Source organism: Flavobacterium sp., from assembly GCF_046153165.1.
Taxonomy (GTDB): Bacteria; Bacteroidota; Bacteroidia; order Flavobacteriales; family Flavobacteriaceae; genus Flavobacterium.
The window spans coordinates 1-50,558 of the sequence record NZ_JBJXEN010000004.1; the positions used below are offsets into that span (position 1 = coordinate 1).

At 30.4% G+C, this 50,558-nt stretch carries 58 protein-coding genes; 21 read left to right on the plus strand and 37 right to left on the minus strand.

The window, feature by feature from the left end:
- Window positions 1-196: 196 nt before the first annotated feature.
- Window positions 197-436 (minus strand): hypothetical protein, encoded by a 240-nt coding sequence (locus ACKVOV_RS00690; RefSeq protein ID WP_409204854.1) that lies wholly within the window; start codon window positions 434-436, stop codon window positions 197-199.
- Window positions 437-553: 117 nt separating this feature from the next.
- Here ACKVOV_RS00690 and ACKVOV_RS00695 point away from each other — a divergent pair, with 117 nt between their 5' ends.
- The 5 genes from ACKVOV_RS00695 (at window position 554) to ACKVOV_RS00715 (ending at window position 7,311) form a co-directional block, all read left to right on the plus strand.
- The gene (locus tag ACKVOV_RS00695) at window positions 554-931 is read left to right on the plus strand and encodes a YchJ family protein (protein WP_409204855.1); all 378 of its coding nucleotides are present in this window, start codon (window positions 554-556) and stop codon (window positions 929-931) included.
- Between the two features lie 112 nt (window positions 932-1,043).
- Window positions 1,044-1,439, plus strand: a complete 396-nt coding sequence (locus ACKVOV_RS00700; protein WP_409204856.1) for a hypothetical protein — start codon at window positions 1,044-1,046, stop codon at window positions 1,437-1,439.
- Between the two features lie 169 nt (window positions 1,440-1,608).
- The gene (locus tag ACKVOV_RS00705) at window positions 1,609-2,691 is read left to right on the plus strand and encodes an efflux RND transporter periplasmic adaptor subunit (protein WP_409204857.1); all 1,083 of its coding nucleotides are present in this window, start codon (window positions 1,609-1,611) and stop codon (window positions 2,689-2,691) included.
- A gap of 23 nt (window positions 2,692-2,714) precedes the next feature.
- Entirely contained in the window at window positions 2,715-5,882 is a 3,168-nt protein-coding gene (locus tag ACKVOV_RS00710) for an efflux RND transporter permease subunit (protein ID WP_409204858.1), read from the plus strand.
- Entirely contained in the window at window positions 5,875-7,311 is a 1,437-nt protein-coding gene (locus ACKVOV_RS00715; protein WP_409204859.1) for a TolC family protein, read from the plus strand. The genes ACKVOV_RS00710 and ACKVOV_RS00715 overlap by 8 nt, the downstream gene beginning before the upstream one ends.
- 86 nt (window positions 7,312-7,397) lie before the next feature.
- On the opposite strand, the gene ACKVOV_RS00720 is transcribed toward ACKVOV_RS00715, so the two are convergent.
- Window positions 7,398-7,955, minus strand: a complete 558-nt coding sequence (locus ACKVOV_RS00720) for a hypothetical protein (protein ID WP_409204860.1) — start codon at window positions 7,953-7,955, stop codon at window positions 7,398-7,400.
- Window positions 7,956-8,162: 207 nt separating this feature from the next.
- Between ACKVOV_RS00720 and ACKVOV_RS00725 the strand changes: the two genes are divergently transcribed.
- Window positions 8,163-8,993 carry an ATP cone domain-containing protein gene (locus ACKVOV_RS00725; RefSeq protein WP_409204861.1) on the plus strand — a complete coding sequence of 277 codons (831 nt, stop codon included), beginning with the start codon at window positions 8,163-8,165 and terminating at the stop codon, window positions 8,991-8,993.
- A 5-nt stretch (window positions 8,994-8,998) separates the two neighbouring features.
- Window positions 8,999-10,354, plus strand: coding sequence for an MBL fold metallo-hydrolase RNA specificity domain-containing protein (locus tag ACKVOV_RS00730; protein WP_409204862.1), 1,356 nt, complete (start codon window positions 8,999-9,001; stop codon window positions 10,352-10,354).
- 19 nt (window positions 10,355-10,373) lie between these two features.
- Here the strand turns inward: ACKVOV_RS00730 and ACKVOV_RS00735 are convergent, their stop codons facing one another.
- From ACKVOV_RS00735 to ACKVOV_RS00825, 19 genes are all read right to left on the minus strand, one after another.
- The gene (locus ACKVOV_RS00735; protein ID WP_409204863.1) at window positions 10,374-10,877 is read right to left on the minus strand and encodes a TspO/MBR family protein; all 504 of its coding nucleotides are present in this window, start codon (window positions 10,875-10,877) and stop codon (window positions 10,374-10,376) included.
- A gap of 9 nt (window positions 10,878-10,886) precedes the next feature.
- Entirely contained in the window at window positions 10,887-11,888 is a 1,002-nt protein-coding gene (locus ACKVOV_RS00740; RefSeq protein WP_409204864.1) for a 2-hydroxyacid dehydrogenase, read from the minus strand.
- A gap of 28 nt (window positions 11,889-11,916) precedes the next feature.
- Window positions 11,917-12,192 carry a heavy-metal-associated domain-containing protein gene (locus ACKVOV_RS00745; protein ID WP_409204865.1) on the minus strand — a complete coding sequence of 92 codons (276 nt, stop codon included), beginning with the start codon at window positions 12,190-12,192 and terminating at the stop codon, window positions 11,917-11,919.
- 96 nt (window positions 12,193-12,288) lie between these two features.
- Complete coding sequence (locus ACKVOV_RS00750; RefSeq protein ID WP_409204866.1) at window positions 12,289-12,519, minus strand: hypothetical protein; 231 nt, start codon at window positions 12,517-12,519, stop codon at window positions 12,289-12,291.
- A gap of 60 nt (window positions 12,520-12,579) precedes the next feature.
- Window positions 12,580-12,906 (minus strand): four-helix bundle copper-binding protein, encoded by a 327-nt coding sequence (locus tag ACKVOV_RS00755; RefSeq protein WP_409204867.1) that lies wholly within the window; start codon window positions 12,904-12,906, stop codon window positions 12,580-12,582.
- A 75-nt stretch (window positions 12,907-12,981) separates the two neighbouring features.
- On the minus strand, window positions 12,982-13,338 hold the full coding sequence (locus tag ACKVOV_RS00760) for a hypothetical protein (protein WP_409204868.1): 357 nt from the start codon (window positions 13,336-13,338) through the stop codon (window positions 12,982-12,984).
- Between the two features lie 15 nt (window positions 13,339-13,353).
- Window positions 13,354-14,226 (minus strand): DnaJ C-terminal domain-containing protein, encoded by an 873-nt coding sequence (locus ACKVOV_RS00765; RefSeq protein ID WP_409204869.1) that lies wholly within the window; start codon window positions 14,224-14,226, stop codon window positions 13,354-13,356.
- A 73-nt stretch (window positions 14,227-14,299) separates the two neighbouring features.
- Window positions 14,300-14,959, minus strand: coding sequence for a BON domain-containing protein (locus ACKVOV_RS00770; RefSeq protein ID WP_409204870.1), 660 nt, complete (start codon window positions 14,957-14,959; stop codon window positions 14,300-14,302).
- A 115-nt stretch (window positions 14,960-15,074) separates the two neighbouring features.
- Window positions 15,075-15,755: an ABC transporter ATP-binding protein gene (locus tag ACKVOV_RS00775; protein ID WP_409204871.1), complete on the minus strand. Its 681-nt coding sequence runs from the start codon at window positions 15,753-15,755 to the stop codon at window positions 15,075-15,077.
- Window positions 15,755-17,011 (minus strand): ABC transporter permease, encoded by a 1,257-nt coding sequence (locus tag ACKVOV_RS00780; protein WP_409204872.1) that lies wholly within the window; start codon window positions 17,009-17,011, stop codon window positions 15,755-15,757. Before ACKVOV_RS00780 ends, ACKVOV_RS00775 begins: the two co-directional genes overlap by 1 nt.
- Window positions 17,011-18,099, minus strand: coding sequence for an efflux RND transporter periplasmic adaptor subunit (locus ACKVOV_RS00785; RefSeq protein ID WP_409204873.1), 1,089 nt, complete (start codon window positions 18,097-18,099; stop codon window positions 17,011-17,013). Before ACKVOV_RS00785 ends, ACKVOV_RS00780 begins: the two co-directional genes overlap by 1 nt.
- A gap of 62 nt (window positions 18,100-18,161) precedes the next feature.
- Window positions 18,162-18,407, minus strand: a complete 246-nt coding sequence (locus ACKVOV_RS00790; protein WP_409204874.1) for a hypothetical protein — start codon at window positions 18,405-18,407, stop codon at window positions 18,162-18,164.
- Between the two features lie 74 nt (window positions 18,408-18,481).
- Window positions 18,482-19,099 (minus strand): hypothetical protein, encoded by a 618-nt coding sequence (locus tag ACKVOV_RS00795; protein WP_409204875.1) that lies wholly within the window; start codon window positions 19,097-19,099, stop codon window positions 18,482-18,484.
- 157 nt (window positions 19,100-19,256) lie between these two features.
- Window positions 19,257-19,694 (minus strand): Hsp20/alpha crystallin family protein, encoded by a 438-nt coding sequence (locus ACKVOV_RS00800; protein ID WP_409204876.1) that lies wholly within the window; start codon window positions 19,692-19,694, stop codon window positions 19,257-19,259.
- A gap of 179 nt (window positions 19,695-19,873) precedes the next feature.
- Window positions 19,874-20,308, minus strand: coding sequence for a response regulator (locus ACKVOV_RS00805; protein ID WP_409204877.1), 435 nt, complete (start codon window positions 20,306-20,308; stop codon window positions 19,874-19,876).
- 6 nt (window positions 20,309-20,314) lie between these two features.
- The gene (locus ACKVOV_RS00810; RefSeq protein WP_409204878.1) at window positions 20,315-22,255 is read right to left on the minus strand and encodes an ATP-binding protein; all 1,941 of its coding nucleotides are present in this window, start codon (window positions 22,253-22,255) and stop codon (window positions 20,315-20,317) included.
- Between the two features lie 19 nt (window positions 22,256-22,274).
- On the minus strand, window positions 22,275-22,835 hold the full coding sequence (locus ACKVOV_RS00815; protein WP_409204879.1) for a helix-turn-helix domain-containing protein: 561 nt from the start codon (window positions 22,833-22,835) through the stop codon (window positions 22,275-22,277).
- A gap of 96 nt (window positions 22,836-22,931) precedes the next feature.
- Entirely contained in the window at window positions 22,932-23,411 is a 480-nt protein-coding gene (locus ACKVOV_RS00820) for a universal stress protein (protein WP_409204880.1), read from the minus strand.
- Between the two features lie 118 nt (window positions 23,412-23,529).
- Window positions 23,530-24,198 carry an FAD-binding oxidoreductase gene (locus tag ACKVOV_RS00825; protein WP_409204881.1) on the minus strand — a complete coding sequence of 223 codons (669 nt, stop codon included), beginning with the start codon at window positions 24,196-24,198 and terminating at the stop codon, window positions 23,530-23,532.
- 183 nt (window positions 24,199-24,381) lie between these two features.
- Between ACKVOV_RS00825 and ACKVOV_RS00830 the strand changes: the two genes are divergently transcribed.
- On the plus strand, window positions 24,382-25,164 hold the full coding sequence (locus ACKVOV_RS00830) for an RMD1 family protein (RefSeq protein ID WP_409204882.1): 783 nt from the start codon (window positions 24,382-24,384) through the stop codon (window positions 25,162-25,164).
- A gap of 270 nt (window positions 25,165-25,434) precedes the next feature.
- Here ACKVOV_RS00830 and ACKVOV_RS00835 read toward each other — a convergent pair whose 3' ends face one another.
- The 3 genes from ACKVOV_RS00835 to ACKVOV_RS00845 form a co-directional block, all read right to left on the minus strand.
- Window positions 25,435-25,596, minus strand: a complete 162-nt coding sequence (locus tag ACKVOV_RS00835; RefSeq protein ID WP_409204883.1) for a hypothetical protein — start codon at window positions 25,594-25,596, stop codon at window positions 25,435-25,437.
- A 127-nt stretch (window positions 25,597-25,723) separates the two neighbouring features.
- Complete coding sequence (locus tag ACKVOV_RS00840; protein WP_409204884.1) at window positions 25,724-26,338, minus strand: transposase; 615 nt, start codon at window positions 26,336-26,338, stop codon at window positions 25,724-25,726.
- Between the two features lie 89 nt (window positions 26,339-26,427).
- Window positions 26,428-26,628, minus strand: coding sequence for a YqaE/Pmp3 family membrane protein (locus tag ACKVOV_RS00845; protein WP_409204885.1), 201 nt, complete (start codon window positions 26,626-26,628; stop codon window positions 26,428-26,430).
- Window positions 26,629-27,263: 635 nt separating this feature from the next.
- Between ACKVOV_RS00845 and ACKVOV_RS00850 the strand changes: the two genes are divergently transcribed.
- Window positions 27,264-28,184, plus strand: coding sequence for a hypothetical protein (locus ACKVOV_RS00850; protein ID WP_409204886.1), 921 nt, complete (start codon window positions 27,264-27,266; stop codon window positions 28,182-28,184).
- Between the two features lie 198 nt (window positions 28,185-28,382).
- Here the strand turns inward: ACKVOV_RS00850 and ACKVOV_RS00855 are convergent, their stop codons facing one another.
- The 3 genes from ACKVOV_RS00855 to ACKVOV_RS00865 form a co-directional block, all read right to left on the minus strand.
- Window positions 28,383-29,699 (minus strand): hypothetical protein, encoded by a 1,317-nt coding sequence (locus tag ACKVOV_RS00855; protein WP_409204887.1) that lies wholly within the window; start codon window positions 29,697-29,699, stop codon window positions 28,383-28,385.
- Window positions 29,696-30,049 carry a hypothetical protein gene (locus ACKVOV_RS00860; RefSeq protein ID WP_409204888.1) on the minus strand — a complete coding sequence of 118 codons (354 nt, stop codon included), beginning with the start codon at window positions 30,047-30,049 and terminating at the stop codon, window positions 29,696-29,698. The genes ACKVOV_RS00855 and ACKVOV_RS00860 overlap by 4 nt, the downstream gene beginning before the upstream one ends.
- A 99-nt stretch (window positions 30,050-30,148) precedes the next feature.
- Window positions 30,149-30,586: a hypothetical protein gene (locus ACKVOV_RS00865; RefSeq protein WP_409204889.1), complete on the minus strand. Its 438-nt coding sequence runs from the start codon at window positions 30,584-30,586 to the stop codon at window positions 30,149-30,151.
- Between the two features lie 367 nt (window positions 30,587-30,953).
- Between ACKVOV_RS00865 and ACKVOV_RS00870 the strand changes: the two genes are divergently transcribed.
- The 5 genes from ACKVOV_RS00870 (at window position 30,954) to ACKVOV_RS00890 (ending at window position 34,802) form a co-directional block, all read left to right on the plus strand.
- Window positions 30,954-31,478, plus strand: a complete 525-nt coding sequence (locus ACKVOV_RS00870; RefSeq protein WP_409204890.1) for a helix-turn-helix domain-containing protein — start codon at window positions 30,954-30,956, stop codon at window positions 31,476-31,478.
- 221 nt (window positions 31,479-31,699) lie between these two features.
- Complete coding sequence (locus tag ACKVOV_RS00875) at window positions 31,700-33,091, plus strand: alpha/beta hydrolase family protein (RefSeq protein ID WP_409204891.1); 1,392 nt, start codon at window positions 31,700-31,702, stop codon at window positions 33,089-33,091.
- Window positions 33,092-33,121: 30 nt separating this feature from the next.
- On the plus strand, window positions 33,122-33,607 hold the full coding sequence (locus ACKVOV_RS00880) for an RNA polymerase sigma factor (protein WP_409204892.1): 486 nt from the start codon (window positions 33,122-33,124) through the stop codon (window positions 33,605-33,607).
- A 7-nt stretch (window positions 33,608-33,614) separates the two neighbouring features.
- Window positions 33,615-34,199 carry a hypothetical protein gene (locus ACKVOV_RS00885; RefSeq protein ID WP_409204893.1) on the plus strand — a complete coding sequence of 195 codons (585 nt, stop codon included), beginning with the start codon at window positions 33,615-33,617 and terminating at the stop codon, window positions 34,197-34,199.
- Between the two features lie 144 nt (window positions 34,200-34,343).
- Window positions 34,344-34,802, plus strand: a complete 459-nt coding sequence (locus tag ACKVOV_RS00890) for an RNA methyltransferase (RefSeq protein ID WP_409204911.1) — start codon at window positions 34,344-34,346, stop codon at window positions 34,800-34,802.
- A 9-nt stretch (window positions 34,803-34,811) separates the two neighbouring features.
- Here the strand turns inward: ACKVOV_RS00890 and mnmE are convergent, their stop codons facing one another.
- From mnmE to ACKVOV_RS00930, 8 genes are all read right to left on the minus strand, one after another.
- The gene (gene mnmE / locus ACKVOV_RS00895) at window positions 34,812-36,218 is read right to left on the minus strand and encodes a tRNA uridine-5-carboxymethylaminomethyl(34) synthesis GTPase MnmE (RefSeq protein WP_409204894.1); all 1,407 of its coding nucleotides are present in this window, start codon (window positions 36,216-36,218) and stop codon (window positions 34,812-34,814) included.
- Between the two features lie 610 nt (window positions 36,219-36,828).
- Window positions 36,829-37,428, minus strand: coding sequence for a hypothetical protein (locus tag ACKVOV_RS00900; protein ID WP_409204895.1), 600 nt, complete (start codon window positions 37,426-37,428; stop codon window positions 36,829-36,831).
- A 128-nt stretch (window positions 37,429-37,556) separates the two neighbouring features.
- Window positions 37,557-37,916 (minus strand): response regulator transcription factor, encoded by a 360-nt coding sequence (locus tag ACKVOV_RS00905; protein ID WP_409204896.1) that lies wholly within the window; start codon window positions 37,914-37,916, stop codon window positions 37,557-37,559.
- A 20-nt stretch (window positions 37,917-37,936) separates the two neighbouring features.
- Window positions 37,937-39,187: a YaiO family outer membrane beta-barrel protein gene (locus tag ACKVOV_RS00910; RefSeq protein ID WP_409204897.1), complete on the minus strand. Its 1,251-nt coding sequence runs from the start codon at window positions 39,185-39,187 to the stop codon at window positions 37,937-37,939.
- 1 nt (window position 39,188) lies between these two features.
- Complete coding sequence (locus ACKVOV_RS00915; protein WP_409204898.1) at window positions 39,189-40,616, minus strand: glycosyltransferase family 2 protein; 1,428 nt, start codon at window positions 40,614-40,616, stop codon at window positions 39,189-39,191.
- Window positions 40,613-41,758, minus strand: coding sequence for a HEAT repeat domain-containing protein (locus tag ACKVOV_RS00920; protein ID WP_409204899.1), 1,146 nt, complete (start codon window positions 41,756-41,758; stop codon window positions 40,613-40,615). Before ACKVOV_RS00920 ends, ACKVOV_RS00915 begins: the two co-directional genes overlap by 4 nt.
- 202 nt (window positions 41,759-41,960) lie before the next feature.
- Window positions 41,961-42,725, minus strand: a complete 765-nt coding sequence (locus tag ACKVOV_RS00925; RefSeq protein ID WP_409204900.1) for a TIGR02757 family protein — start codon at window positions 42,723-42,725, stop codon at window positions 41,961-41,963.
- Between the two features lie 2 nt (window positions 42,726-42,727).
- Complete coding sequence (locus ACKVOV_RS00930; RefSeq protein WP_409204901.1) at window positions 42,728-43,441, minus strand: ABC transporter ATP-binding protein; 714 nt, start codon at window positions 43,439-43,441, stop codon at window positions 42,728-42,730.
- 120 nt (window positions 43,442-43,561) lie between these two features.
- On the opposite strand from ACKVOV_RS00930, the gene msrA reads away from it, so the two are divergent.
- From msrA to ACKVOV_RS00960, 6 genes are all read left to right on the plus strand, one after another.
- On the plus strand, window positions 43,562-44,200 hold the full coding sequence (gene msrA / locus ACKVOV_RS00935) for a peptide-methionine (S)-S-oxide reductase MsrA (RefSeq protein ID WP_409204902.1): 639 nt from the start codon (window positions 43,562-43,564) through the stop codon (window positions 44,198-44,200).
- Between the two features lie 2 nt (window positions 44,201-44,202).
- On the plus strand, window positions 44,203-44,874 hold the full coding sequence (gene folE, locus ACKVOV_RS00940) for a GTP cyclohydrolase I FolE (protein WP_409204903.1): 672 nt from the start codon (window positions 44,203-44,205) through the stop codon (window positions 44,872-44,874).
- Window positions 44,875-44,925: 51 nt separating this feature from the next.
- A complete protein-coding gene (locus ACKVOV_RS00945) occupies window positions 44,926-45,231 on the plus strand; it encodes a hypothetical protein (RefSeq protein WP_409204904.1) in 306 nt (101 codons plus the stop codon).
- Window positions 45,232-45,413: 182 nt separating this feature from the next.
- A complete protein-coding gene (locus ACKVOV_RS00950; protein ID WP_409204905.1) occupies window positions 45,414-45,686 on the plus strand; it encodes a hypothetical protein in 273 nt (90 codons plus the stop codon).
- The gene (locus ACKVOV_RS00955) at window positions 45,661-46,266 is read left to right on the plus strand and encodes a hypothetical protein (RefSeq protein WP_409204906.1); all 606 of its coding nucleotides are present in this window, start codon (window positions 45,661-45,663) and stop codon (window positions 46,264-46,266) included. The genes ACKVOV_RS00950 and ACKVOV_RS00955 overlap by 26 nt, the downstream gene beginning before the upstream one ends.
- A gap of 5 nt (window positions 46,267-46,271) precedes the next feature.
- A complete protein-coding gene (locus tag ACKVOV_RS00960) occupies window positions 46,272-48,353 on the plus strand; it encodes an N-acetylmuramoyl-L-alanine amidase (RefSeq protein WP_409204907.1) in 2,082 nt (693 codons plus the stop codon).
- A 58-nt stretch (window positions 48,354-48,411) separates the two neighbouring features.
- On the opposite strand, the gene ACKVOV_RS00965 is transcribed toward ACKVOV_RS00960, so the two are convergent.
- The gene (locus ACKVOV_RS00965; RefSeq protein ID WP_409204908.1) at window positions 48,412-48,909 is read right to left on the minus strand and encodes a DinB family protein; all 498 of its coding nucleotides are present in this window, start codon (window positions 48,907-48,909) and stop codon (window positions 48,412-48,414) included.
- Between the two features lie 11 nt (window positions 48,910-48,920).
- Window positions 48,921-49,313: a bacillithiol system redox-active protein YtxJ gene (gene ytxJ / locus ACKVOV_RS00970; protein ID WP_409204909.1), complete on the minus strand. Its 393-nt coding sequence runs from the start codon at window positions 49,311-49,313 to the stop codon at window positions 48,921-48,923.
- A gap of 138 nt (window positions 49,314-49,451) precedes the next feature.
- Here ytxJ and ACKVOV_RS00975 point away from each other — a divergent pair.
- Window positions 49,452-50,558 (plus strand): Clp protease N-terminal domain-containing protein (locus ACKVOV_RS00975; protein ID WP_409204910.1); only part of this gene is annotated, 1,107 nt, incomplete at its 3' end.

Consider the following 50,558-nt stretch of genomic DNA (forward strand, 5'->3'; position numbering starts at 1 on the left):
GACAGGAATTTTATGAAGGAATTTATCCTTTGGGCATTAGTCGAATATGATAAATTAAGTAAAGATCGTTTCGAAAATGGTTACCAATTTAAGGATATGTATGGAAGCTATATTAGTAAATTATAAACTAGAGAGTTGTAAATAATTAAATTTATGGTTAATAAAAAAGGGTTTAGAAATTTCCTAAACCCTTTTTTTATTCGTTATTATCTGGTTTCAAGTTAAATAATGCAAAGTTTTTACATTTTTTTTCGTATGCTTTAAACGAAATATCACTTGGATTAGTAATACAACTTTTTAGTGTGATTTTATCTCCAACTTTAAAGTTAGAAACTACCATTTTATAATCTAGTAAGTATTCTCCACAAAAAAAGTTTCCGTTTTCGTCTTTTTCAATAAGTCCAGTAAAAAGACCTTTTTTTTCTAATGATTTCATAAATATTTGTTGTACAATTCTAATTTTCGACAAAGTTACTATAATTTTGTCAATTCATTTAGAATTCTTAGATTGTAGTTTCAAAATATCTAAAATAAATACTCTTCTGTATAAATTATGAAAATAAACTGTTATTGTAACTCTAATAAACTATTCTCTGAATGTTGTGAGCCATATATTTTAGATATTCAAAAAGCACCAACAGCTAAAGAATTAATGGCTTCTCGATATTCAGCTTATTGTATTCATGATGTAAATTACCTGATGGGAACAACACATATTTCAACTAGAAAATTCCATAATAAAATTGAAACACTAGATTTTGCTACTAAAAACCAATGGGTAAAACTTGAAATTATTAACTTTTCTGAAGCTATAGTTGAGTTTAAAGCATATTACATAGATGAAAATAATAACAACCAAATTCATCATGAAAAATCTAAGTTTAGGAAAGAAGATGTAAACTGGTTTTATGTTGATGGAGAATGGTATTAAAAATTATGTTGTTTAGACTTTTGTAATATGATGTAGTGTTTACGTTACTTTATGCTTTTCTTAACTATGACATATTTTTTTCTTTTTTAAATTTCATTACTTTTGTTGCCAAATGAGAATAGTAACTTTCTTTATATCCCTATTTTTACTCTTGCTTGGTGGCAAGGATTATTCTTATGAGGTTAATCAAAATAGCCATATTGGCTACTCTTCAACTGAAACACTTACAAAAAAACTTAATGTAGGATTCATAAATGAAGATTTTGGTGTTACAGTAATAGATGATACTGATTCAGATTTAGATGAAGATCATTTAAGTAATGAGGATGTTAAAGAAGGAAGTCAAAATAAACTTTGTTTCGATAAAACTAATTTACAAATTGTTTGGTTTTTATCAAAGTTTCATTTGTCTATTTTAAATTATTATAACAACCGTTTTAGAATTTTTTCTCACTTTTGTGGATTCTCAAATCCTATTTATATTTTACAAAGAGTTTTAAGAATTTGATTTCTTATTTTTTTAGATCACTAAAGATATAATCTTACATATATCTTGGTGGTTTTATAGTAATCATATTTTTATTTTCTATTTAATACTTAGAGAATAATCCATTTTTACAACAACAAAATCCCCTGAATTTAAAGCGTTTTAGCGCTCCAATTTTATTTTAAACACCATGAAGAGAAATGTCTTATTCACAGGCTTGATTGCCTTGTTATGTCTTACAAGCTGTACATCAAAAAAAGAAGAAAAAGAAGAAATTAGCAAATTTACCGTTACCAATCCTGCTGTAATCGACACTTCGTTTACCAAAGAATATGTTTCGCAGATAAAATCGGTACGAAACATCGAAATCCGAACACAAGAAAAAGGATTCCTACAAAATATTTATGTTGACGAAGGACAATATGTAAAGGAAGGGCAATTACTGTTCCGAATTATGCCCAAAATGTATGAGGCGGAATTACTAAAAGCGCAAGCCGAAAGCAAGAGTGCCGAAATAGAATTGCTTAACGCTAAAAATCTTGCCGACAAGAATGTTGTATCCAAAAGCGAGCAAGCTTTGGCACAAGCCAAACTCGAACAGGCGAGAGCTGAAGTTGCCATGGCAAAACTCCATTTGTCTTTTACCGAAATTCGAGCGCCTTTTTCTGGAACTATCGATAGGCTTCCAAAAAAATTGGGAAGCTTACTTGAAGAAGGAGAATTATTAACCAGTCTTTCGGACAACAGTAAAATGTTTGCTTATTTCAACGTTTCAGAACCCGAATATTTGGAATATGAAGCCAATGTAAAAGGGCGTGGAAGTAATACAGTAAGTTTGCTTTTGGCAAATGGACAACTATTGAAATACAAAGGAAAAGTAGAGCTTATAGAAAGTGAGTTCGACAGCGAAACGGGAAATGTTGCCTTTAGGTCTAGTTTTCCAAATCCAGATAAATTATTAAAAAACGGAGAAACGGGTAAAGTTCAAATGACGGTTCCTGTGAAGAATGCATTGGTGATTCCGCAAAAAGCAACTTACGAAATTCAAGACAAAAAATATGTTTTTGTAGTCGATAAAAACAATGTAGTGAAGTCTAAAGAAATAACCATTACTGGAGAAATGCCTGATTTGTATGTCGTGAAAAGTGGGATTACTACAACAGACAAAATTTTGCTCGAAGGCGTTCAGAAAGTGAAGGATGATGACAAAATTCAATACGATTTTGAGAAACCCGAGGAAGTTCTGTCACATTTGAAATTAAAAGCTGAATAGTTCTAATACTTAAAACCTAAAAAATGTTTAATAAATTTATAGAAAGACCCGTATTGTCGATAGTAATATCGATTATGATCGTCTTGCTCGGGGTTTTGGCAATGACTCATTTACCTGTCACACAATTGCCTTCTATTTCGCCTCCAAAAGTAAATGTAACAGCAGAATACCCTGGAGCGAATAACGAATTATTGATAAAAGCAGTTGTAATTCCGCTAGAAAGAGCCATCAATGGTGTTCCTGGAATGAAATACATTGCCTCGGATGCAGGAAATGATGGAGAAGCTTCTATCCAAGTAGTATTTAATTTGGGAACCGATCCAAATCAAGCTTCAATTAACATTCAGAATAGAGTAGCTTCGGTAATCAATAAACTGCCACCTCTTGTAGTGAGAGAGGGAGTTAAAATTACTAGAGAAGAATCGAATAATTTAATGTATGTGAACTTGTATAGCGAGGATCCAACGATGGATCAAAAGTTCTTATACAACTTTACAGATATTAATATTCTTTCGGAACTTAAAAGAGTTGATGGTGTTGGAGAAGCAGACATTGTAGGAAATCGAGATTATGCTATGCGTGTTTGGTTGAAACCTGACAGAATGTTGGCTTACAAAATTTCTGCCGATGAGGTAATGAAAGCTTTAGAAGAGCAAAGTCTAGAAGCATCACCTGGAAAAACGGGAGAAAGTTCTGGAAAACGCTCTCAAGCCTTTGAATATGTATTGAAATATTCGGGACGTTTTACTACGCAAGAACAATACGGAAATATTATTCTAAAATCGAATCCAAACGGAGAAATACTACGTCTGAAAGATGTTGCCAATATAGAATTTGGAAGTTCGATGTACGATATTTATTCTAATTTGAATGGAAAACCATCGGCTGCAATTACCATCAAACAATCGTATGGAAGTAACGCCAGTCAGGTTATTAAAGATGTAAAAGCAAAATTGGCCGAAATCAAGAAAACCTCCTTCCCAAAAGGAGTGAATTATGAAATAAGTTACGATGCTTCCAAATTTTTAGACGCTTCTATCGAAAAAGTAATACATACTTTGGTTGAAGCTTTTATTTTGGTAGGATTGGTAGTGTTCTTGTTTTTGGGGGATTGGCGCTCTACCATTATTCCTGCTATTGCAGTACCTGTTTCGCTTATTGGAACATTTGCTTTCATGCAATTCTTTGGAATAAATATAAATTTGGTTACATTGTTTGCTCTTGTTTTGGCTATTGGTGTCGTGGTCGATGATGCCATTGTTGTTATCGAGGCTGTACACGCCAAAATGGAAGAAGATCATATTGGACCACTTAAGGCAACCAAAAAAGCTATGCATGAAATTAGTGGTGCCATTATAGCCATTACCTTTTTGATGGCAGCGGTGTTTATTCCTGTTGCTTTTATGTCAGGACCAGTAGGTATTTTTTACCGTCAGTTTTCTATTACTATGGCAACGGGTATTATTTTGTCAGGGATTGTTGCGCTTACGCTTACACCCGCACTTTGTGCTATGATGCTCAAAAATGCGCATGGTGTAGCGAGAAAGAAGACGCCTTTGAATAGATTTCTGGATGGTTTTAACCATAAATTTGACCAACTTACTGGAAAATATCAAGGTGTATTGAGAAAAATCATCAACAAAAGAGCGGTTACTTTTATCGCCTTTATCACTTTTTGTACGGGAATATTTTTCTTAAACAATAGTCTTCCAACAGGATTTATTCCAAACGAAGATCAAGGAATGTTTTATGCCATTATACAAACACCTCCAGGCTCTTCATTAGAAAGAACCAATGATGTAGCTTTAAAATTGCAAAAAATTGCAGAAAAAATTGAAGGTGTACAATCGGTATCGGCATTGGCAGGATTCGAAATCTTGACCGAAGGAACAGGATCCAATTCTGGAACGTGTTTGGTTAACCTAAAAAACTGGGAAGATCGAGAGCATTCTGCTAATGAAATTATGGCTGAACTTGAAGAAAAATCCAAAGATATAACAGGAGCTACTATTGAGTTTTTTCAACCACCAGCTGTACCTGGTTATGGTGCAGCAGGCGGATTTGAATTGCGTTTACTTGATAAAGCAGGTTCGGGTGATTATAAAAAAATGGAAACCGTAAATAATGATTTTGTAAAAGAATTGAATAAACGTCCTGAATTATCATCGGTATTTAGTTTTTATAGTGCCAGTTTTCCGCAATATATGATGAAAATTGACAACGATATTGCCCAGCAAAAAGGGGTTACAATAGATAATGCTATGAATACACTTTCGACCTTGGTGGGTAGTAACTATGAAATTAGTTTTATCAAATACGACCGACAATACAAGGTAATAGTTCAAACATCGCCAGAATACAGGGCTTTACCAGAAGATATTATGAAATTGTATGTCAAAAACGATCGTGACGAAATGGTGCCGTTTTCGGCTTTTATGAAAATGGAAAAAGTCTATGGTTTGTCTGAAATTACAAGACATAATATGTACAATGCCTCCGAAATAAGTGGGCAATCTGCACCAGGATACAGTAGTGGTCAATCTATTAAAGCTATTCAAGAAGTTGCGGAAAAAAGTTTGCCAAGAGGATTTGGTATCGACTGGGCAGGAATTTCCAAAGATGAAGTAGGTCGAGGCAACGAGGCTGTTTATATCTTTTTAATCTGTTTGCTTTTTGTTTATTTGGTTTTAGCGGCGCAATATGAAAGTTTTGTATTACCATTTGCTGTAATACTATCACTTCCAGCAGGTATTTTTGGATCGTTTTTATTGCTTTCTATTTGTGGATTAGAAAATAATATTTATGCACAAGTTGCCTTTGTTATGCTTATTGGTTTGCTAGGTAAAAATGCTGTTTTGATTGTAGAATTTGCCGTCCAAAAGCATGAAGCAGGAGCCACTATTCTTGAAGCCGCCATGGAAGGAGCTAAAGTTCGATTCCGCCCTATTTTGATGACTTCGTTTGCTTTTATTGCGGGATTAATACCATTGGCACTAGCCTCTGGGCCAGGTAAAATCGGGAACAGAACCATTGGTACTGCTGCTCTTGGAGGTATGCTTTTGGGAACTGTTATTGGAGTATTGCTGATTCCAGGATTGTACTTCATCTTTGGTAGTATTGCTGCAAAAATCAAGATGGTCAAAAAACAAAATAATAACCCATTAACCGAAGAAATCGATCACAATGTATAAATTTAAGATATATCAATATATTATTGCTTTGAGTATTTGCCTTTTTGTGGTAAGTTGTAAAACTCCAGAAATTGCAGCATCAAACACTAGTAAAACTATTCCAGAAGCTTATGAAAATCCTAGTAAGGATACAATAAATACAGCCGCTATTCCCTGGAAGAATTTTTTTAAGGATCAAAATCTTGTAGATTTAATAGATACTGCTCTAAAAAATAATCAGGAACTAATGATTACTTTGCAGGAAATTGAAATTGCAAAGAATGATATTAGAATGAGAAAAGGAGCACTATTGCCATCTGTTGGTATTGGTGCTGGTGCAGGAGTCGAAAAAGTAGGAAGATATACTAGCCAAGGTGCGGGTGATGCTACTACAGAAATAAAACCAGGAATGGAATTCCCAGATCCGTTAACGGATTATAAGTTGGCGGCTTATGCACACTGGGAAGTAGATATTTGGAAAAAATTGCGCAATTCAAAGAAAGCTGCGGTTAGTAGGTATTTGTCTACTATTGAAGGTAAAAATTTTGTAATTACAAACCTAATTGCCGAAGTGGCTGATTCTTACTACGAATTATTAGCTTTGGATAATCAATTGCAAATTGTAAGACAAAATATTCAACTGCAAACTAATGCTTTAGAAATTGTAAAAATTCAGAAAGAATCTGCAAGAGCTACTGAATTAGCAGTTCAAAAATTCCAAGCTGAAGTATTGTCTTCTAAAAGTAAAGAGTTTGATATTCTTCAGGATATAAAAGTAACAGAAAATAGAATTAACTTTTTACTAGCTCGCTATCCTCAAGAAATAAAAAGAGATAATAGTAACTTTTTAAGTTTGTTGCCATCGGCTATCCAATCAGGAATTCCTTCTCAATTATTAGCTAATCGCCCTGATATTAAACAAGCAGAATTAGAATTAGTTGCAGCAAAGTTAGATGTAAAAGTAGCTAGAGCAGAATTTTATCCATCATTAGATATTTCTGGAGCAATAGGTTTGCAAGCATTTAAACCCTCTTATTTGTTTCAATTACCAGAGTCATTGCTTTACTCTTTAGCTGGGGATTTAGCTGGACCACTAATTAATAGAAATGCAATTAAAGCAGAATTTAAAAGCGCAAATGCGCGCCAACTTCAAGCGATGTATAATTATGAACGTACTATTTTAAATGCCTACTTAGAGGTTTCTAATCAACTTTCTAAAATTAATAATTTAGAGAAAAGTTATGATTTAAAATCACAACAGGTAGATGCGTTGAACAGATCGATAGATATTTCTAATGATTTATTTAAATCTGCAAGAGTAGATTACTTTGAAGTACTAATGACACAAAGAGATGCATTAGAATCTAAACTAGAACTTGTAGAAACTAAAAAAGAACAACTAAATACGGTAGTTCATGTTTATAAAGAACTAGGAGGAGGTTGGAAATAAAATAATTAATTTAATAACTAAAAAAAACAGTTGCAAGAAATTTTTGCAACTGTTTTTTATTTTAAGCTGTTTTTACCCTATAACAATTACTGTTTTTTAATAATATTTTCACTAGGATAAACAATTAAATTTATAACCTGATCTTTTTCTTTTTTAATCTTAATATTATATTGTTTTTTAATTACATCACCTTTCTCTTGGGTATAAAGAAATTTGTCTTTTACAATTTTCCAATCAGGATAATTTTTATACACCATATAAATCACATTTGCTGGAAGTTTTACATTTTTGTACTCTTCTACAACTCTTACTAATTTTCCATCTGAGTTATATGTTGCAGCTAGTGTATTATCATTTAATTCCATAACAACTAAATATTCTTCATAACCTTCATAATCTTTACCTAAATCATATGAAATTAGTTTTTCTTCAATTTTAGCAACAGTATTATCTGGATTGTTATAGCTTGGCAAATAATGAGAAAAATCCTTCCTAGCACTTTTAATTACAATTTCAGGTAAAATGATTAACTTTAGACTATCATTTCTTTTTATTTCTTTTTCAGGTTTTTTCACCTGTGAGAATACAGGCAAACTGGAAGAGATAAGTATTAAAATTGCAATTAATATAATGTTATTTTTCATGACTTAAATATATTTTTTAGTACATATATGTACAGCAAATTTCACATTCATTGATTGTAAAATAGTTACATAATTTAAAAAAAGACTTACATTATTCACATGTTATGATTAAAAATCGAGTTATAATATAACATTTATTAATAATTATATAAAATAATATAATTGAAATGAATCGATCTTTACTCATGAAAATTAAATATACAATAAATGAAAATCATTAAGCATTCTGGAGACATTGTCGATTTTGATAGAAGTAAACTTAAAACTTCTCTTTTAAAATCGGGAGCTAATGAGAGTCTTGTTGATCAGGTTATTGAATCTATTGAAAAGAAAATATATGAAGGGATTACTACAAAAAGCATTTATAAATTAGCGTTTAGTTTATTAAAAAAATCGTCTAACTCTCATGCTGCCCGCTATAATTTAAGAGTGGCTATAGAATTATTAGGACCAACAGGTTTTTTCTTCGAAAAATATATTTCAAGACTTTTTTTATCGGAAGGCTATCAAACAAGAATTAATTTAACCTTGCAAGGGAAATGTATCTCGCATGAAATAGATGTTATGCTTAAAAAAGAGGAAATTATTACTATGATCGAATGTAAGTTCCATGCTAAAAGAGAAGTCAATTCGGACGTAAAAGTTCCCATGTATATTTTATCTCGTTTTAATGATCTAAAAGATAAAACATATCCTATTTTTTCTAATAATGACAAAATTTCAAAATGTAAAATTATTACCAATAATAGATTTACAACAGATGCTATAACTTTTGCAATGTGTTCAGGCTTAGATTTATTAAGTTGGGATTACCCAATAAATAATAATCTAAGAACCAAAATAGATAATAATAATTTATATCCCATTACTTGCTTAACTACATTGTCATTGTCAGAAAAAGATAAATTACTCATTTTAGATGTCATTATGGTAAAAGAAATAATTAATAATTCTGAATCATTAGAAAAAATAGGTTTAAGCACTAGTCGAATTAAAAATGTTTTGAAAGAGGCATCAGAATTATGTAAATATATTTAGAAATTATGAAAATAAGATTTATTGGAGGAGCGGGAACAGTAACAGGGTCAAAAACATTAGTGGAAAGTAAAGGGATTAGAATTTTGATTGATTGTGGTCAATTTCAGGGGATAAAACCATTACGGGAACTCAACTGGGAACCATTACCCATTTTGCCATCTAGTATCGATTTTGTTTTACTTACACACGGTCATTTAGACCATTGTGGTTGGTTGCCAAGATTAGTAAATCAAGGGTTTAAAGGAAAAATTTATTGTACAAGTCCCACAAAAGACATCACAAAATTAATTCTTTTAGACAGTGCAAAAATTCAAGAAGAAGATGCATTTAGGGCAAATAAAGATAAATTTTCAAAACATGAAGTAGCTGAACCTTTATATACTGTAGAACAAGTAGAACATGTTTTCCCTCTTTTTAGAGTGATAAAACAAAATGAAGTTGTATCTCTAGATGCACAAATTTCGGCAGTTTATAACAATGCGGGACATATTTTAGGAGCTTGTAGTATCGAATTAACTCTCGAAAACAAAACACTAGTTTTTTCAGGAGATATTGGCCGCGATAATGATTTGTTAATGTTTCCACCTTTAAAGCCTAAGAAAGCAGATTATGTTTTCCTTGAGAGTACTTACGGAAACAGATTACATCCAGATACCAATACAAAGGAAGAGCTTGAAACATATATTAACAATGCGTTTCAAAAAGGTGGAACTATCATCATTCCTAGTTTTACTGTAGAGAGAGCCCAAACTATTATGTATTTACTTTGGCAATTGAAGGAAGAAAACAAAATCCCCAATATTCCTTATATAATTGATACTCCTATGGGTATTAGTGTACTTGACATTTTTGCAAATAATAAAAGTTTGCATAAACTCCCTGAAGAGGATTTTGTAGCCATGTGCAAAATGTTTACCATGATTACTAATTATGAAGAAACCATCGAAACAATTTATAACAAAAGTTCAAAAGTAATTATTGCTGCTAGTGGTATGATTACTGGAGGAAGGGTTCTCAGTTACCTGGAGCAATATATTGGTTTGCCAGAAACCACAGTTATTATAATTGGTTATCAAGCGGAAGGAACACGTGGTAGAAAATTATTAGAAGGAGCCAAAGACATCAAAATTCATGGAAAATATTATGAAGTAAAAGCCAATATTCTTGAAATTGAGAGTTTGTCTGCTCACGCTGACCAAAATGGATTGTTAAATTGGCTTTCTGAATTGAAAGAGAAACCAACTAAAGTATTTTTGGTTCATGGAGAAAACCAAGCGGCTGATGAATTACGTATAAAAATTCAAGAGAAGTATGGGTTTAATACTTCTGTTCCTTTACTTGGGCAAGAGATTGAATTATAGTATTAAATGATAAAAATATTTATTCGATACAATAACCACTTAAAAATAGAATCTTAAAATTTAAAAAACCTTCAAAACAAATCCAAATAAAATAGGGGATAAGTAGCCAAGTTGCCACTTTCGAAAATTTATAAATTTGTATTATTGATATAAAAACAAGCACAATTAAAACTGTTATATTTAAAAAAGCAATTGATTCCGAATGAAATCTAAAAAATAGAATAGACCATAAAAAATTAAGAAACAATTGCGTTCCATAAAGTATAATGGTATTCTGTTTATTAAACTCTGATATTTTACTATCCCAAACAAGCCACAATGATATACCCAACAAAAAATATAAAACTACCCAAATAGTTCCAAAGAAATAAGTTGATAAATGCCAAGAAGGCATTACAATTGTATCATACCAATAATTGCTGTTTTTTTGCGAAAGAAGCACCGCACTTATTCCTACCAATTGACAAATTATTATTGATGCTGCTAATTTTACCGTCGATTGAATGTTTTTTAAGGTTGACATAATAAAGCGTTAAAGATTGGCTATAGACAATTCATTTTTACATTTATTGCTATCTTCCCATTCATTAATATTACTTAATGTAGTCTCAGCAATACCTGTTAAAGCTTCTGTTGTTAAAAATCCTTGGTGTCCAGTAACTAGAACATTAGGAAAGGAGAGGAGTTTATTAAACAATTCGTCTACAATGACATTGTTGAGGTGATTGCGAAAAAAAATATCTTTTTCATTTTCATATACATCTATTCCAGCAGATCCAATTGTTCCATTTTCTAAAGCTTCAATCAAATCTTCTGTTTTCACAATACTTCCTCGAGCAGTATTTATAAAATAGACACCTTTTTTCATTATCGAAAAAACAGTTTTATCAAATAAATATTTTGTTGAGGTATTAAGCGGACAATGCACGGAAATAACATCAGATTGTTTGCATAAATCCTCTAACGATGTGTAAATAATATTGGTTTTACTTATTAATTCTTTATTTTCTTGTACATCATAGCCTAATAGTTTACAGCCAAAACCATTCATAATATTTGCAAAAGCAGAACCAATATTACCAGTACCAACAATACCAACTGTTTTTCCATGCAAATCAAAACCTATTAATTGATCTAAACTAAAATCATTTTTTTTAATTAATTGTTGACCTAGAATAATTTTTCTATTTAATGCCATTAGAAGAGCAACCGCATGTTCAGCAATTGCATAAGGTGAATAAGATGGGACATTTGCCACTTTAATTCCTAATTTTTCTGCTCTGGCCAAATCGACATTATTATAGCCAACACAACGAAGTGCTATATATCTAACACCATATTCATATAATTTATCTAATACTTTATCAGAGGCATCACATGAAGTAAAAAGGGATATTGCTTTGTATCCTTGTGCTAATTTTGCTGTTGTCTCGTTTAATGCATATGCAGAGTAAAATAATTCTTGTTTATTTTTTACTGCTTTTTCTAAAAATGGTTTTTCAAAATGATGTGAACTGTAAATGAAGACTTTCATACTATTGTATATTAATGATTTATAAGAATTATAGATTGTCAATCTTACCTATCATGCAGCTGGCATAACTTTTTATTTTGAGCAATAAACCATTTTCTTCAGTTGCTTCTGGATAACCCATAGAATGAAGTTTATTTGTTATTTTTTCTCTTTCTACATTGTCATCATAAGTGACATGTACTGTGTCGGTTTCTTGATTAATTTTTACACTAGTTACACCATCTAACTTTAGTAACCCTTTCTTTATTGTTGTCTCACATCCACTACATTTTAAGTTAGCAATGATTATTTTTTCTGTTTTCATTTTTTTTTTTAGAATGTAAATTTTATAATTACTGATAATGAACGTATTACATAAAAATAATTATAACTTATATAATTATTAGTTTTTGATATTATTTTATAATTTGGGTTCTTTTTTTAAACCATTTGATTTTTCCCAATACTTTTTGGAAGGTAATCCTCTACGATTTGCCCATTTTTTAGCATGATTAATAGCTGTTGCTATAATAATTCCTGTTTTCAATTTTGTTTTAGAATACAATGCATTCGCTATTTGAATGGCTTTATTTCTTACTACTTGTGGTAGGTTCTTCATAGCGTTTGGAAAATCTGTTTTTGACCAAGGCATATTTTTATATTTTAAATAAGTAGACTAACAGATTGAATTTGAAAGGTCAAACTTTACTTTTTAATGTGCTATTTCATTTTCGTTACACATTTCAACACATTTGCGACAAGCATCAGCACATTCTTTACAATGCGCGATATTTGTATGTTTATCACACTCGTTGGCGCATCTTTCACACATTTGTGCACATAATTTTAAAAATATATCCACATTAGGAGAATTTCGTTCTACTAATTGTCCTGTTAAACGGCATATTTCTGAACAATCTAAGTCGTTTACCATACAAAGTTCCATATTGTTTTCTTTATCTAAATGACAGGCATCATAGCAATGTGTACATTGACCTGCACAGAAATTCAATACGTCGATTATTTTTTGCTTTTCCATAACTTTAAATATTTAAAAATTAATAATTAAGATTTTTATTTGTGTTACAAATTGAATTAATTCTAATGTTATAAATTATAAACTAGCCAATTTCCAGATCCATTGTGCTGATTTTTTATTCAATTTAGGAAATTGCATAATCATCAAATTGAATCCTTTTTGGCTCATTCTCCAATCAATATGTAAAGTTTGATTGATAGGATCATAAACATAAATTTTCTTGAAATGATGTTTGCTTTCTATTCCTGCTAATTGACAAATTTGTAAAGATTTTTGAAGAGCATCGATGATGTTTTCGGGCGATATATTTTCTGTAAAAGACAGATGACTTAAAGAATATTGAAGTTTAGAATCATAAATTGCTTCTTCAAAATTTCTTAAGTGAATAAAGTAATCATCAATTACTAACGGGACAATTTCATAGGTTTCCATAACTATTATTAGTATTTAGGATATTGCTTTCAATTCTTCAAATAAAGCCATTTGTTTCTCTGTTAAATTTTCTGGAATTTTCACTTGAATTGAAATATATAAATCTCCAAAAAAGGTTGGTTTTTCATAAATAGGCATTCCTTTTCCTTTAAGTCGTATGGTTTTGCCATTTTGAGTTCCAGCTGGAATTTTTATTTTCAATTTTCCGGATAATGTTTCGATAATTAGATCACTTCCTAAAACAGCATCATATAAATTGACATCTACAGTTTGGTGTAAATCATTGTTCTTGCGAATAATTTTGGGATGATCTTTAACTCTTATTCTAACAAATAAATCTCCTCGATTCCCTTCATTACTACCTTTACCACCTTTGCTTTTTATACGCAATTGTTGGTCAGTATAAGCCCCTGGTTTTGTAGTTACCCGAAGTTTTTCGTTCTCTAATTGAATTATTCTGCTTGTTCCAGTAAAAGCTTCTTCGAGCGAAATCTCCATTTCAGTTTCATAATCACTTCCTTTTCTGGATTGCTGTCTTGCTTTTTGGCCTCTACCTGCAAAGAACTGTTCGAAAAAATCTGAAAAATCTCCTTGATTACCAGATCCGAAACCTTCGTAATATTGCTGATTTGGGTTTTGTTGTTGGTTATAAGCTTGCTGGTTTTGTTGCCAATTTCCTCCCAACTCATCATATTGTTTTCTTTTTTCGGGATCACTTAAAACTTCATTAGCTTCGTTTACAAGTTTAAATTGTTCTTCCGCTTTTTTATCATTCTGATTTCTGTCTGGATGGTATTTTTTTGCCAAAGTCCGATAAGCCTTTTTTATCTCTTCTGGAGTGGCTTTTTTATCAATTTCTAGTATTTTGTAATAGTCTTTATAATCCACGATTTGTAAAAATTAAATAATATTTGAAGCGCAACTAATTTCAAAAAAGGCAAAGAATGGGATAATTAAAAGCTTAATTTTCATTGAATAATGATAATTCATTATTTACAGAATTAACTCCAGGAGCATTCCATGCTATTCGTTCTGCTTCATCTTTTTCATAGTATGAATTTACAATTCCGGACAATGTAACTTCATTAGCAATAACTTTTACTTTAATATTATCATGATTAATAGTCCAATTTCTAGCCAGCGCTTTTTCAATTTCTTTTTTCTCTACAAGATCAGCAACATCAGATTTTATAGTTATTTTGTTTGTTACACCTATAACTCCTAAAAGGTTTTTTACGGCATCATTTGCGGATTCTTTTTGGTAATTCCAATTTACAGTGCCTTCAATAGTGACCCAACCATTTTCTACTTTTACTTTTATTTTATCTTCTGGAATAGACCAATTCCATCTAAAAGCGTTTATTATTTCGGATGCTATCTCGGAATCTGATTTTTTACCATAGCTACCATATCTGATGTCTATTTTTTCAACGACTGCTTTTACACCAGAAACCATTTTAGCAGCATGCTCTGCTTCTAATTTTTTAGTATAACTATCAACAGTTCCTGTTAGTGTAACAATGCCGTCTTTAACAATTACGCCTATTTCTGCAGCATGTAATAATGGTTCCCATTTGATTGCATCTTGCACATCTTTTTGCAAACTTTCATTTGTTTTCATAATTTTATCCTTGAATTAGTAAATTAGTTAGATACTACAAAGCTTAATAATTATGGCAAGTAAAATGTTATATAAATTTTAAAAAGACTTATATAATTCCTCTATTTTCTTACTATTATGAAATAATTTTGCCGTCTTCCATGGTGATAATTCTGTTGGTTTTTTTGGCGAAATCGTTGTCATGAGTGACAATAAGTAAAGTTTGTTTTTCTTCTAAGGTTAGTTTTTTAAAAATATCAAAAACTAAATCGCTATTTTTTTTGTCTAAATTCCCTGTAGGTTCGTCCCCCATAATAATTAGGGGATTATTTATTAGGGCACGCGCAATAGCCACACGTTGTTTTTGCCCACCACTCAATTGGTTAGGCATTTTTAATGCTTGGTCTTGCATATCGAGTGTTTTAAGATGCTCCATAGCGCTATTTTCGATTTCTTTTTCGGAGAATTTATTCAATTTTAAACCTGGAAGCATCACATTTTTTAGAACATTGTATTCAGAAAGCAAATAATGGAACTGAAATACAAAACCAATTTTCTCATTTCTAATTTTAGCCAATTCTGTATCAGTCTTTCCTGTAATGAGCTCATTATTTAAAAATAATTGCCCATCATAATCGGTATCCATTGTAGAGAGTAAATATAATAAAGTCGATTTTCCACAACCAGATTTGCCCACAATAGAAACAAATTCTCCGTGATTTATGCTCATATCAATATCTTTAATCACTTGAAATTTGATTGGATCGTAAAAATATTTGCTGATCGCCTTAGTCTCTATTACTTTATTTTCTATCATTATTTTCCTCTAATAATTTCTACAGGATCTATTTTACTTGCTTTAAGTGCAGGAAAAAGACCTGCAATGGTGGTAGTAAAAAGAGCAAACAAAATTCCTATAATATAAAAAATGCCACTATAATGTATTGGATATGTTTTTACGGTAGGTAACGAAGCAGTCTCAAAAGGGATTATACTTATTATCGAAGAGAAGATATACCCAAATATTAACCCAAATAGTCCACCTACAATACCAATAATTAAGGAAAGTGTAACAAAAATCCATTTTACATCATTTCCAGAAAACCCAGTGGCTTTTAAAATGGCAATACTGTCCATTTTTTCATAAATCATCATATTTAGGATATTATAAATCCCAAATCCAGCGACGATAAGTAAAACGATTCCAACTGCATAAGATATAATTGTTCTCACTTTACTTCCTGTTTCAAACTGAGAATTAGCTGTATTAAAATCGATGGTATCTAAATTAAATTTTTGTTTAAACTCTTTAGCTAATGCCGTAGCCAAACTCATATCATATAATTTGATTTGAATATCGGTAATATAGTTAGTAGGCTCTCCTAATATTTTTTGTGCTGTAGCTAACGAAGTATAGCTCATTGAATCATCAATATCTGCAATTCCTATTTGAGAAATGCCAACAATTTTTAAAGAGGCTAAATTTCCCCGCGAAGAGGTTATTTTTATGACATCACCTTTAGTAAGCATCATTTTATCGGCCAATCCTTTACCTATTATGATACTATTGTTTTGTAACAAATCATCTACGTTTCCTTCTATAATATAGTCACTAATCTTGAATAGTTTTTCTTCCGATAAAACTTCAATTCCATTAATTATTCCTGAAATTTCGATGGTTCCAGAATTAAAAAAAACGGGAGTTGTAATTTTTGGAGCTACATCGATAATTCGAGGATCTTTTTTTAAAAAACTAACAATTGCTTTGCTATTATAAATAGATTTCCCTCTATCTTTTGGTTTTATAGAGTTAATAAAATTGATGTTATTCTTGTATTTTTCTGATAATAAAACGGGTTGATTTTCTGAAGGTTTTATTTCATTATATAGTCTAACATGAGGCGTTCTGTTAAGCATCAAACCATCTAGTAAATCATTTAAACCATTCATAAAACTAACTAAAGTAATAAACATAGCAATACTAAAAGTAACCCCAACTGCTGCAACAATTGTTTGCTTTAGTCTTGCAAGGAGTAGGTGTGTTGCAATATTTACAATGAGTTTATAGTTCATTATTGTGGTTTGTATATGGTTTCATCTGCTTTTAACCCTTCTAGAATTTCTACTTTTTGGTAATCACTTAAACCTACTTTTACTTTTCTTTTTTCATCTTTATTAACCAATACAAAATTGTCTTTTAGTAAGTAATTGTTTGGAATTGTAATGGCATTTTTTTTGGTTTCAATAATGATATTAGCTTCAGCAGATAGGTTAGGATATAATTTTTGTGGTGCATTTACAAAATGAGCTTCTATTTTAAAAGTTCGAGAACGCTCGTCCATGATGGGATATATTTTATTTATTTTGGCTTCAAAAACCTGATTTTTATAACTATCCATTGTGACTAAAACGTTTTGGTTTAGCTTTACTCTTACCATATCATTTTCATCTACTTCAAGTTCTAAAAGGAAATCATTTTTTTGTCCAATTATTGCCAATGGAATTTGTGGAGAGATTAGTGCGCCTTCTTTTACTAGAACATCAAATAATTGTCCAGAAAAGGCACTTTTTACAGAAAAATCACTTTGTGATTTCTGGTTTAATTTTAAATTAATGTTGTTTTTGTTTTGTTCGTTTTTTAATTGCGCTTTGAGTTGTGACAATTGTTTTTTAGCAGATTCATAATTAAGTTTAGAATTCTTATAAGCCAATTCGACTTTTTCAAAATCTATTTCGGAAATAATTTTATATTCTTTAACTCGATTGTTTCTATCATAAATAGATTTATCTAGAGAAAGTTTATCGTATGCAGTTTGTACTTTCATTTCCATTTCTGCAATTTTATCTTGAATATAATGATTATCATTTTGACTTAATTGATAACTTAATCTAGCATTTTCTGTGTTTAATTGTGCTTTTTCGTCTTCAAGTTCAAATAACAATTGCCCTTTAGAAATAGATTGTCCAACAGTTACGTTTACGTTTTTTAAAATACCATTTGTAGTAGAGTAGGCGATGTATTGTCCTTCGGCTTTAATTACTCCGGAAGCATAAACACTTTCAGTAACATCTCCAATGGTTGGTTTTATTTCCTCATTTTTATCATTACAGGAAAAAAGTGTTAGAATTAGTATTAGAATTAGTAGAGATTTATATTTCATTGTAAAATATTAATTAAGAATACGATAAAGGCAGTTGTTCAAATTTACGATTAATTTATGTTTCAATTTCTGTATCCTTGAATTAATATGCAAAGAGAATCTTCTAACGCTTCGATAGAATGAGTTTCTTCTACAGGTATATCTAGCTCTTCATAAGTATCTATAATCTTGCTAAAAGTTTCACTAGTATACCTTACATTTCCATTGATAACTGTAAGCTTTGTAGGCACACTCGTTTTGTTCTCATGCAATATCATCCCTTTTTTAAATGCCAACACTATAACTTTAAAAGCAACTCCAGTGTGCATTAGTTTTGCAACTGGTTTATTTTTAATTTGCAATTCAGCGATTGCTTTTTTGATAATCATAATTTGTAGTAATTTTAATCCTTTTGAATAAATCCTTCATCAACCATTTTTTTATAAATCACTTGAGCTATTTCTTTGGTCGTTTTTTTAACACCGTTTGGATTAAATGTTTCTGTAATTCCAGACCATATTATTTTATCGTCTTCTATAGAATATACAATGGTTTCAATTATAAATGTTTTTGTAACTACATAATATTCTGGAGTACTATAATAGTTCAAACTTCTGTTGTAGTACTGGCTAAAATTATTATAATAATTAGGGTATAAGTTTCGTTCTTCAGGGATATATACTTTTTCTTTATCTACATCTATCAACCTCATTGTTATAGCACCATCAAAACCACCTGCTTTAATTTTTTTTCTTAATTCTTCTTCATTTTTTGTATTAAAATTGTCTTCTAAATAGGTATAAGAGGCAACACCTTTTCCTTTCAAATATTTTACCATTTCGTCTTCAACTTTACGACGATTGGTTTCGCTTTTAAGTAGCGAAACAACTAAAATTTTTTTCCATTCACCAGAATGAAGATGTTTTTCTGGGGCTCTCCAACTGCTCGTTATTTTTGTAGATGTACAAGAAATAAAAAGCATTATAAGTACTAAACAGCTGCAAGAAATTAACTTTTTCATGTTTTATCAAAAAATCGGGTTATACACAAAGCTAACTATTTTTATGAAACTTTTTCTTATATAATTTTCAGAAAAGTTACATTATTCATAGAATTTAAAAATAGTTATAAACAAAAAAAAGCCCATTCTTTCTCGGAATGAGCTTTTAAGTATAATACTAAACTACTTTTATTTCTTTTTTAGGAAGTAATTTGGTTTCTTCCATTTTAGGAATGCTTAATTTGAGTATTCCATCATTGTATTTAGCATCAATTTTATCAGTATTAACTGATTGAGGCAATGTAAATGATCTTGAAAATGAGTTATAAGAAAATTCTTTTCTTGTAAAATTGTCATTCTCTTCGTTTTTTTCTTTTTCCTTCTCAGCACTAATGGTTAGTACGTTTTCGTCTAAATCGATTTTAAAATCTTTTTTTGCAAAACCTGGAGAAGCAAATTCTATATTAAACTCGTTTTTGTTTTCCTTAATGTTTACTGCAGGAAGTGTGTGTTTCAATTTTTTCTCTAACCATTTGTTATCAAAAAAATCATCATTAGCAAAAAAATTATCCATTCCAAATGGGATCAAATTTCCGTTTGTTTTAATGAGTGTCATAATTTTAATATTTAAAGTTAAACATTGATTGTATGAGTAAAGGTCATTTTTTTTCAGATGTTTCACTTTATAGAATTTTTGAAAAGTATTATATAATTTACAGAATTTCAGATTACTTCCTTATTATAATTTTACAAATTCAAACAGAGACTTATTCAATTTTAGGATTCATTATTTCTCTACATTCTATCCATATACCAATTTAATTCTTTTTCAATTTTTTGGTATTTTAAAATGGCACTAATTATTTTTTGAAGCCTTACAAATGCAGTTTCACTTTTTATAACATAATCAAATGCTTTATGATGCATACAACTTACAGCAACTTCTATTTTATCTTGGGAAGAAAGTATAATTACTGGAGTTTCAATATTTGCTATTTTTATTTTATCTAAAGTTTTTAGACCATTCATAGCATTTTTATCGATACCATCCAGATGGTAATCAAGGATAATAATATCTGGATTTTTATGCAAATTTGCGATGCAAAGTTCCCCAGTCGAAAATGTTTCAATTTCAAAATCGGCAGCATTATGAAATTGAATTTCTAATGACTTTAAGAATAAAGCATCGTCATCAACAAGGAATAATTTTATTTTTTTTGAGTCTTGCACGATTTATTAATTTAAATTTTTAAGTTCACTTTTAAGTTCTTCAACTGCTTGTAAACAAACGTTTTCCATTTCGATTATCCAATTTTGTAATTCAGTTGTCATTTCAATATTGTTTACGTTGTCTTCTATTTTTCGGGCAGTATCTTCATATTTTTTATCGATACCAACAATTACAAATGAAGGAATGAGTTTATGAACTGCCGATTTTAATAACTCTAAATCTTTCTCTAACCAACTTTGTTTTATGGTATCAATTAGTGTTGGCGTTTGTTTAATGTAAACATTAATCATTTCAGTCATCAATTTCGGATCCGATTTTGTGAGATTGTCTAAGTATTTTATATTTGTGTGTTTAAGTTTTTTTGATTCTAGATTTTCAGCGGTTTTAAATTCTATTTCTTGAATATTTTTTTTAATTATACCTACTATTTTGCTATATAACTTACGACTATCTACTGGTTTTGCAATATAATCATTCATTCCTACGACTTGACATTTCTCTAAATCGACAGTGGTAACATCGGCCGTGAGCGCAATAATAGGAATAGAAGATTTTAAGGTATTTCGAATATAATCAGTAGCTTGAAAACCGTTCATTATAGGCATTTGTAAATCCATCAGAATAACATCATAACTGTCATTTTCTAGTTTTTCGATAGCAATTTTTCCGTTTTCTGCAATATGACATTCAAAACCAAAATCATCAAGTAAGGTTTTCATTAATAACTGATTCAATTCTACATCTTCTACAACGAGGACCTTTATGTTTTTAATATGATTGTCTACTAAGTCTGTAATTTCGGTGTCTAAAACTGTTTCGCCATGGGCTTTTTTAAAACTTAAAACAAAAGTAAAAGTAGAACCTTTATCCATTTCACTTTCTACATAAATGCTTCCGCCTTGTGCTTCTACAAGTTGTTTTACAATTGCAAGACCTAACCCAGTACCACCAAATATTCTTGAAGTTTGACTATGAGCTTGTTGAAAATTTTCGAAAATTTTATTTATTTTTTTAGGCTCAATTCCTATTCCTGTATCTGAAACTGAAAATTGAATAGTTACATTCTCATCGTCTTCGGTTAGTTTTCTAACAGCGACTGTAATTTTTCCTTCAAACGTAAATTTGACAGCGTTGCTTACTAAATTAAGAATGATTTGATGCAACCGAATAGAATCACCTATTAGAACTTCGGGAATATTAGAATCGTATTTTACGATTAATTTTAAATTTTTTTCTTGAATTTTAGTTTCAAATAAATACAACATCGTCGAGATAGACAATGATAATTTGAATGGTAATTTTTCGAAAACCATCTTTCCAGCATCAACTTTAGCTAAATCTAAAATGTCATTTATAAGCACAATCAAGGTTTCTCCACTCATCTTTATAGCATTTAGATACTCTTTTTGCTTGGGTGTTAGGTCAGTTTTAAGAATCACTTTTGTAAATCCGATAATCGCATTCATAGGCGTTCGAATTTCGTGACTCATATTAGCAAGAAATTGTTGTTTCGATTTGACCGCATTTTCAGCCTTTATAATAGCTTCTATAAGCTCTTTTTCAATTCTTTTTTGCTGGCTTACATCTCGAATCGAGGCACAAACTAAAAAACCATCGTCAGTATCTAATTTGCTTAGGCTTATTTCTACAGGAAATTCAGATTCATTTTTATGTTTTGCAAATAGTTGCATTCCTTCGCCCATTTTGCGTCCTTTAGGCTTGTCAAAATAATCTTCCCTATGATTTTGGTGTGTGTCTTTAAATTTTGACGGCATTAAGAGTTCTATTTTGTTTCCAATAATTTCACTCTTTTCATACCCAAAAAGAACCTCAGTTTGTGTATTTGAGTATTCGATATTTCCTTCTTTATTAACAATAATGATGGCATCCGGAACCGATTCCAAAAAACTTTGAAATTTTTTGTCTTGAGTATTTTTAACCCCCATTTTGTTAATTTGTTTTAATTTAAATTTCTTCTAACGGATTTCTTCTTTTGTGTTTCAATTGTTTAAAATGTGATGGAGACAAACCAGTTACTTTTTTAAACTGTGTCGAAAGATGTGCGACGCTACTATAATTCATTTTATAAGCAATCTCGGTAATAGTAAGCTCGCCATATATCATGAGTTCCTTTATTTTTTCTACTTTATGGTTTATGATAAAATGTTCGATGGTTACACCTTGCACTTCCGAAAAAAGATTGGCTATATAATTGTAATTATGATGTAGTTTTTCACTTAGATATTCAGAGAAATTTATTTTAAGATCTTCATCACTATGGTGTACCATTTGTATAATAATGGTCTTTATTTTTTCTATCAGAATCGATTTTTTATCGTCAATTAATTCTAATCCGGATTCTAAAAGTTCCTTTTTTAGTAGTTCGTATTGTTCGGGAGTCAAATTTTCCATGATTTCAACTTCCCCCAAATCCACTAAAACAAAGTGCAAGTTCATTTCTTTTAGTATTTCCTTAACCACTATCTTGCAGCGATTACTTACCATGTATTTTATGAATAGCTTCATTTATCTCAAGTAATTTCTATTTTAAAAAGATGGCATAAAAATTTACAATAGAATTTAATGACTCTAAAGGTAGTAAAATGTTTGAGATTTAATAAATTAATTTTTTTTCTTAGTAGGAATTACTAAAAGAGGAATAGTTGTATCATGTAATATATTTTCGGTAGTGCTACCTACTAATATTTTTTCGAGCCATTTTTTGCTATGACTTCCTATCACTATGATATCTGCTCTAAACATATGAGCAGTTTCAAGAATTACATCCGCATATTCACCTTCTTTTACAGTTGTGGTAATAGTAGTATCTCCCAAATGGTCTTTGACCTTTTCTAAAAAATCAAAAGCTGTTTTTGTTAAGAATTCAGCATCTGGTTGAGACGCATCTAGAGGCACAAAACCGCCAAATCCCATGATAGGATCATAAATCGTAGTATAATTAGAAGGTGTAGAAACAACATGTAGTAAAACAACCTCTGCATTCATCGATTTTGCTAATGAAAACCCAACTTCAGCAATTTTTTGTGCAGTAGGACTGTAATCTAATGCGATTAAAACTTTGTTCATTTTGATATCTTTCATTTTGCGGTTGGATTAAATGGTTAGGAATTAAACTTTTTGGTACACAAAATTCAGAATTTTAAAGACAAATAGTTTTATATAACTTTTATTAAAACTTATATAATTCACAGGTTAAAGGTTAATCTTCGATCACAAGCGAATCTGGATTAACCCCTAGATTAATTAAGTATCCAGTAATACTTTTCACAAATTCGGAGGTTCCGCACACATAAAAATTCTGGTTAAAATCAACAATATTTTCAATAAGATAATTGCGGTCTATTCTTTTGCCAACATAACCTATAACGTTTTGTCGGGTAAATAGATTTATAAAATTTTTCTTAAGCATTTTGCTTAATTCATTGCCTAGAATCACATCATCGGAAGTTTTATTACTGTATATGAGTTTGTTTTCCTCCATTTGTTTGTTTTTATATAACTCTCTAAAAATGGCAATAAATGGCGTGATTCCAGAACCACCAGCAATAAAAACCCCAGGACCTTTGTATTGTATAGCGCCAAAAACATCGTTAATAATTAATTCTGCTCCAGCATTCGTTTTGCCTAACATATTAGTAACACCATCATGATCCTGATAAATTTTAATCATAAATTCAAGATATTCCTTGCTACGCAAACAAGTAAAAGTAAAAGGGCGCATTTGGTTTTTCCATTCAGGAATATTTATCGAAACCTCTGTGGCTTGACCTGGGATAAAATCGTATCCGGCTGGTTTTTCTACTACAAAACATTTTACATCGTGGGTAATATAAAAGGAATCCAATACTTTAACAATATGAGCGCTCATAATAAAATTTTATTTGTATCAAATTTCTGTATTAGCAATTTGAAGATTAATACGTAATTTCAAAAAAAACTTATATAATTTACAGTTTAACTAAATACTAATAATAAGCTCATTTTAGTTTAGGTCTAGTAACTAGATAGATTTTCTATAAAAATTTCATTAAATTTACACAAAAACTTTGATATGGAAATTATAATTGAAGCCATTCAAATTGCTGAAGCTTTTAACATCAAAAAATTTCGAGCAGAGTTTGGCACAGAAGCTTTTTCTGGATCTACCTCCGAAGTTTTTTACGCACTCAATCAATCCAACCGTTACTTGTATGTTTTTGATTACGGGGTAGTCGTTTTTGGAAATTATGACGCCATTGCCAAAAGTGAATTTGTAGAATATATAAAAAACTATGCCACAACAATAGTCGATTTAAACCTGTTTGAAGAATACCGTATCAAATTAGACGAAAACCTCTCTAAAGCATTAGTAAAAGACGATTATGTAACCGTTCCTAATATAGATGCAGCCATTGTAGGTATCGTTATGCTTAATATAGGACAATCCGTCGCTTTAGAATATTATGAAGTACTTACAGGTGAACTAATTTCCTCCTCAAAACATTATATAGTAGAATTAGAAAAAAAAGGAAAACTAAGCATTTCTAAGACCAATTTACTAAAGTATATTGGGAAAGTACTAAATGTAAAAAACAGTATTGTAGATAATTTATATATCCTCGATGACCCCAATTTAGTTTGGGATAACGAAGAATTAAATTTGCTTAACCGCCGTTTGAAGCTAAATTTCGATATCAACCCACGTTTCAAAGATTTAGATTACCGTTTGCAAATTGTAGAAAACAATCTAACCCTTTTTACCGATGTACTAAACGTAAGAGAAAGTACACGACTAGAATGGGTAATTATTATCCTAATCGTGCTAGAAATAATAATAGCCTTACTCTTTCATTAGCTGCAAATCTAAATCTGATCAAGTAGGAGAGTAGCGTCACTTTTTTTTATTAAATCTTCAAAAAATAATAACCGTCACAGCAAAATGAATATTTTTCGAAGCCTGAGCACATTTTTTAATCACAGTTCTTAAACGAGAAACGACTAAACCACCACAACTCTTTCGATAATTTTTCGGCAATAAACTTACTATTGCCAGTTTTAGAATAATACAATACTAAGAAGTTTTTCATGCTAACATTTTTAGATTGTTTATATTAAAATCGACCAGTTACAAATCTTCTTTCGTCTCTTCTTCGTTAGGAGGAAATTCGGTTTTATTTAAAAAATCTTCTAGATTTCTTTCATCTTTTAAATTTCGTCTAACAAGAAAAACAATTAAAATTAGGGCAAAGAATGCCAAAATACCTATTGCGATCCAATTTATTTCCATTAGCTTAAGTTTTTAATAAAGTTAAAAAAGTAAAATTAATTTTAGTTTCTATAAATATTATTAAATGGTTAATAAAACCGAAACCCTCGCAGGGTTTCAAACCCTGCGAGGGTTAAAAGAGTAGTTTTTAGTGTTCAATTATAAAATCAATAATTTCATTTGTATTCTGTTGCTGATTGTGATAGTAAATAAAATTCTCATGATCCCCAAACAATGCAATGACTTCGGCTCTTTTTAGCATAGTTGGTTTGTTGGAAACTATTGTTTCATAAGACGACCAAGGATATAAATTCATTTGTTTCACAAAACCATGATGAACAGGATTATTATGAATGTAAAAAATAAGTTGTTGAAAATACTTTTCAGAAGTCACTAATTTGCGTTCAAAATTCTTTTCGAATAAACTTCCAGTTCTATTATGTCGTTTGTTGATAGCCTGAGTATAGGAATTAAAAAAATGAGAAAATTGTCTTGATGGTTCAATAATCTTCGGCTTTTCGGTAGTACTGTAAGTAAGTTCACTCTCGATAATTTCGGTTTTCTCTTTTATTCTTACTAATATATGAAAATGATTTTTTAGCAAACACCAAGCGTATGTTTCAGCAATAGGTTCAATATATTTAGTGTACAAACGTAGAAAATGGTAATAGTTTTCGGTTTCTAAAAATACATCTATTCCGTTATTACCTCTATTGTATATATGATAATAATTTCCGTGAGTAAGAGGAACTTTTGCTTCCATTTTTTATTTATTATAATTTTTTCAACTTTCAACTTTTCTAACCTAACCCTCGTAGGGTTTCAAACCCTGCAAGGGTTAATCCTCAAGTATTATTTCTTTTTCATTTCTTTAATAATCTTATTAGTTCTTCTATCGGCGTACATCCTGTTTAGTGAAGTTGCAGCCCAAATAAAGGCTGGAATCCAACCTATAATAGTAATCTGTAAAATAAGACAGATGATTCCAGATATAATTTTGCCTTGCAATAGTAAGGAAAGCCATGGTAAAAAAAAGGCTAAAACGTATCTCATATTTTTGTATTTTTTATTATTCTTAAACTTTTAACTATCCCTCGCAGGGTTTCAAACCCTCCGAGGGATAAATTCAAAAGCAACTCTTTTCAATACATTCTCTTGTTTTTGTGGTATTTAAAAATTCTACCATTTTATAATGAAAAATAATATTCTTTAATTTTTTGTGCCATCAACTTTCTTCTCGCAATAAAAATAAAAACCGTAAAACAATACATTTTACGGTTTTTAGTATTAAAGAATAACAATATTTACAACTGCTTTCTCAAAGAAATACCACTTCCTTTTTTAAGCAAATTAAAAATTTAACAATTCATGCGGAAAAACCGTAGTAGGTTATTTGACAATTAAGATAATTTCAATTTTAAATATAAAACGTTGGATGTAATTATTAATAGCATCAAATCGAGTGTTTTTTTGTGTATCACGTTTTTAGAACGAGAAGAACAAAAAATAGAGGAGAACTGTTTTTTATAAAATTTCCCTTGTGCTGTCCTGCAATTAAAACCATTTAGGGGAAAATGCCCCTTTTAGCAAGATGATAGATTAGGTAAGTTTGTAGTGTTAATTATTTTTATACCAATAAGTTACGAGTAATTATACAAATCAAATAAAAACAATTAAAACAATTAAAAATGAAAAAAGTAAAATTAGCCTTGTTCATAGCAACAAGTATTTTCGGAATGACTTTTATATCTTGTCAGAAGTCAGAAGTTGAGGAAGCAAACGCTCAAAGTATTCAAAAACAGCAAACTTCAAGATCAGTTGCTGCCTGTCCAGCAACGTATGCCTTAGTTCTATCTGGGGGTTTTGGAACGCCTGTCCCTGCAGGTTTAACCTCTTATATTTATAGAGTAAACCTTTGTAGTACACCAGTAGGCTATAATTTTGTCTCAGCCATAAAAATAGGAGCAACTCCAGTAACTGGTGTAACTGGAATTTGTGATATGCCAGGGGTAGTAGATTTTGCTTGGGCAGTAACTGGAGTAAACTCTAATTTTCCCAAAAGGCTACTTAAAGTACAAATTTCAACTGGAAATGCAAGTATAGTTGCAGTTACCTCAGTTTATTTACAAGATATAGAAAATTTTGGAACTACTGGATTGTTTGTGGCCATTCAAGAAGGGACTTCACAACTAATGAAAGTAAATGTTATTTCAGGAGCCTCAACTGCATTTGCACCTGTAGGCATTGTACCACAATACAACGGACTAACTGTTGTAGGTAATAATTTTCAAGCTATTTCAGGAACTACAAATGCTGTTTGTCCTCCAACTACAGGAGATATTTTCGAATATTTATCTACTGGAGGAAATTACATTGCAAAATATTCATATAAAAACCTAACGGCCAATGCAACATGGACTATGAAAGAGTTAGGGTTTCATTTCGATAGTTGTTGTGGTAGAAGATGGGTGGTAGGTAGTTCATCTAATATTATATCCAACAATACAAATATAGCTCCTTGTGTATTGCCTAATCCTACGTTCTTATTAAATACGAGTTTAACAGGACAAAATTTCTTTGCAATCTATGATTTTATGGCAAAACCATAATCGCAAAAAATGATAAATAAAAAAAGTCAGTAAGTGCATTCTTACTGACTTTTTCTTTATAATAAAGTGTGTTTTTGTATAAATTAGATATTCTTTTTTCCAATAGGAGTGTGATAAGTTTGGTCTATCACACTAACAATTATTAGGATTTAAATGGGGTTCATTAATCATGTTTTTGCTTAATAAACTATGAACATATTATTTTGAACTTTTTGATGTGATATCATTTTTATCTGGACCACCAAAACCTAAATTTAATGACAATAAAGAAATTAAGGTACCACCATTAACATTAAAAACGGGTTTAAAAGCACTACCAAGTTGGTATGACAATGCGATTTGTTCTGTCAATCGGTAGCTGAATGTGCCAATATATTGGGTATCACTTGAACTTTCTTTTCGATATAATGTATTTCCCTGAATGTCTTGTCCTGCTTCGATTAATGTTTGACTATTGCGTCCCGTGGCTTCAAATTCGATAGAGAATTTTTTAAAATTACCTGATACAGAAAGACCATAATCAATGTTGTTTTCAAAAACATTCGAATCGGGGAAATATTTTTTAAAATAATCTATATAAAAGTGTTCATAACGCAAAGTAGCTGATGCTTTTAAAAATTGCAGTTCTTTTGAAAAATTATATGAGGGACTCAGCCAAATTGAATATTTTGGAACTTCAGAAAAATTTAAATTATTATCAGGAAAGTTAAGGTGTATGGCAGTCGCTAAATCTACAGCAAAACCTTGTCGGTTCGTAATGTAGGTTTTAAATTCGCTGTAATTGCCTCCAACCGTTTCGGTAACGGTATCAATAACCGATGTAAAAAAAGTATCTGTTGTTGCTAAATCAAACTGCAATTCATCAAGATCACTATAAATTTTTTCAGCAATAACATCTACTTCTTTTCTCGTTTTTGTTTTTAACTCTTTATAAATTAAATCGGGAAGTATTCTTTTAATTTCTTTTATATAATCATCCTTTGTTGAAGTGGAATCATTTTCTTTGATCTTATTAATGGCTTTTAACACATCTGTGTTTATACTCATTCGTGTTCTTGTAGTTTTAATGTAATCGATTATTTTCTTCTCATCGTTTGTATTACCAAAAAATAACGAGGTACGATAACCCAAGGCAATGCTTTTTGTTTTAGTACTGTCTTGTAATAAGAATTTTTGTGTCGTCGCAACCGAAAAAGATGAATTTCGAATTACTTGTAAAAATCCAGTTTTTGGATACAAATAATCTTCTAAACTAATACCTCTATTTACAGCCCAATATGGCATAAATTCTAATCCAAAATCATTAGGTATAATTGTGTTTCCATTACCATCACTAAAGTTCGAATACAATGCAACTTCTAGCGATCTATATGACTTGGGTTGCAACATAACACTAGGTTGCATCCCTAAAATTGAAGCTGCTGGAGAAGTTGGTTTCGTAAGCGGATTTAATTTTTCTTGCGAATAACAAGCAGTAGTAAAAAGGACTCCTAGGAATACGATTATTTTAGTCATAATTTAATAAATTTAATTTTTAAAATAATGAAAGGATCTTCCGTCTCTGTTTTTAAATTTTCATGTCGTAGCAACAAAGTTGAATTGATATAATACTCAACAATGATGCTATCTGCAATTGGAGTTGGATTGTTAATATTACTATAACAATCTGTTTTAGATTTTATCAAAGTCTTTAAAGGACCCAAAGTTACTTTTCCCGAATCTATAATTACTTGTTCAGGAGCTGAGGGAGGATCGATAATAACCCGACCAATATTGCCATTAGAAATCATTTTTACTTTGAAAACAATAATTTCATTTTCATCACCTGTATAGGTAAGTTTTTCGTAACGATAAATTTTACTCATGATATCTCATTTTAATATTATGCTTACTCTATACTTCCCTTTTCAGCTTGCTGGATATATATAAATTTTATTAATTCAAACAGGACTATAAACTAAATATTAAGTAGGATCATTGTCTTGCTCATGATCGGGTAAAGTACTCGTTTGTTTAGGGTTATTATTTGGGGGCGTATAAGTAGTTTCTGGATTTTTATAAACAACAGCACCTATCTTAGAAATTTGAGTACTAAATAATCCTTCGATAAAATCGGCTCCGGAATAACCAGCCGCAACAATAGAGAAGATGTAACTTTTGTTAAAAACAGTATCGGAATCACTATTCATTAACAAATACAAAGCGCCAGCTACAAAACCTATAAATAAACTAAGCGACAACCGAGCCATATTTATTTGGGTAAATCCATTATTTGTGGCACTCTTATTTAAATCAGATATTTTTTTTAACCCAATTGCCATTCTAATACCTTGTCCTAGAACGCCAAGCAAACCGCCTGCAAGAACAGTATTAATAATATCATAAGCAGTCATAATTTCCATAGAAAAAGAGGTTTTAAATTTTAAAAGTTATGCGTAAAATTATAAAGAAATACTGTAAATAAAAAGGGTATAAATACCTGTTTTTCAGTGATATAATTTTAAATATTATTTTTTAAGGTTAAAATAGGGGAGGTTTGTATTTCTTTTTCATTTTAAAAAAATAGATGATGATGCCTTTTGCGGACTAGATTCTATTTTCACTTTTTTAAGTTGTGGCAATTTTTTTAAATAAATAAAAATGCCACAATTTTTGTAACAAAAAATATATTTTGAAAAAATTGTTACCATTTTTGTAACAAAATTTTTATTTTGAAAAAAAAGTTACGTTATTTGTAACAAAAAAATATTTTTTTAAAAAAAGTTACAAATGAAACACGACATTACCGTAACAAACCTGCTCGGTTTATCACAGGAGGAAATAGCCATGATATTAGGCATTAGCAGAGTTCAATGGGCTATGTACGAAACAGGAAGAAGAGACATTCCGCTTGCCGCAAAGCAACAATTAGCTATTTTACTTGTTTTTGTACAAAAATTGGATAAAAAAACAGACGATTTTCCGCATATAAAGATTCAAGAAGCAAAAAGAGAAAAGGTTTTCGAACAGCAAAGACTGATTAACAAACACAAGCAAATAATTGCAGAAAAGAAACTAAAAGCAATTAAAAAAAAATATGAAGCAGCTATGACTGCTTTAAGTCTAGTCGGTTTTTTAGAAACCAAAGCTGAAGAATCAGGAAAAGAGAAAGATGCGGTATTGTATATGATAAAAACGAAAGCAGCAACGACTATCGAGAAAAATGGGTTGCATGTACAAGCAAAGCACCAACTTAAGTTTCAAGCGCTTCAACAAGAAGAAATGATACTAAAAAAAATAGAGCAAAAGCTATAATTAACGTAGTATGTAAGCTCTATATAAGGCAACTTTTTTTTATGTTGTATTTTTTAATTCGATTTTTTAAAAAAGTTATAGAGATTCATTTAAGTTTTTGTTATTGAACATAGAATTTTAAAAATAAATAATATAAACTGTGATTTTTTAAATGTTTGGTACACTAATGGAATAATGACCTCAAAAAGGAGGTGAGTTGTTCAATTAAAATCAAACGAAAAATGAAAAAAATAATTACCTCTTTAACGTTTATATTTTCTATTATAATATATGCACAAGATATCTCTGGTAAATGGAGCGGTATCATTGAAAGCGGTAAAAACGAACCCGTAGTTTTCAATTTTACTTTCGAAAAAAACGGTGAGGGGTATTTAACAATAATCGATATTCCTGCGATGAGAGTTGCGAATCTTAAACCAAAGGAAACAGTTTTTTTAGAGAATAAATTAGTTGTCGATGGATCAAATTTAGGTTTTAAATACCAAGGTATTTTCAATAAAGACTTGCAGCAAATAGATGGAATGTTTACAGAAGGGATAAATGCATTGCCATTGGTTCTAAAAAAAGTTCAAATAGAAACTCAGAATACTTTTAAAAGACCTCAAGAACCTGTAAAACCATACCCATATATAGAAGAAGAAATAACATTTTACAATAAAGAAGCAAACATAAGCTTATCAGGAACACTTACACTTCCTAGCAAAACTGGTAAATATCCCATAGTAATATTAATTAGTGGTAGTGGTCCACAGGATAGAGATGAAACTTTTTATGAACACAAACCTTTTCTAGTACTTTCGGATTACCTAACAAGACAAGGAATTGGGGTACTCCGTTATGATGATAGGGGTTTCGGGAAATCTACTGGAGACCATAGTAAGGCAACCACCAAAGATTTGGCTTCAGATGTATTGTGTGCTGTTAATTATTTAAAATCTAGAAAAGTAGTTGATAAAATTGGATTAATTGGACATAGTGAAGGTGCCATTATTGCCCCAATGGTTGCTAATCTTAGTAAAAAAGTTTCCTTTATTGTTATGCTTGGAGGTTCAGGGATCTCTGGAAGTGAAGTTTCATTGTTTCTTGCAAAAAAAACACGTGGTTTTCCAGTACAAGATGAGGCTGCATATGAGTTGGCAATTAAAAAAGCAATTGAGATAGCTGCTGCAGATAAAGACATAACAGAAATTAAAAAAGAGCTAAGAATACATTACAATAAAACTATTGTTCCGATGCTTAAACCAATAATTAATTCTGATGTAAAAATTTCGGCAATTATTACAAACTTAATAGAGATGAGAACCACTACTTGGAATAGGTATTTTTATAATTACAATCCAGCAAATGAGTTACAAAAAATTACTTGCCCAGTCTTGGTGTTAAACGGAGGTAAAGACACACAGGTTCAACCAGAAATTAATCAAGAGGGAATTAGAAGCGCCTTGAAAAAAGGGCATAATAAAGATTTTACTATAAATGAAATCCCCAATCTTAATCATTTATTTCAAGAATGTGAAACGGGAGAAATGAATGAATACAGTACCATATCACAAACAATAGCACCATTTGTGTTAAAGCAAATTGCGGATTGGATATTGGTTCATAGTAAGTAATTTTGATAATAACTATTTTATTAAACCTTAATGGATAAAAAAGAAAAATTTATAATAGCCATAAAAACTAATGAAGGGATTATATACAAAATGGCTTCAATATATACAGATACGGTTGACGATAGAAATGATTTAATACAGGAAATCGTTTATAATCTCTGGAAATCATTTGATAGTTTTAATCAAAAATCAAATTTTAGTACTTGGATGTATAGAGTGGCTATGAATGTTGCCATTTATAATTTAAAAAAGGCAAAAAGAAAAGTAATCACAGTACCAATAGTGGGACAATATTTAGATTTTAATGAAGATGAAAACCATCGTTTTGAAGAAAAATTAAACCTATTAAAGCAACATATAGACAATTTGAATTTATTAGATAAAGGTATTGTAATGCTTTATTTAGAAAACAAAAGCTATCAGGAAATTGCTGAAATTATTGGAATATCAGAAAGTAATGTTGGGACAAAAATAGCGCGAATTAAAGAAAAATTGAAAAAAAAAATAAAAAAATAGAAGGATAATGGAATTAGATGATTTAAAAAAATCTTGGAGCGAAGTATCTAACCAAGCAAAAATAGATACTAAAATGATTGACCAAATTACCAAATATAAATACAAATCAGGTTTAAATAAAATTATTTATCCAGAAATTATTGGAATTCTAATTTGTATTCTTGGTGCGATTTATATTGGATTGCATTTTGATAAATTAGATACAAATCTCTTGAAAGGAGTGGGTATTTTAGCAATTGTAATTTTGGTGATATTACCTGTAATTAGTTTAATGAGTCTTTTGCAATTTAATAGAATTGGAGATTTAAATAAACCTTATTCAGAAACCTTAAAAGATTTTGAAATACAAAAAAAACGTTTTCATAAATTACTTAAAATAAATAGTACATTATCTTATTTATTATTAGTGACTATAATTGTTTTGCTTTCTAAACTCTTTGGAGAAAATGACATTACTAAAAGCAAATATTTTTGGATTTTTTCTTTTTCATTTGGGTATATTTTCTTGTTGTTTTACTCAAAATGGGTTGCAAAATATTATAAGAATTCATTACAAGAAGTAGAAGGTTTGCTAAATGAATCAGGGAATTAAATTGTTATTTCTAACTTTGAAATAGTTATCTATTTGTTTAAAAATAAATCTGATGAAGGAACAGTTACACAGCAAAGCGTAAGGTTCTACTTTTGGTTCAATAAAAAATTGATTTATGTACGTACAGTTTGTATTTTTGCTTTTATGAATGATAATTTTATAAATGAATACTTTGGGATTGGAATACAAAACGGTAAAACGCCCGAAAATTTAGGTGTTTTGTGGCGAACGGCCCAAAATTTAGGCGCTACTTTTATATTTACTATCGGTAATCGATATGCCAAACAAGCCTGTGATACGCATAATGCAGTAAAAGCAATTCCTTATTTTCATTACGACACTTTTGAAGCTTTTTTCGACAACTTACCCAAAGGAGCCCGATTGGTTGGTGTCGAATTAGATGAAAATGCGTCGGATTTAGAAACCTTTGAACATCCAAGACGTTGTGTCTATTTATTGGGCGCAGAAGACCATGGCTTGTCTAGAAAAGCAATGGATAAATGCCATTATTTAGTAAAATTTAAATCAGAAATGAGTTTAAACGTGGCCGTAGCTGGAAGTATTGTTATGTACGACAGGGGTTTGTCTAAACCACGTATTTAAAAAATAGTCTTACTTCCCAATGCAAAAATTGGCAAAGATGTTGCCTAAAAGCTCATCGTTAGTGACTTGCCCTGTGATTTCTCCAAAATAGTATAAAGCCTGTTTAATATCTATTGCCATTAAGTCTGAAGGCAAATTAGTTTGCAAACCATATTTTACTTTCTGAACTTCTTCGAGCGCTTTAAGAAGCGAATCATAATGTCTGGTATTAGTAACAATAGTTTCGTTATTGCGCAAGGCACCAGTATTTACAAAAGATAACAATTGATTTTTAAGTTCATCGACACCAATATTTTCTTTGGCAGAAATTTTAATTAACGATGGATAATTGATAATTGATAATTTTGCAGAAAGTAATTCTTTTTGTTCCTGATTTAAAGAATCAATTTTATTAATAACAACTACCAATGGTTTCAACGGAAACTGATTTTTTATTTTCTCAATTTCAATTTTCAATTTATTTTCATTGTCAATTATCAATTGTAAACTATCAATTAAAAACAAAACAACCTGTGCTTGTTCAATCTTCTCAAAGGTTTTTTTGATTCCAATACTTTCCACCACATCTTTGGTTTCACGTATTCCAGCCGTGTCTATAAATCTGAAACCGATTCCACCAATGACCAATTCGTCTTCAATAGTATCACGTGTAGTTCCTGCAATTTCAGAAACAATGGCGCGTTCTTCATTGAGTAAAGCATTCAATAAGGTCGATTTTCCTACATTAGGTTCTCCTACAATAGCTACAGGAATTCCGTTTTTAATTACGTTTCCTACGGCAAACGAATCGATTAATCTTTTTAATACAAATTCAATTCGGTTCAGTAATTCGTTAAATTGGGTTCTGTCGGCAAATTCGACATCTTCTTCAGCAAAATCCAATTCGAGTTCTATTAGTGAAGCAAAGTTTAGTAGTTCTTCTCGAAGTTTAGCGATTTCGTTACTGAAACCACCACGCATTTGTTGCATTGCAATTTGATGTGCCGCTTCGTTATCGGACGAGATTAAATCGGCAACAGCTTCAGCTTGAGACAAGTCCATTTTTCCGTTTAAGAACGAACGCAAAGTAAACTCTCCAGCTTGTGCTGTACGACAGCCTTTACGAAGTAATAATTGTATGATTTGTTGCTGAATATAAGTAGAACCGTGACAAGAAATCTCTATGGTATTCTCGCCTGTATAAGAGTTTGTCCCTTTAAAAATAGACAACAAGACTTGGTCTAAGACTTTAGTACCATCTACAATATGACCGAGATGTAACGTATGTGATTTTTGTTTTTCAATATCTTTGCCCGACACCGATTGAAATACGCTTGAAGCAATGGCAATAGCTTCTGGACCTGAAATTCTAATTACAGCAATAGCTCCAGCACCTGATGGTGTAGCAAGGGCAACTATAGTATCGTGGTAAATCATTTAGTAAGGTTTCGAGGTGCAAAGTTACAAAGTGCAAAGGTAATAAAAATAAAAGAGTATCATTTTGTTAGATTATCATCAAACGAGAAATCTTTTGGGTACAATTAATAAAAACGCAGGATTTTTTAAAATAAACCACATAGAGACATAGAAAAAAGACTTGGATAAACCAATTCTTGGTTCATAAAGCTATGTTTTATTATAACAAGTGAAATGCCTTAATATAACTCATAAAGTCTATGTATCTATGTGGTTAAAAACCAGAAAATGAATCACACCTAACAGTTTAGATCCTTTATTGGATTATATCAAATTTGAAAACTCAAATTATACCAAAAAAGGAAAAAAAATTAGTCTAAAATCACAACTATTCTTTTAAACCATATAAAGCATATAAGTTCATATAAATTATTTATAAAATAAAATATACTCGCGTAAACTTGTCATGCTGACGAAGGAAGCATCTCATCAAGTAAATTTGCTAATTATACGGAGATTCTTCGTGCCTCAGAATGACAAACGTGTATAACGATACTCAAAAAACCTTTACAACTTTGCTCCTCAGAGCCTTTGTCCCTCATTTACAAAAACAAACGATATTTTCTATAATTTAATGCAATACAAAAAATAGTATTATAATTATCATCCAAATTGGAACACGAGGATCCACATCATCAAATATTTTAGGTTTTTTTGAAAAAGAATAAACAATACCAGTCATAAGTGTAACTGCAAAGAGAATAAGATATACAATTTCGGAATCTCTATTTTTTGCTTTATTTCTGCATTCGATTTTAAGATATTCTTTTTTATTTTTAATAAGCGAATGAATTTCGCAAGTTGTTTCTACGTCAAAATTTTCTATATCATCTTTTAAAATCTGAATGGAAATTGCATCACCAACATTGATTTCATTTATAACTTCATCATCGTTAACACAGCGATAATCAAAATCGGCAATTTCGAAAGTAGATTTGTTTTTTGCACATTTAAATTCTACCCATTTTCTACCGTGTTTTCCAGTAATTTCTTCAAATTTAGGTTTATCGGTAACTATCAGGTTTTCAATAGATTTAAGGTCTGATGATTTAATTATGTAACTATCACTATTAACCATAAGGAATAAATACGCTCCAATAATGAAACAAATTATTGCTACTGATAGATAACCTTTACGTTTATTTTCCCAATTCTCTATTTCTTCACTCATTAACTTCAATTGACATTTCAAGCTTATTCACAGGTGTTCAGTTTTCGTATCACAACTTACTACAATATACTCGCATAATAAAATGATGGATAATTATACCCCAAAAACCTCAGAGCCTTTGTCCTCATTTACAACAACAAACGTTTGACTCTAAGAATTAATTCGATTGGGTTAAACGGTTTTGCTACAAGATCATCAGCTCCTAGTTTAAAAGCCTCGATAATGGTTAAATCCTCTTTCCCTAAAGCCGAAATAATAATAATGGGAATCTTAGGAAAATTTGATTTTACATAAGAAGTAACTTCTAGACCAGATTTATAAGGCAACATAATATCGGTGATAATTAGATCGGGTTGGCTAGCATTTATTTTATCTAATCCTTCATTTCCGTCTTTTGCTACATCAATTAGATATCCCTCTTTTTTTAAGAGAAATTCTATAATATTATTGATGATTTTATCGTCTTCTATAACCAGAATCTTTTTCATTTTATTCATGCTTTAGTTTTTTAGAACTTATATTGTAATGAAACATACAAATTATATTCGTTCTGGAAAGTATTCAATTGATATTCTTGTCTGTTAAATGATGCTTGTAAACCAGTAACATAGTGTTCGCCAAAAAGTTTGTAATAACCAGCACCAACTCGATAAGAATGAAAAGTTAATCGCTCTTGAAGTACTTGAAGTGTATTTCTTTCTTCTGGCGATGTTCCATATCCCACAAATGCAGTTAAATAATCATATTTTGTATCTAAATAATATCTTGTTGTTGCTGTAAATGACGGGTAAGTTTTACTGTCGTTAAAGTTTAAATAAGTTCTTAAATTAAACCAATAAGCACCTACATATTTTCCTACTCCTAAAACGCCTGCGTACAAATCTTTATCGGTTGTTTTTGTATATCTTATTCCTAAATCACCTTCCCAACTATTGCCTAAATTACGATAGTAGGAGTAGGCGAGTCTTAATTTTGGGAATGCTTCGCCATCACTAACAGCAATATCTGCATAGGAATAACAGTTCTTGTTTATTTTGTGATAAGCTTCTAGTTCATACTGAAAACCAGATATTATACTACTCCCAAAAGAGCGTCTATCTACAAAATTGATGCGACCTATAAGAGTAATTTTCTTTCGTTCCCGTACATATTGTAAGCCTACAAGATGCCAAGGACCGTAATTGTCACGACTAAAAGCAGTGTAGTTATAATTTATTCCAACACGATCCGAACTAGTTTTTGTTTTAAGTTCTACCAACTGTTGTTTTAGTTTTTTGTCGTCAGGATATTTTGCGACTAGCAATTCTAAGTAGTCGATAGCTTTTTCGTCATCGTTTTCTGAGTATATTACTTGCAGTTTTAGTAGTTCTAAATCTTTGTCTTCAGGATATCTTTTTATCGCATTATCTACAGTAACCATCGCTTCTAATAGATTATTTTGTTCTATCTCAAGCTTTGTTAAATAGATAAAGGCTTCTTTATAGTTTGGGTTTTTAGTAATAACATATTTAAGAAAATATCTTGAGCTATCTACTTGTTTGGTAATCATAAAAGTTCTTCCTAATGCTAGGTGAAAATCTAAATAATTAGGCGCATTTTGTATACCCAAACGAGCAAGTTTTATCGCTTTAGCATAATCTTTTGTGGTGTTTATTTCATAATGAGTTTTTACTAACAAACTATCGGTATCAATTTTTTGTGCAAAAAGATACGTACTTAAAAATAAACTAAATAATGCAGTTATAATTTTTGTTTTCATTTTATTCTTTTGCATTAATAAATCCTTGTCTGGTCATGGCTCCCCACTTTTTTTCTTTATTAGTTAGAAAATGTATATAACCTTTTAGTGATGCATATACATTTATAGGGTGGTATAATATAGGTTCTAAAAAAACCATTATAATTAGTGTAGATAACTCCCGAATGCTCGAATATTGCCTGTGTACTAACTGATCTAAATATATGGATATTAAGGTAATAGTGGTATAAAATAAATAGACAAAAACACTTACGATAAATAAAAACTCATAGTTCACACTAAAAAAAAGAATATCTACTGTTAGGACAATAACTCCTAGTAATTCTAGTATAGGGACAAAAAACTCGAAGAAGAAATAGTGTGGTAAAATGATTAATCCTGTTTTTCCGTATTTTGGGTTTAAAAACATTTTTTTATGTAAGTATAAAGTCTGTACAAGACCTCGTGCCCATCGAACACGTTGTCTTAAAAAAATAACATTATCTGAAGGAACCTCTGTCCAACAAAGAGATTCAGGTATATATTTTATTAAAAAAGCTTCTTTTTTCTCATGCATTAATCTTCGCATTCTTGTAATAAGCTCCATATCTTCTCCTAACGATTGGTGCCAGTAACCGCCAGCTTCTATAACCGTCGCTTTGTCGAACATGCCCAATCCTCCAGATACTAGTAGCAAACAGTTTGTTTTACTCCAGGCCATTCTGCCAAATAAGAAAGAACGTAAGTATTCCAATTCTTGAAATCTAGGAAAAAAAGTATCGGGATAATGTGACTTATAAAGCATCCCGTCTTTAAATATACAAGAATTAGAAATTCGTATAGCAGCGCCCGTTGCGATGACTTTTGTGGTGTTCTCTATAAATGGTTTTGTGAGCATAGCAATAGTATCTTTTCTAAGAATACAATCTACATCGGTACAAATAAACAGGGAATATTTTGCAGAATTTATTCCTGCATTAGAAGCATCTGCTTTACTTTTTCCATTTTCTTTATCTACAATGAGAAGTTTTGCATAAACTGGATTTGTAGATTTATAATGACCTTTTACAGGTTTTGTTGTTATTTTTTCTTGATAGAAAAAATCGACCTTAACCAAACTAAATTCATCAATTAATTTTTGAAGTGTGTCATCTGTACTACCATCATTAATAATTATAACTTCAAACTTGGGATAATCTTGTAACAATAATGATTTTACATTATATACAATTGTAAAGGCTTCGTTATATGCTGGCGCAATTATAGAAACTCCCAACGTATGATTGGATTTTATTAAGATGTCTTTGTGCAAATAATATTTTGAGTTGTAATAGCTTTTTATAGCTAAGTAGGATAACATAGCCAATAGTAAGTATATCAGAATATAACTTATTGAATAAAAAGCAGTAAAAATTTCGAATTTTCTAATTGTATTTTCTAATGTAATCAATTTAAATAAGGATTATTAACATGTAAAATAATTTGATGAATCAAAGCGTTTTCAACCTCATCTTCAATCTTAAAATTATTAAAATAGGATTTATCAATTTTATTGATACAATTAATTATTTCAAATTTTATATCAATGTTTTTCTCTTCAAAAAGTATTTGAGTAGCAAAATCTTTTGTTCTCTCTCCACCTATAGTCCCCAGTGTTTTTAAAATAGATATTTTGTTTCTAATATCGCTTTCTTTTTTAAAATGGTTAATTAAAATATCTTTAGCATCAAAAATGACTAATTCTCTAATAGCCAAAATAATTTCTTTTCTTACATTTTTATCAGGATGCAGGAGTAAATAAGTAATTTTTGATAAAGTAAGAGGTTCTCTATATCTAACAATCAACTTAATAGCAAGGATAATAATAGAACTATTACTATTTACTAACCAAGTATTTATCGATTCTGGAATGACGGATTCTTTTTGATAGATTAAATCTAAAATTTTAAGTTCATCGGCACTAGGGATTTTTTTGTGGTAATTATCTAAAATATCAAATTTCTCGTCAGAAAGTGCTATAAGTGCAATAAGCGCATTCGATTTTAAATATCTATTTTTACTATTTAAGTAGGGCTTTATGTGTCCTTTTTTTATTTTGTAATCTAAACTCTGATAATGATAAAATCCAAGTGATTTATAATACCATTTTTTGCGATTAATTAGTTTCTTACTATATAGGTTAAGGCCAAATTGCTTATAAATAATAAGCACTAAGTTCTGATTTACTTCTTTTACATTTTGTTTAATATGTATTAATTTATTGAGAATAAGATATTTGCACCATTTGTTTTGAAAAACAGCGCTTTTTTTAAATTCATCAATTTTTAATTTTGTCTCTTCAAATGTATAGTTAGAAAAAATTAAATCGGTAAGAAAATCATTTATAGACTTATCGATATCACTTTTTTTAATAGATAATTTATCTAAATAAAATCGGCTAAGTATAAGTAATACAATAAAATAAAGTAAAACAATGATGAGAAACGGTATAGCTAAGTATTTTAGAAAAATATAAAAGAAATTAGCTGTAAATGTTTTGTCTACATAGCCAACAACATTTTTAAAAGAATAAAATATGGAGATTATTTGCATATATTTCTAAAAAAATAAAACCACGAATTTTGTATTCTGAAATGAAGATTTGGGAATCTACGTGTTATAAAAAAATGTTTTTCGGGTGCTATTTTTTCCTAAAAAACATAATTCTAAAACAAAGAAATAATTTAATTTAAGTAAAAACTAATTTATCAGATAAAGTGTAATAAAATAACTATAAAGTACACAATATAAGGGGTTAAAATTTTTCGAATACACCCAATCCAAATAAAGCAAAATCATATTTTGCAGGATCATTTGCATCTAATAAGCGAAGATTGTTATCTAATTCGAGAAGTGCTTTTGCATCATTTTGTTTGCGAGAAAGTAATTCTAATTTGCGCGCTACATTACCTGAGTGAACATCTAGTGGACAGGATAGGGCAGAAGTAGGAATTGTTTTCCAAATACCAAAATCGACACCATTATTATCTTGTCTAACCATCCAACGCAAGAACATATTAATTCTTTTGGCTGCTGAGCCATTCATTGGATCCGAAATATGTTTTTGAGTTCTAGCTAAATGATCTTGCTCAAAAAATACTTTTTTAAATTCAGAAATACTTTTTTGCATCGAATTTGTTTCGGCATTTTTTGCAAATACCACTTCTAATCCGCTATGATTTTTATAAATATTTTGTAAGCTTTTTATAAACTGATGAAAATCTTGTCCATTAAACGTTCTATGAACAAAATTATGTAAAGACTCTAATTGTGATTCCTTGTGATTCATTACAAAATCATAAGGAGAATTCCCCATAAGATTCATCATTTTATGAGAATTCTGAATAATCATTTTGCGGTTTCCCCAAGCAATTGTTGCGCTCAAAAATCCAGCAATTTCTATGTCTTCTTTCAAAGAATATAAATGCGGAATTTGAATGGGATCACTTTCAATAAATGTAGGATTGTTGTATAGTTCGACTTTTTCGTCAAGAAAGTTTTTAAGCTCTAATTTATTCATTTCTAAATAGAACTTTTAAGCAAGTCGTATGTAAGTATAATTGGTTTTTTCACTTCTCTTTTTATAGCTCCGTTTACCATAATTAATTTTCGGTCCGCCATATCGGCTAACTCTTCGTTATGAGTTACTATCACAAAAGTTTGCCCTAGTTCGTCACGAAGTTTAAAAAATAAATTGTGTAGGTTTTGTGCCGTTTCGGTATCAAGATTTCCTGAAGGTTCATCTGCAAAAATAATTGCAGGCTTGTTTATCATAGCCCTTGCTACAGCTACACGTTGTTGTTCTCCTCCCGAAAGCTCATTTGGTTTATGATGTATACGATTTTTTAGCCCTAAATAGGTTAGTATTTTTTCCGCTTCCAACTCGGTTTCTGCCTTCGACTTGTTTGCTATAAAAGCAGGAATACAAACATTTTCTAAAGCTGTAAATTCAGGTAAAAGCTGATGAAATTGAAAGATAAAACCTAGATTTAGATTTCTAAACTTAGATAAATCCTTATCATTCATTTTTAAAACATCTTCTCCATTAATTTTTAATTCGGTTCCAGTAGCAAGTTTGGGTTTGTCTAATGTACCTAATATTTGTAATAAAGTTGTTTTTCCTGCACCCGAAGCACCCACAATCGAAACAATTTCGCCTTTTTGTATATGCAAGTTAACACCTTTTAAAACATGTAAATTGTCGTAAAATTTATGAATGTTTGATGTCTTAATCATAATTACTCTTTTCACAAAGAAACAAAGAATTTGCTTGAACATCAAATAAAGTTTTGTTAAGAAAAAATATTTAAGAAATGATTTAATTAATTTTGAATAAAGTAAAAATATTATCTACACATGAAAACACTACTAGTATGTTTTTTATCAATAATGACAATAAGTTGTCAATCGAAACCTAAAGAAATGGAAAAATTTGAACCTAATACTATGACTATCGAAAACGGAAAAGAAATTGCAATTTTTGCTGGAGGATGTTTTTGGTGTACCGAAGCTGTTTTTCTAGAATTAAATGGTGTAGAAAGTATTAAGCCAGGTTATATAGGAGGGAAAAATGAAAATCCGAGCTACGAAGATGTTTGCTCAGGAACTACAGGGCATGCTGAGGCTATAAAAATTGTTTTTGATCCTAGTAAAATTTCTTATGGTGAACTATTAGAAGTGTTTTTTGCTACACATGATCCAACAACTATAAATCGTCAAGGTGCGGATATGGGAACACAGTATCGTAGTGAAGTTTTTTGTACCAATGCAAAACAAAAAGAAACTGCATTAGCTTATATAAAACAGTTAAATGAAGCAAACACTTACGGTAAAAAAGTGGTTACAAAAGTTTCTGACGCAACAACTTTTTATGTTGCTGAAGATTACCATCAAAACTATTATAATCAGAACAAAAATAAGTCATACTGCACTTATGTGATTACACCAAAGGTTGACAAAGTGAGAAAAGAATTTAAAGACAAACTGAAAAAATAAATATGAGTTTACTAACAGAAAAAGAAATGATTCAGATTTTAGGTGATAACCATCAAATGACTTCTGCCGAATCTCCAATACGTCCAGATGCTTTCATAAAAACTGATGATCAGAAAATGCAAACAATCGAGAATCATTTTTATAATATCATGCAAGAATTAGGACTCGATATGACAGATGATAGTTTGCAAGGTACACCACATCGTGTCGCAAAAATGTTTATCAAAGAAATTTTTAGCGGTTTAGATCCTAAAAATAAACCTAAAGTTTCTACTTTCGATAATGAATATCATTATGATAAAATGTTGGTCGAAGCCAATATTAGTTTCAATTCTACTTGTGAACATCATTTTTTGCCCATATTTGGGAAAGCTCATATTGGTTATATTTCTAGTGGAAAAGTGATTGGATTATCAAAACTAAATAGAATTGTCGATTATTTTTCTCGTCGTCCGCAAGTTCAGGAACGATTAATCATGCAAATTTTTAATGATTTAAAAATTGCTTTAAATACCGAAAATGTAATTGTAGTTATGGAAGCCAAACATTTATGCGTTTCTAGTCGTGGAATTAAGCATGAATCGAGTTTTACGTCTACAATGCAATACGGAGGAATTTTTAATGAAAAAGAAAATAGAAATGATTTTTTTAATATGATAAAACCAGAAAAATAAAAACTGGCATTAGATTTGTAGATTTATACTTGTAATTTTAATTTATAAAAAATGTCACAAGAAATACAAATAGAAACTTATGCCGAAGTAAAATCATATAAATACACCAAACTTCTTTTAAGTTTGGTTTTTGATGCAGTAGGGATGTTGTCATACGCGGTTCCTTTTCTTGCCGAATTTACAGATATTATTTGGGCTCCAATTTCGGGTTTTTTACTTGCAAAAATGTATAAAGGAACAACAGGTAAGATTGCAGGTGTTTTAGGATTTCTAGAAGAACTATTGCCTGAAACGGATATAATTCCAACATTTACTTTAACATGGTTTTATGTTTACGTAATAAAAAAGGAAAAGTAGTATAAATATCTTTTTTAAAATTTGATTATTTTATAGATACAAAAAAGTGAGTTTTCAATTTTGAAAACTCATTTTTTTTGTATTTCATCTGTACTATTTTACTTCTCAACGAATTGTTAGCAAATATTTTGTGTTGTTATTTCTAATTTTATATTCTTTGCGATATAATCTAAAAATAAAATATGAAAAAAGCTTTACTATTATTGGCATTAATCATTATTAGTACGAATGGTTTCTCACAAAAACTCACAAAAACTAAAAAAATAGAAATTACAGGCACATTTGCCAATCCTATTACTTCTCCAAATGGAGATTTTATTTTGTTAACAAATCAACAATCCGAAGGTGTTTTATTATTGAATATGAAAACCAATAAACTAACACAAATCTCTAAAATAGAAGGAAGTGGTTATGGTTATAGTTGGGCAAATGATGGTGAATCTTTTTTTTTATAAAGTAAAACCTGAAAATGGTTACATCATGAATTCTGAGGTTTATAGTTATAATATCAAAACTAAAAAAACTGAAAGAGTAAACATTAATCATAATTATTTACCTTCCTATAAAGGAAATACTAAAGGAAGTAACATTGTTGTTTATACCAATATAATGACTCTAAAAATTGAAGCTATCGATTTAAACACTTTAAAATCATGGATAGTTACTAACGATGAAGGTCAGTTTTACAATGCTATTTTATCTCATGATCATAAAAAAGTAGCAGTACATAATGGTGCTAATGTTTTTGTGTATAATATAGATGGTTCAGGTATAATTGCAAAATTAGGAATCGGGATTGCTTCTTCTTGGTCTAAAGACGATAAATATCTCTTAGGTTTTATGGACGAGAGTTTAGATGGTCATGAAATAAGTAATTCAGATTTGTACTTATTTGATGTAGCAAACTCAAAGTCAAAAAAAATTACACAAACAAAAGATTCTTTTGAAAGTGATCCAAGCTTTTTTGGTTCAGATAAAATAATTTATGCTGATGAAAAAACGGGTCAAATATTTACTTCTCAAATTAAATTCTAATTCTCATGAAACAATTATATATATTTTTATTTACAATTATAATTTCATTAGTAGCGAATTCTCAAGTTATTGTTATTGATCCTGGTCATGGTTATGGAGCAACAATAAGTGATAATCCAGATGGTAGAACCGCAACAGAAATTGAAACTGCTCTTGAAGTTGGTTTAAGAACAAAAACTTTATTAACAAATAATTGTGCATCAGTTGTAGTTCATATGACTAGAACAACAAATGTAAACGGTTGGATTTCAGTAGATCAAAGGGCATTAATGGCTCAAAACTGGAACGCTGACAGATTGTTAAGTATGCACGGAAATGCAGGTGGAGGAACAGGTACAGAAACATTTTATTCTACAGCAACAGGATTAGTTGCTAATACTGAAAGCGCAGCAGTTCAATTAACTTATGCAACAAAAGTTCAGAATGAAATGGTACTAAATGGTGATTGGTTAAGTAGAAGAGTATCTACCGATATTAGTTTTTTAGGGTATAATTTAGGAGTTTTAAAACGTTCAACAACTGGTTGTCTAAATGAGATTGGATTTGTTGATAGCACAACTGATGCTCCAAAACTATTAAGTTCTACTTGGAGGGATAAGTTTGCATTAGCTTATTTTAATGCGCTTAAATCAAATTTAAATATGACTTGTAATGGAACAACTCATGTACCAGGAAGTTTTTCACTTACCGTAACTCCAGTTTGTAATGCTACAACTAGTCAAGTTAATCTTTCTTGGACAGCTTCTGCAACTGCGACTTCTTATGATATTTATAGAAATGGAATTTTGTGGGATACAAATGTAACAGCGACTAATTATGTAAATACAACTAATGTTGTTGCTGGAACTACTTATACTTATTCTGTAAAAGCTAAAAATACAGGCACAACTCAAGTTGTAAATTCAAACGGAACTCTATCTGCAACTGCTTTAAATTGTGCTATTCCTGGCTCATTTACACTAACTATAGCTCCAGAATGCGCAACAACAACAAGTAGAGTTAATCTTTCTTGGACAGCTTCTGCAAATGCAACTTCTTATGATATTTATAGAAATGGAATTTTATGGGATACAAACATAACAACAACTTCTTACATTAATACAACCAATGTTGTTACTGGAACTACTTATACTTATTCTGTAAAAGCAAAAAACACGACTACAACTCAAGTTACAAATTCAAATGGAACTTTATCTGTAACTGCAATAAATTGTGCAACTCCTGGAGCTTTTACACTAACAGTTATTTCAGAATGTAGTACTTCTGCAACAAGTCAAAATCGATTAAATTGGACTGCGTCTGCAAATGCAACTGCTTATGATATATACAGAAATGGAACTCTTTACCAAGCAGATGTAACAGGAAATCAATATATTAATAGTTATTTAATTACTGCTGGAACTGTTTATACTTATTCTGTTAAAGCAAAAAATGCTATTGGTCAAACTACGAATTCAAATGGAACTTTATCGCTAACTGCAATAGGTTGTTCACCAGGTGCTTTTACGCTTTCTGCTATTGCCGATTGTGCTACAACAACTAGCAGAATAAACCTGACTTGGACTACTTCGGCAGGAGCAACTACTTATGATATTTATAGAAACGGAAATCTTTACGCAAGTGATGTAACGGGGAATCAATTTTTAAACACTTATCTAATTGTTGCAGGTTCAACTTATACGTTTTCGATGGTTGCAAAAAATAGTGTGGGAACTATTACAAACTCAAACGGAACAAGATCAGTGACTGCAATTAGTTGTTTAGTAGCCGGTGCAAATATCCCTATAGCTGCAATTTCTAAAAATGAGGAATTAGTAAACAATAATATCTTTGTTAAAAATGAAATATCAGTTTATCCAAATCCAACCGAAGGTGAGTTCTTTTTGAATATTGATAATGTGTTAGATAAAACATTAGAAATTACTATTTTTAGTTTAACTGGTCAAATAGTTTATACTAAAAATATCAAATCATCTGAAGAAACTTTAAACCAAGGAATAAATATCAATCATTTACCAAGTGGAATTTATTTGATTAAAATTAATATTGATGGTAAAGAATACAATAAAAAAGTAGTGAAAAACTAATATAAATTACCTTCATAAAAAAACGCATTTGAAAATCAAATGCGTTTTTTTATGAAAACTAAAATCCTGAATCATCAGCACTAGGACCGTAACTTGCGGGAACATTTATCCCTAATAATCTAAAATAAACGCCTAGTTGTGCTCTATGATGTGTAATTTGATTTAAAGCATGCCTAATTGTTTCAGCTTTTGTTTCTTGGGAAAGTATTTGATCTCCCATTCGTAAAGTCCAAATTTCATTAAGTTTTGCTTCATTTTCAGGAATAAGAACTTTCCGTGTTTTCGCTAATGAAGCTTCATGTATATCTAAAAGTTCTTTTGTAGAAGAAATTGAAGTTGGTGTAAAATCAAAAGTAGCAAAATCTAATCCATCAGTTGTTAAAGCCATTTCAGCCCAAGCGGGTAATTCGGCAATATGAACAACTAGTGGTTGCATTTTCATGCTTTTTTCATGTGGCTGCCAATCAAGTTTGTCTTCTGGAACGAGAGAAAGGAATTTTCTAGTAACTATCGCTTCTTTCTCCATTTCTTTCAAAAAAATAGGTATTAAATCCATAATTATTATATTTAATAAGTTAATTTTTCTTTTAAATCATTTGCATCAATATCACTGTGAGAAGCATTGTAAATAGCTTTTCCATCTTTAATCAAAATAATTTGTGGAGATTGATGAACTACATCAAATCGATTTGCAATTTCATTTGAAACATCTCGAAATGCTATCAAATCTAAAAAATAAGGAGTGACTTTATCCTGAAAATCAAATTCATTTTCAAACTGTTTTAGTGCCATTCTGCTTACGCTACAACGTGTGCTATGTTTGAATATTACAACGGGTTTGTCATGAGATAAATTTATAATTTCATTTAGCTCTCCTAAATCGGAAAGGATATTCCATTTTATGGTAGAATTATTATTATTTTCTTCAGCGTTGCCAAACATATTTTTTAAAAAACTCATTTTGTCTTATTTTAAGCCATTTTGTCTATACTAACTACTGATTAACAGACATTTTGTCCTATTTTTCGTATTGGAATAACAATTGACGATTATTTATCAAAGTTAACTATTTATAATAAACAACAAACCTAAAAAAATATGAACATTAATAAATTTACAATCAAATCACAAGAAGCCATACAGGCAGCGCAACAATTGGCGCAAAGTTTTGGACAACAACAAATTGAAAATGAACACATTTTTAAGGCTATTTTTGAAGTCGATGAAAATGTTGCACCATTTATTTTAAAAAAACTAAATGTAAATATTCCGTTATTCCAGCAAGTACTTGATGCTACAATACAAAGTTTTCCAAAAGTTTCTGGAGGAGAAATCATGCTTTCTAGAACAGCAAATACAACATTAAACGAAGCGGAAATCATTGCAAAAAAGATGAATGACGAATTTGTTTCTATAGAACATTTACTATTAGCCATTTTTGCATCAAAAAGTAAAGTGGCACAAATTTTAAAAGATCAAGGTGTTACAGAAAAAGTCCTGAAAGCTGCTATTGATGGGCTTAGAAAAGGAGAAAGAGTAACCTCAGCATCTGCCGAAGAAACTTATAATTCTTTGAATAAATATGCTAAAAACTTAAACGAATTAGCAAAAAGGGGCAAACTAGATCCTGTTATTGGACGTGACGAAGAAATTCGCCGTGTTTTACAAATTCTAACGAGAAGAACTAAGAATAATCCTATGCTTGTTGGGGAACCTGGTGTTGGTAAAACTGCTATTGCAGAAGGCTTAGCACATCGCATTGTAGATGGAGATGTTCCTGATAATTTGAAAGATAAAATTGTCTTTTCACTAGACATGGGGGCATTAATTGCGGGTGCAAAATACAAAGGTGAATTTGAAGAGCGTCTAAAAGCGGTGGTAAAAGAAGTAACTGTAGCCGAAGGTGATATCGTTTTGTTTATTGATGAAATTCATACGCTTGTAGGTGCTGGTGGTGGTGAAGGTGCTATGGACGCAGCAAATATCCTGAAACCTGCTTTAGCTCGAGGGGAATTGCGTGCTATTGGTGCAACAACACTGGATGAATATCAAAAATATTTCGAGAAAGACAAAGCACTCGAACGTCGTTTCCAAAAAATTATGGTTGAAGAACCTGATACCGAAAGTGCTATTTCTATCCTACGTGGAATAAAAGAGAAATACGAAACACACCATAAAGTTCAGATAAAAGATGAAGCTATTATT

Excerpts from the sequence above, each read along its gene's own strand:
- ACKVOV_RS00690 (WP_409204854.1), bottom strand. The coding sequence starts at position 436 with ATGAAATCATTAGAAAAAAAAGGTCTTTTTACTGGACTTATTGAAAAA.
- ACKVOV_RS00695 (WP_409204855.1), top strand. The coding sequence starts at position 554 with ATGAAAATAAACTGTTATTGTAACTCTAATAAACTATTCTCTGAATGT.
- ACKVOV_RS00700 (WP_409204856.1), top strand. The coding sequence starts at position 1,044 with ATGAGAATAGTAACTTTCTTTATATCCCTATTTTTACTCTTGCTTGGT.
- ACKVOV_RS00705 (WP_409204857.1), top strand. The coding sequence starts at position 1,609 with ATGAAGAGAAATGTCTTATTCACAGGCTTGATTGCCTTGTTATGTCTT.
- ACKVOV_RS00710 (WP_409204858.1), top strand. The coding sequence starts at position 2,715 with ATGTTTAATAAATTTATAGAAAGACCCGTATTGTCGATAGTAATATCG.
- ACKVOV_RS00715 (WP_409204859.1), top strand. The coding sequence starts at position 5,875 with ATGTATAAATTTAAGATATATCAATATATTATTGCTTTGAGTATTTGC.
- ACKVOV_RS00720 (WP_409204860.1), bottom strand. The coding sequence starts at position 7,955 with ATGAAAAATAACATTATATTAATTGCAATTTTAATACTTATCTCTTCC.
- ACKVOV_RS00725 (WP_409204861.1), top strand. The coding sequence starts at position 8,163 with ATGAAAATCATTAAGCATTCTGGAGACATTGTCGATTTTGATAGAAGT.
- ACKVOV_RS00730 (WP_409204862.1), top strand. The coding sequence starts at position 8,999 with ATGAAAATAAGATTTATTGGAGGAGCGGGAACAGTAACAGGGTCAAAA.
- ACKVOV_RS00735 (WP_409204863.1), bottom strand. The coding sequence starts at position 10,877 with ATGTCAACCTTAAAAAACATTCAATCGACGGTAAAATTAGCAGCATCA.
- ACKVOV_RS00740 (WP_409204864.1), bottom strand. The coding sequence starts at position 11,888 with ATGAAAGTCTTCATTTACAGTTCACATCATTTTGAAAAACCATTTTTA.
- ACKVOV_RS00745 (WP_409204865.1), bottom strand. The coding sequence starts at position 12,192 with ATGAAAACAGAAAAAATAATCATTGCTAACTTAAAATGTAGTGGATGT.
- ACKVOV_RS00750 (WP_409204866.1), bottom strand. The coding sequence starts at position 12,519 with ATGCCTTGGTCAAAAACAGATTTTCCAAACGCTATGAAGAACCTACCA.
- ACKVOV_RS00755 (WP_409204867.1), bottom strand. The coding sequence starts at position 12,906 with ATGGAAAAGCAAAAAATAATCGACGTATTGAATTTCTGTGCAGGTCAA.
- ACKVOV_RS00760 (WP_409204868.1), bottom strand. The coding sequence starts at position 13,338 with ATGGAAACCTATGAAATTGTCCCGTTAGTAATTGATGATTACTTTATT.
- ACKVOV_RS00770 (WP_409204870.1), bottom strand. The coding sequence starts at position 14,959 with ATGAAAACAAATGAAAGTTTGCAAAAAGATGTGCAAGATGCAATCAAA.
- ACKVOV_RS00775 (WP_409204871.1), bottom strand. The coding sequence starts at position 15,755 with ATGATAGAAAATAAAGTAATAGAGACTAAGGCGATCAGCAAATATTTT.
- ACKVOV_RS00780 (WP_409204872.1), bottom strand. The coding sequence starts at position 17,011 with ATGAACTATAAACTCATTGTAAATATTGCAACACACCTACTCCTTGCA.
- ACKVOV_RS00785 (WP_409204873.1), bottom strand. The coding sequence starts at position 18,099 with ATGAAATATAAATCTCTACTAATTCTAATACTAATTCTAACACTTTTT.
- ACKVOV_RS00790 (WP_409204874.1), bottom strand. The coding sequence starts at position 18,407 with ATGCACACTGGAGTTGCTTTTAAAGTTATAGTGTTGGCATTTAAAAAA.
- ACKVOV_RS00795 (WP_409204875.1), bottom strand. The coding sequence starts at position 19,099 with ATGAAAAAGTTAATTTCTTGCAGCTGTTTAGTACTTATAATGCTTTTT.
- ACKVOV_RS00800 (WP_409204876.1), bottom strand. The coding sequence starts at position 19,694 with ATGACACTCATTAAAACAAACGGAAATTTGATCCCATTTGGAATGGAT.
- ACKVOV_RS00810 (WP_409204878.1), bottom strand. The coding sequence starts at position 22,255 with ATGGGGGTTAAAAATACTCAAGACAAAAAATTTCAAAGTTTTTTGGAA.
- ACKVOV_RS00815 (WP_409204879.1), bottom strand. The coding sequence starts at position 22,835 with ATGAAGCTATTCATAAAATACATGGTAAGTAATCGCTGCAAGATAGTG.
- ACKVOV_RS00820 (WP_409204880.1), bottom strand. The coding sequence starts at position 23,411 with ATGAAAGATATCAAAATGAACAAAGTTTTAATCGCATTAGATTACAGT.
- ACKVOV_RS00825 (WP_409204881.1), bottom strand. The coding sequence starts at position 24,198 with ATGAGCGCTCATATTGTTAAAGTATTGGATTCCTTTTATATTACCCAC.
- ACKVOV_RS00830 (WP_409204882.1), top strand. The coding sequence starts at position 24,382 with ATGGAAATTATAATTGAAGCCATTCAAATTGCTGAAGCTTTTAACATC.
- ACKVOV_RS00835 (WP_409204883.1), bottom strand. The coding sequence starts at position 25,596 with ATGGAAATAAATTGGATCGCAATAGGTATTTTGGCATTCTTTGCCCTA.
- ACKVOV_RS00840 (WP_409204884.1), bottom strand. The coding sequence starts at position 26,338 with ATGGAAGCAAAAGTTCCTCTTACTCACGGAAATTATTATCATATATAC.
- ACKVOV_RS00845 (WP_409204885.1), bottom strand. The coding sequence starts at position 26,628 with ATGAGATACGTTTTAGCCTTTTTTTTACCATGGCTTTCCTTACTATTG.
- ACKVOV_RS00850 (WP_409204886.1), top strand. The coding sequence starts at position 27,264 with ATGAAAAAAGTAAAATTAGCCTTGTTCATAGCAACAAGTATTTTCGGA.
- ACKVOV_RS00855 (WP_409204887.1), bottom strand. The coding sequence starts at position 29,699 with ATGACTAAAATAATCGTATTCCTAGGAGTCCTTTTTACTACTGCTTGT.
- ACKVOV_RS00860 (WP_409204888.1), bottom strand. The coding sequence starts at position 30,049 with ATGAGTAAAATTTATCGTTACGAAAAACTTACCTATACAGGTGATGAA.
- ACKVOV_RS00865 (WP_409204889.1), bottom strand. The coding sequence starts at position 30,586 with ATGGAAATTATGACTGCTTATGATATTATTAATACTGTTCTTGCAGGC.
- ACKVOV_RS00870 (WP_409204890.1), top strand. The coding sequence starts at position 30,954 with ATGAAACACGACATTACCGTAACAAACCTGCTCGGTTTATCACAGGAG.
- ACKVOV_RS00875 (WP_409204891.1), top strand. The coding sequence starts at position 31,700 with ATGAAAAAAATAATTACCTCTTTAACGTTTATATTTTCTATTATAATA.
- ACKVOV_RS00880 (WP_409204892.1), top strand. The coding sequence starts at position 33,122 with ATGGATAAAAAAGAAAAATTTATAATAGCCATAAAAACTAATGAAGGG.
- ACKVOV_RS00885 (WP_409204893.1), top strand. The coding sequence starts at position 33,615 with ATGGAATTAGATGATTTAAAAAAATCTTGGAGCGAAGTATCTAACCAA.
- ACKVOV_RS00890 (WP_409204911.1), top strand. The coding sequence starts at position 34,344 with ATGAATGATAATTTTATAAATGAATACTTTGGGATTGGAATACAAAAC.
- mnmE (WP_409204894.1), bottom strand. The coding sequence starts at position 36,218 with ATGATTTACCACGATACTATAGTTGCCCTTGCTACACCATCAGGTGCT.
- ACKVOV_RS00900 (WP_409204895.1), bottom strand. The coding sequence starts at position 37,428 with ATGAGTGAAGAAATAGAGAATTGGGAAAATAAACGTAAAGGTTATCTA.
- ACKVOV_RS00905 (WP_409204896.1), bottom strand. The coding sequence starts at position 37,916 with ATGAAAAAGATTCTGGTTATAGAAGACGATAAAATCATCAATAATATT.
- ACKVOV_RS00910 (WP_409204897.1), bottom strand. The coding sequence starts at position 39,187 with ATGAAAACAAAAATTATAACTGCATTATTTAGTTTATTTTTAAGTACG.
- ACKVOV_RS00920 (WP_409204899.1), bottom strand. The coding sequence starts at position 41,758 with ATGCAAATAATCTCCATATTTTATTCTTTTAAAAATGTTGTTGGCTAT.
- ACKVOV_RS00925 (WP_409204900.1), bottom strand. The coding sequence starts at position 42,725 with ATGAATAAATTAGAGCTTAAAAACTTTCTTGACGAAAAAGTCGAACTA.
- ACKVOV_RS00930 (WP_409204901.1), bottom strand. The coding sequence starts at position 43,441 with ATGATTAAGACATCAAACATTCATAAATTTTACGACAATTTACATGTT.
- msrA (WP_409204902.1), top strand. The coding sequence starts at position 43,562 with ATGAAAACACTACTAGTATGTTTTTTATCAATAATGACAATAAGTTGT.
- folE (WP_409204903.1), top strand. The coding sequence starts at position 44,203 with ATGAGTTTACTAACAGAAAAAGAAATGATTCAGATTTTAGGTGATAAC.
- ACKVOV_RS00945 (WP_409204904.1), top strand. The coding sequence starts at position 44,926 with ATGTCACAAGAAATACAAATAGAAACTTATGCCGAAGTAAAATCATAT.
- ACKVOV_RS00950 (WP_409204905.1), top strand. The coding sequence starts at position 45,414 with ATGAAAAAAGCTTTACTATTATTGGCATTAATCATTATTAGTACGAAT.
- ACKVOV_RS00955 (WP_409204906.1), top strand. The coding sequence starts at position 45,661 with ATGATGGTGAATCTTTTTTTTTATAAAGTAAAACCTGAAAATGGTTAC.
- ACKVOV_RS00960 (WP_409204907.1), top strand. The coding sequence starts at position 46,272 with ATGAAACAATTATATATATTTTTATTTACAATTATAATTTCATTAGTA.
- ACKVOV_RS00965 (WP_409204908.1), bottom strand. The coding sequence starts at position 48,909 with ATGGATTTAATACCTATTTTTTTGAAAGAAATGGAGAAAGAAGCGATA.
- ytxJ (WP_409204909.1), bottom strand. The coding sequence starts at position 49,313 with ATGAGTTTTTTAAAAAATATGTTTGGCAACGCTGAAGAAAATAATAAT.